The organism is Bacillus sp. z33, from assembly GCF_058313615.1.
Genome location: NZ_JBZFQN010000001.1, coordinates 1,153,429 through 1,211,099, shown reverse-complemented (window position 1 = coordinate 1,211,099; position 57,671 = coordinate 1,153,429). Strand labels below are relative to the sequence as shown.

Here is a 57,671-nt window from a genome sequence, read left to right as displayed (position 1 = left end):
AGTATTTTAATTGTTCCTGTTTTAAAGGCTGAGCAGATGGAAGGGGTTATTTTACATATTTCCTCGAGAAAAAACTTTTTTGAAAAAAATCAGTTGATGATTGCTGATATCCTTTCTTCATACCTTGCTTCAGCCTACGAAAATGCAAGGCATTATGAGGAAACAAAAACGAAAAGTGAGCGCTGCTCATTAACGAAGCTTTATAACAACTATTTTCTTGAAGATTATTTAAAAGACCAGTTTAATTTATTAAGGGATAAAAAGTTAGATAACTTGACTCTTATTTTAATAGACTTGGATCACTTTAAGTCGATAAATGATTCATATGGACATTTGAGTGGAAATGATGTGCTATGCCAGGTGGCAGATCGTTTATCCTCTCTTGTAAGGCACAAGGGGATTGCTGCCAGATATGGCGGGGAAGAATTTGTACTGGTGCTTCCTGGAGCGGGAGTTGAAGAAGGCTATCAATTTGCCGAACTGGCACGACAAAAAATTGGCACAAAGCCTTATGAATTAGTATCTGATTTGGGCAGTGATCGCATGAAGGTTCAAGTGAGAGTAACTGCATCAATAGGAGTGTCAACCGCTCCATTAGATGCGGATGATTCTCATTCGTTAATCCGCCATGCAGACCGTGCTATGTATACAGGAGCAAAACAGGCTGGCCGTAACAAGGTGGCGCAGTATAGTAAATAATCAAGACGTATTCTGCCGAGGATGTAGAATACGTTTTTTTTTAAGGCAAATGATGAATTTCGTGAGACCATCATGAGTTTATGTTTTATATATGAAACATTAAATGATATCTATATAGTAAATTGAACTGAATAATTTATCCGAATATTGAACAAATAGAAAGAATTACTATTTTTATATAAAGAATATAGGTCCGCCCATAATTATAAAACCATTTCGAGCTAGGATTATAAACATAGAAGATATGCATTAAAATATTTTTGAAAAATATACAAAATAATGGTAAAGAATGTATAATAGTAAGTAATAAAATAGGTAAATTGTATGAGTTGGGTAATAGATTCTATTTAAAATACAAGGCAGTGGGTGGTTATATGAAAAGAGGGCTAAGGCTGGCAATCGCTTTTTTTATTTTGTTTTCAACAGTGTTGCAAGCTCCGGTTGTAACGCAAGGGGCAGTTAGCACTCCAAAAATAAGAATTTTGGAGATCTACGACAATGCTAATAATTATCCAACAAAGCTAAAGAATGTTCTAGGGGAAAGTAATTTTGAATATACGACAATGCCAATGAAAAAGTTTGTGGCACTGCGAGAAGAATTGGATGGTAAATATGACATGATTGCGATCATGGAAGGCAAATATTCGGAGACAAAGGCTTCCGGCAGCAACCATGACACAACATCCATTCAGAATGATATTACGAGTTTGAAGCTGCAAGAGGTTATCGACAGTTTTATTATTAAGGGGAAACCGGTTATCCTGGAGAGGGAGACGATTGATTCTCATAAAGGGATAATGAGACGGTTAGATTCTTATCTCAATAGGACCAATGTACTGACCTATAGCCGAAAAGGCAGTGGGTGGGAAAAAAACCTTTTAAATAAAGTTAGTGGATATCTAAATAATAGTAACGCAACCGGTCCGAGATTTTCACTCACCACAAAACCAAGTGAAACAACTGCATATCAGGCGGGTGACAATTTAAGCTTTAAAATTACTGTGCAAAAGCCTGTAAATATTGAATCGAGGGATTTGAAAGCTCGGTTATCGATTGATTCAGATTTTAATGATCAATATAGTACTGATGAGATTGTAAAGGAAATACCAATCACCTCGCAAAATAGTACAATTACGTTTGAATTGCCGAAGGGATATTCAGGAGTCCGCTATTGGAAGCTTGAACTAATCGATAATGGTACGGGATTAAAGGATTATAAAAAAGGGATGATCAAGTTTGTCGACCAAACCGTTGAATTGAAAGTCCTGCAGGTTACCCCGAATGCCAATTATAATAGCAGTTTATTGAAAAGCAGCAACATGAACCAATCCTACTTAGATAAAACGAATGAATATAAAATTAATATTGATGTCACTAATATGGAGACGTTTAACGGTTCAACTGGTCTCCATTCACATACGCAAATTAACGGAAAATACGATATGGTCATTTTTGGATTTGGGGATGAGTATAACAGTACGAACTTAAATGAAAATTCGACCGGATCCTTAGAGACATTTATTAGTTCTGAGCAAAGTATTATGTTTACACATGATACAATTTTTGAAAAAGAAGGCAAAGGCAATAATTCAAATAACCATTGGCTGAATCATTTTAAAGCCATCTCTGGCCAAATAGATCCTAAAACTAATTTAGGGTATGGTGCTCCGCGTACCTCTAATTCTACCGCGATTGTAAATAACGGAATTATGACCAGCTACCCTTATAATATGGAAGAAGAAAGAAATCAAAAGGGCTCAACGAAAGATATTGCGCTAACACATAATCAGTACTTTACCTTGAATCTTGAAGATTCCAATGTCATTCCGTGGTATAACATCATAAGTGACCGAACATGGTACCAGGATTGGCAGGATTACAATAATCCCCGGGATGTAAATGACAGCTGGAATCATTATTATACGTATTCCAAGGGAAATATCACATATTCAGGTACAGGCCATACAAATACTGGATTTCCTGATTGGGAACAGAAACTATTCATCAACACCATGTACAGAGCATTTTTAGGTTCGAACCATGCTCCAACGATTAAGGTTATTTCTCCCCATGAGGGTGATCTGATTCCGTCCAATCAAACTATTGAACTAGCCTATAACATACAGGATTTTGATTTAAAGGATAAAAAGATTGCAACAAAAGTCTATGTTAATGACAGGCTTGTATTTGAACAAAAGAATGTAAGCAATGGTACGACAATCGTTCAGCAAATTGCTCATGGTTTGCCTGAGGGAGGAAATGCTGCTATCCGAATCGAAGCGATTGATGCCAAAGGGGCCAAGGCTACGAAAGAGGTAACTGTAAAAGTTGTTAAGCTGCAGACGAATTTGCAGGTTAACAGGACCGTTCAAGTATCCAACCCGGTTAAGGTTGGTGTGGATACGGAGATTACCTATACGATTACCCCGCAGGATATAACGGGAGAACTTGCAAAAGCAATTAATGGAACAACGGTTACCTTAACTAATGTTGCACTAACTGAAAAACTGCCAGCGGGAATGGATGCCAGCGGGTCTGGTAAAACAAGCGGCACACTTGCTTCAGGATTAACGTATACACAAACTTTAAATAATATCGTCTATGAAAAAGTAGGGACTATTTTTAGAGCGGCACCTGTCACGTTTACGGTTAAAGTAAAACCGACTGTGAAAAAAGAATATATATTAAAGGATTCGACGTTAAGTTATAAGAATGCTCTCAATAAGGATGAGAAAGTTCAATTTAACCAATTAACGCTTATTGCCGAAAATGGCTTAGAGTCGGTTTCTTTTCCTGATACGTATGAATTAAGTAAAGATGTGGATCAGAATTTTGCACTTGATCTTATATTAAATCCAAGTAATGCAGGGATTAAAAGTATCGAATGGTCGGAAGGGAGTAATGGAGATATTATAAGCATTAACCCTGAGACAGGTGCAGCAAGAGTTTTAAAAGCTGGGAAGACTAAGGTGAAAGTAAAGGTAACAGATGTTTTTGGCAAAATAATCGAGAAAGAGTCAATCGTGACAGTCCGTAACTACGTGAACAATATCAATATGGACGATATGGCTTTAAATGTCGGGGAAACGAAAGGTTTAGCTGTTACGACCGATCCAGCTGAGAGCAGAGACAGCCTTACCTTAACGTTGACTGATCCATCTATTGCTACCATTGATAAAGATAACTTCACTATAACCGGCCAGAAGCAGGGAGAAACCGTGCTAACAGTAATTGGTATTAACAAAGAAGGAGATCGGATTGTCAAGACAGCAAAGATAACAGTAAGTCCTATACTTGTTGAAAGTATTATAATCACCCCAAACCCTCTGCCAATCAATAAATTTGATAAATATCAGCTTGCCTATGAAGTAAGACCAGATAATGCTACCAACAAGAAAATTATCTGGAATTCTTTGAATCCTGATATTGTTCGGGTAGATGAGAATGGCAAAGTTGAAGGAGTGGGTACCGGAAAAGGTATTGTATTAGTATCTTCTGTGGATGGTAATGCTTCAACAGAGGTATCTGTAAATGTAGGACAGCCTCTTACAGGAATTGCAGTGCCCGATGTAGTCAGTATCGAAAAAGGAGAAACCCGATCTGTAAAGACTTATTTGAATTATTTGCCGTCTGACGCAACAAATGTTACATCTGTAGCCTATTCGATTGGGGACGATTATTACGTATCTCTTAAATCGGATGGAGTATTTACTGGAAATAGAATCGGTAAAGATGTCATTAAGATTACCGTAACGGATGATAAAGGAAAAGAATATTATGCCAATCTTAATGTGAATGTAATAGCACCTGGCAGCGGAGATGATGGAAACGGCAATTCGAAATATTAAGAGAGTAGAAAGGCTCACTCTGCATGTCAGAGTGAGTCCATTTCTTTAAGGAAGAGCTCAGGGGAGACAACGATATGAAAAAGAAAATCATCCTATCAGTATCTGCCATTCTGATTATTATTGCTATCGCACTCGGTATTTTTAGCTACACAGAAAAAACCAATGCAAAAGCGAAAAAAGAGAATGAGGAGAAACTAACAGAGGCCATCGCAACTGGTGATGTAAAACAGGTAAAGAATCTGGTATCAGATAAGCATACATCTTTAGAGGCAAATAAAGAGGGAGTGACACCGCTTGATTTGGCCATTATGAATCAGGATTATAAAATCGCCAGTGTACTGCTGGAGCATGGAGCAGATATATCACCCCGTTCGGATAACCCATTATTTGTCACACTTGTCTTTTCTATCGGAGATCCCGATGATAAGGAGGCTCTTAAAGAGGCGTATACTATGTTTCTCGCAGCAATCAAAAATCATAAAGATAAACTGGATGATACAAATAGTAGTGGAAATACAGCCTTGCATATAGCTGCCTTGCGCGGGGTGACGGATATTGTTGATTTATTGATGAAAGAAGGCTTGGATCCGGGCCAGCCTAATCTTGAGGGGGAAACACCTGCCTATATCGCCTCACAGGAGGGGCATACGGAGATTCTTACTCTATTGGAAAAGAAGAATCCTGAATTACTAAGAGTGAAAGATGAGGAAGGGAATACGATTATAGCGGCTGCGGTTATTAATATGCGGGCTGATTTATTGGATAGGTTGGTTGAGATAATGCCGGATTTAATCGATGAACAAAATAATCTTGGCAAGACGGCTCTAATTTATGCCAGTGAATATGGGGAGATTGACCTGGTTAAATCATTGCTTAAAGCAGGGGCTGATCCATCCATTAAAGATAAGGAGAATAAGACTGCTGCTATTTGGGCGAAGGAATGGAACCATAATGAAATCGTGAATCTAATAGAAAAGTAAAACCCGTTGGCATAATGCTAACGGGTTTTGCTTATGTCATTTTATCTTCTCGATTCGGTCGGTAATAACCTCTAACCCATTGACCTTAGGGAGTCCCTGTGTTTGATTTAAAAATAAACGTTTATTATTTGTGACTTGTAATCTAGACGAAAGTTTATCTGTACTAGATTTAAAATCAATATCGCTTGTTCCCGATTCAGCTTTACCTCGATAACTATTTACCACTAGATTATCCTTTGAAAAAATCCCTCCCTCGATGCGAAGAAGCGAGCCGACAGCATAGATACTTGCTTCCGATGCCGTATAAAGATACCCGGTGATTTGATCAGCTTTTTCCTTGAATGGATTGATGATAGATACTTCTAGCTGGCCCTGTGTCATCAGGATAAGTACTTCACCCATATTTCCTTGTTCACAGCTGTTCTGATAGCAGCTAATATTGATATTATTCAATGTCGTATCACCAAGCGCGTATATAACGGAGTTAAAGCTTAAATTTCCTGCCATACTGATATTGCCAGTTACCAGGATATTCCCCTTCACATTCATGCTTTTGTTTCCTTCGCTCTCCAAGAACATGTTTCCATCAATAATCAGCCACTGGTGGTCCAAAAGATTTATTTCGTCCACATCTACTCGAGCATCTCCTGAATATAAAAAGGCTGTGGATGTTATATCCTTATCGAGCGATTCGAAATCACGTATTTTTTTTATCCCTAAATTGGTACTCCCATATTCTATCTGTTCAAGAATATATTTTTTCTTTTCCGCATCTGTATTCCCCTGTAATGATTGAGGGGAGAAACCGGCTACACTTAGTTTTTCTATAAAGGATTGATGAATGTCCACATCAATAAACTGGTTTGTTTCGTCTTCATATACAGGCTTTTCATCTGATGAGAAAGCCTGATCCATGTTTTCGATCGTTAAATTTCCCCAGTATGCGCTGTTTTTTTCAAAGACAGGAAGATTACCTTGGACGCTTTCTAAATAACAATCGCCGGAAGAACACAGGGATATTGGTTGTATCTTATCACCAAGATGGATTTTTGAAGATGTCTTAATAGCCGGCAGTGCAGTATCTTCGCTATCTGGAACTGAATGATAGATGTAATTGGCATCATTACTAATGGATAATGTTTTGTTAGAATAGATATTTCCATCAATTAAAGGAGAGCCATTCATTGTAAGACTTTCCCTTGAACCGAGTGCGTACTTTAGAAAACTCGGTGCTGCTGTGATATATACTTTTTGGGAATAGGCGGAACTGCTGATTTCTACTATTTTTGTATAACTGTTTTGGTCAATCGTTTTGTCTTCAATTGTGTATCTTGTGTTTTTAGAATTTTGGGTCGCGATAAAATCTGCAAGGGCTTTGTCATAATCAGTCTTCGCCGGGAGATTAATTAAATTAGCGCCATTCATGGCTATATAGGCTTCCACAGCTGCCACACCCTCTTTTAAATCGCGCAGGGCACCCAGATTTTCGGTAATATCATCTTCTCGCAGTTCTGTCCTTTTACCGCTGTTTATCGTGGCACTGGCTATGGCCAAACCGAGGGTGGTAAGGACTAAGAAGATTAATAAAACGAGTATTAATGTAGATCCTTTTTCATTTTTTAGTATCATTTGGGATCCTCCTAAAAGCCAAACGAGCTCTCCAGTACGAGCGGTTTAGAATGAATAAGGGAATTTTTGAAATCATTTTTACCTTTCAGGGCAAGTGTTAATTGAATCGTACCATGACTGCATTCCGTATAGCCGGTATTACATTCCCCGATCGTACCAAGGGTAATCTTGGATTTGATCTCATTGGGTTTATCTTTATTAATATCTGTAAACCTCGAATCAATCGCGACTGTTTTAATATCCTGGGCTGATCCGCTGTGGCTCTCAATGATAAATTTATCATGGTCGAAGTAAATTTTAATCGTTTTTTCCGGCTGTGACGTATCTTCCTCAATAAGGTAGCCATCGACGTTTTTCTGGTTGGCTCTGACGAGGATGATTCCTTCGTTACCGGTAGCAGTATCTTTAAACACTTTTACTGATTTTGGAGAGTTGCTGTACATTTCATTTAGAATAGCCGTTGCAATATAATCAGCGTCATCGCGTAATTGTCCCTCAACCTCAATCTTTTGATAAAGCTTAACACCGGTTACAAACACTGAGTACATAATGGTGCCAAATAAAGAAACAAGAGCAATCGTAACCATTAATTCGACAAGAGTAACACCGCGCTCCGGCAAAATGAATTTTTTCATTTTTTCAATACTCCCTCCACGCTTGTTTCACGATCATTCCAATTGACCTTTACTTCAACCGGGATTAAATAATTTTGCAAATCAGCTTCATGGTGTTTGGTTAATGTGACAGTGGCTTCATAGGTCACGTTATTAACGACCGTTTTTAACATATTTTCACAGGATTCTGCAAGAAACGGGCCATTTTTACATGAACTTCTCGTAATCTTAAATTCTTCTGTTCCAGCGGAATTTGAAAAATATGTTTTTTTAATAGTATTAAAGTCCTGGTTTTCTATGTAATTCAGTACATTTCTAGCTACATTAATACCGACCGTTTTGGATTCATTTCGTTCACTATAGTCGTACGTATTGTTGAATAAAGCCAGTATGCTTAAAAAAATAATACCAAGTATGGTAACAGATAAAAGAACCTCTACTAATGTAAATCCACGTTCACGTTCGATATAAAAAATATTCTTCTGTTTCACGGTCGCACCTTCTTTTAATATTCCTTACTTTATTATACAATGATTCTAGTAAATATTTGTAATAAATAGGCATTATTTCTTATATTTATAAAAATATTATAATCTATAAGATATTGTCAAAAAAGGGGTGGTGGAATTGGAAAGTTATTTATTGGTATTAGCTTCACTGATTTTGTTGATTCCAATCATTTTGTATTTGCCACTGGGAATAACTTCTAAAGGGAAAATGATCATTATATTTGGGGCCATTATTGTCTCTTCTATTGGCATATATGGAAATATAAACTTTCCCCTCTGGCAAACAGCAGGGATGTTGCTTCTTATCTTGATTGCTATGACCTTTTTTATGGGAGAAAAATTTGAAGGATTGATTTTTGACCAAGAAGGGAATGATCTGACAGCTTATAACCGTGATGAACCAGAGGTGGAAGTAGAAGAAAAAGCTGATTTGATACATATGATTGCAAATCAAAAGCTTGCGAAACACGGAAGGGGCAATCCAGAAGCCCGCCAGGAACAAAAAAATGCAGAAGATAGTGATGAGGTAGTCATAAAAGATGAAGGACATTCAGAGAACCTGGTAATGGATCCGACGGAAAATCTGATGATGGACCAGAAGATTGAGCAACCGACAGAAACAGATATACAGACGGATTTACCGATTATCAATTGGGATGAAGACATCGAGTTGCTTCACGAAGAACCTCCGCTAGTAGCTGAAAATGAGATAGATGGTATGGATGATGACAATGTTGTTCACGAAACTATTCATTCTGAGCAATCCGAACCGATATATAGGGGAGAGAAAGAAATTTCCATTTCTAATAAAGAAGAACCGTTTGGATCTTTAACGAAAGACGAAGTCGATTTTCTTTTGAACAGAGATGAATTAATAGCACCTGATGATTTATCGGTTCACTTTATGGAAGATATTGAAATCCTTTTAGAGGATGAAGATGACGATTTGAAAGTAGCTGCAAATTTGATGGAAGAAGAAACGGAAGTGGATCCGATTGAAGAGGATCTGCCTCAGATCATTGATGAAATAGAAGAAGACCATCCTAATCCTACTGATGAAAAGGAAATCCTAGAACACTCAGACGAGCTCGTATCACATCAAGCAGCGGATCAGGAAGAAGAGCTGGTTGTGAATGCTGATGAAATGAAGATAGCGGAGAGCGTCGATACAGCTGAAAGGCCACTAAATAAGGAAGAAGAGGAAGAGCCTCTTTCTGACAATCACAAAGCGAATCTGGCAGATGAGTTATTAGTTAATAAGGTATTGGAAATGGAACCGCTTGATTTGGATATTGAACCCGTCCGCCTGGAGGAACAGAAGGAGCTTGAGAAAACTCAATCAACAGCTGAACAAATTGCGTTGCAGGGGCAATTGTTTGATACATTCTTCTCTCAAATGAAATTGGCAAAAGTGACATGTTCAGAGGATGAATATGAATCACTGCTTAAAGGATATTTAACAGATGAATTACCGGATCAAACGTATTACCAATTTAGTGCGTTATTAATCGAGCATTATATTGCCCAGAAAAAATGGAGTGACTTGGAAAACAACCTATTCAAACTGAAAATGAGGTTTGAACAATATCCGATTCTCGTTGAACAACTGGATTATTTATACCAAACATATTGTGCATAAAACAAACAGATAGGGAAGTGTCTCAGTAATGAAAAGCAGTTTAGAAATTATCAGTCAACCAATTATCAGTATTTCCGAAGGCAATCAAATTGGAAATGTTAAATCAATCGTTATTAATCCGGATAAGGGATCTGTCGATTTTCTTACTATTGAACATGAGGATTGGCAAGTGAGTGTAAAAGCCATTCCATTTAAAAAGGTAATTGGGATTGGAGAATATGCGATCACAGTTGAAAATGATAACGCCGTGATTGATTTAAATGAAATTCCAATAGCAAATACATTGGTGAATAAAAAAATCAAAGTTACTAATACAAAAGTCATGACCAGGAAAGGACAACTTCTCGGAGAAGTTTCCGAATATTTTATTGATGAAGAGAATGGAAATATTATCGGTATGCAGCTTAGTGTTGGCGGTAAGGATATTATTTTAAAAGCCGAAGCTGTATTAACCTTCGGGAAAGACATTTTAGTGGTTATTGAGAAAGCCTCTGATTTTTATGTCGAACACCTTGATGAGTTGGAAGCGGGCGATGAAATAGTGTCAATTGAAGATCCTATGGAAGCATCTGAGCCGAAAATGGCGGTTGAAGAAACGAACGAAGTACAGGCTAACGTGCCAGAATTAGAGGAAACTGAAGCTGAGGCTGAGGCAAGTGTATCCTTGTACCAGCAACTATCTGAAAGTGAAAAAGCTCTAAAGGAAAAGCAAATAGAATTATTGCAAGGGAAAACAGTTAGCAAGGATATTCTAAATGGACAAGGTGAACTTTTATTTGCAAACGGGACAATCCTTACTGCAACTGATGTTAAAACAGCTCAAAGTGAAGGGCCGTCCGTGGTAGTTGAATTGTCCATGAATGTCATCAGCTAATCAGAGAGGAGCCCTGCTATGAGAAAGCAGCACATTAGTAAAGTATTTATTATATTACTGTTCTCTACTGCATATATGCTTGGATTCTCTCATTATGGCTCTCTGGCAATCAACAACATTATGGATACGGGGCATGATTTTGAGGCAAATACAACAGTTGGTTCTGTAGATGTTTCAAATAAAACGATAGCTGAGGCAAATGATTTAATTACGAAAGAGACAGAAAAATGGAAGAAAGATAGTCTTATAGAGTTTACCTATAAGGAAACAAGTGCAATTTTTAATACAGACGCATTCCTATTTAATAAGGAGAAAACGATTCAAGAGGCACGATCAGGACAACGCAATGTCATGCAGGTATCGCTTAAAAAGAATGCGGTTGAGGAATTCATTTTCTCCTTATCCAGTGAGCTGGCTGTCGAAAATATTGATATGGATAAACTGTCCTCTGATTTACTGGCGATTGCTTCCATACTAGACAGTGACCCACTTGTTTATCAAGTGGAAAAATATATGGATGGGTCAGCAAAACAAATGGAGACGATCTCAAAAGCGAGTATTAGTGTAGAGGACCGGGAACGAGAGATTCGTCTTTTAATTAAAGCTGTTCCAGAAATTGAAATACCTGCTAAAACGCAAGTATCTCTTGTTGAGACAATTAAGGCTGCTAATATAACCAAAAAAGACAAGGTATCATCGGGCATTTTTGCATCTGCTGTATATGAAGCGATCATGCCCACTAATTTTAATATTTTGGAAAGAAATATCAGTCGTGAATTACCCGATTATACCAATGCAGGCTATGAAGCCCGCATTGATCTGGATAAGCAGGTAGATCTTATATTTTCTAACCCGAATGATACAGCTTATACTCTTCACTTTTCGATAGAGGGAAGTAAACTGGTTGTGAATTTGAAAGGTCAGTCCTTTCTTTATAAATACAATCTTGCTAAAGAAGATGAAACAAAATTTAAACCAAAAACGATTAAACAGTACAGTGCCTTGCTTAACGAGAATGAAAGTAAAGTATCTGTTGAGGGAAAAGACGGGTTACTCATTAGGATCGTCAGAAAAACGATTGATGAAAAAGGTAAAGAGATACTATCTGAAGTCTTGTCTGATGACTTCTATGGTCCGATTCACCGAGTAATCGTCACAGGATTAAAGGAACACAAAGTCGAGCCTCCTGCAGAAGAAACAGAAAACGGTGAGGAATCAGAGTCGGTCCCTGAGGAAGAACAATCAGGTAATGAGGATAACCCAGATAATCCAGATAACCCAGATAACCCAGATAACCCAGATAACCCGGCTGAAGATGGCAAACAAGTTGAAGAGCAGAGTGAAGATGAAGAATCTACAGAGGACGAGGATGCTAAACCAATAAAAGAGGATGCTGAAGAAGAATCAGATACTCCAGAAAATACCAGTAAGTAATTCGGCGGAAAATAAATGAAATTGGAGATGGAATAATGTCACAAACCCGAAAACGCTTAGGTGACTTGTTAGTGGAAGCGGGTTTAATTACAGAGGAACAGCTTCAAAATGCTTTGGAAATCAAGACAAAGGGTGAAAAGATTGGAGATGTCCTTTTAAAAAAAGGATACATTACGGAGCAGCAATTAATAGAGGTACTTGAATTTCAGTTAGGTATTCCGCATGTCAGTCTGTTCAGATACCCGTTTGATCCAACTTTGTTTGCAATTGTACCAAAGGAAATAGCGAAAAGAAGCCTTCTTATTCCTTTAAAAAAAGAAGGGGAAAAATTATATGTGGCGATGGCTGATCCAATGGATTTCTATGCAATAGATGATCTGCGTTTAGCCACAGGCTTTCAAATTATTGCAGCTATCGCAACGAAAGATGATATTTTACGGACCATCACCAAATATTACGATCATGATGAGGGAATTGAAGAACTGCTCGGAGATTTGAATGATAGTGATATCCGCAAAGATGATAAAATCACTGATCAGGATTCTCCCATTGTAAAGCTCGTAAATCAGATCTTATCCAATGCTATTTCCCAAAGAGCGAGTGATATTCACTTGGATCCTCATGAAACAAAAGTGATTATCCGCTATCGCGTGGATGGAGTCCTTCGCACAGAGCGAACATTGCCAAAATCCATGCAGAACGTTCTGACAGCTCGGATTAAAATTATGGCGAACTTAGATATTACAGAGTACAGAATTCCCCAGGATGGAAGAATGAAAATTAATTTGGACTTCCATCCTGTCGATTTACGTGTATCGACCTTGCCTACAGTCTTTGGAGAAAAGATTGTTTTGAGGATTCTCGATTTGGGAAGCTCATTAAATGATTTAAATCGTCTTGGTTTTAATAATTTAAATATGCAGCGGTTTAAAACGATGATTGAGCAGCCAGCAGGTATTGTACTAATTACAGGACCCACTGGTTCAGGGAAGTCATCAACCTTGTATGCGGCCTTAAATGAATTGAATACCGAAGAGGTTAATATCATCACGATTGAAGATCCAGTCGAGTATCAAATGGAAGGTATTAATCAGATTCAGGTTAATACGAATGTCGGAATGACATTTGCTGCTGGTTTAAGATCGATTCTGCGGCAGGATCCCAATATCGTCATGGTTGGTGAAATCAGGGATAAGGAAACGGTAGAAATTGCGATACGTGCCTCTTTAACTGGCCATCTAGTATTGAGTACCATCCATACCAATGATTCTCTCAGCACGGTTACCAGATTAATGGATATGGGAGTAGAACCATTTTTAATTGCTTCATCGGTCAGCGGTATTGTAGCACAACGGTTGGTTAGGCGTGTTTGCCGCGATTGCGGAGAGAATCATCAACCAACAAAAAGAGAGATTGAGATCTTTGCTAAAAGAGGCATGAAAATTGATTCCATTAAAAGAGGCAAGGGTTGTTCTTCTTGTAATATGACCGGATATAAAGGAAGGATAGCCATTCATGAAATTCTCGTTTTAAATGATGATATGAAAAGAGTGATCATGAACGGAGAATCCTTCACAAAGCTGCGAGAACTGGCAATCAAGCATAGGACTGTTTTTCTGATTGATGACGGCCTGCTTAAAGTAAAGCAAGGACTAACAACGACGGAAGAAGTGTTACGTGTAGCTGTTCTTGAATAGGGGGTGGCAATAGATGGATAAAAAAATTGATAGCTTGCTTAGAGCAGGATACGAGTTCAAAGCATCAGATATTCACTTAACGGTTGGTGTTCCGCCGATTATGCGAATTAATGGGGAACTGAAACGATACAGCAAGGAATCGTTGCGTCCAGAGGATACGGAAGCGATGGCAAGGTCGATTGTGCCAGAGGATATGTGGGACCGTTTTAAAGAAAAAGGTGAACTGGATTTTTCCTACGGCATTCCGGGTGTATCTCGTTTTCGGATTAATGCGTATCTTCAGCGCTCATGTGTAGCATTGGCTATCAGAATTGTGCCTACCCGAATCCCAACAATGGAAGAATTGAAACTGCCTGAGATTTTAAAACAAATTGCCCATAAACCGCAGGGGCTTGTATTAGTAACAGGCCCAACTGGAAGCGGTAAATCAACGACTCTGGCAGCGCTTATTCAGTATATGAATCAAACGATGAGAAAGCATATTATCACGCTGGAAGATCCAATAGAATATTTGCACAAGCATAATGGATGTATTATCGACCAACGAGAGGTTGGATTTGATACCAATAATTTTGCGAATGGTTTGAGGGCTGCGCTCAGACAGGATCCTGATGTCATTTTAGTGGGAGAAATGAGAGATTTAGAGACGATCCATACCGCCATAACAGCAGCAGAAACAGGTCATCTGGTTCTCGGAACACTCCATACCTCTTCCGCCGCATCGACAATTGATCGGGTGATTGATGTATTTCCATCAGCTCAACAGGCACAGGTTCGTGTTCAGCTTGCCAATGTACTAATTTCGATTGTTTCACAAAGATTATTTCCGACTGTGGATAAAAGCGGGCGCAGATCTGCAACAGAAATTCTTGTTAATAATTCAGCTGTTGCCAATCTAATCAGAAGTGAAAAAATTCATCAAATCATGAATATCATCCAGACATCAAAAGCACAGGGAATGCATACTCTCGAGAGCAATATTCGTGAACTGGTAACAGGTGGGATTATCACGAGAGAATCCGCTGGTCCATTCCTTAAGGAAAAGGTGGAGTAGATGACGAGGTTTAAATATACCGGCCGTGATGTAAGAGGAAAGCGGTCAGGTGTGATTAATGCAGCTAACAGACGCGAAGCGATGGAAAAACTGAAAAAAGATAATATACGTGTGATTGAAATTTCTAAGATGCCTGAAACGTTGCTAACAAAGGATATTGCCATTGGAAATCCGGTTAAGCTTCAGCATTTTGTTATTTATTTGCGACAATTTTCCACTTTAATAAAAGCTGGGGTAACAGTTGTGGAATCGACCAATATTCTATCTCAGCAAACAGATAGTAAGGCATTGTCACGAACTCTGCAAACAATGGAGACAGATCTTCGCGATGGCCAGCCTCTCTCAGCAGCGGCTGCGAAACATAAAAGAATATTTCCGCCCATGGTCATCAATATGATTCGCGCAGGGGAGATTGGCGGTAATCTCGATGATACGCTCGACCGTTTGGCTATTCATTATGAGAAGCAGCATGACACGAATAGAAAGATTTCATCTGCACTGGCCTATCCGATAGTTATTGCCATAGTTGCAATTGCGGTTGTGATTTTTTTACTGGTGAAAGTAGTTCCTACATATGTAAGTATGTTTGCTGATTTTGGTGGGGAACTTCCCGCGATCACGCAATTTGTTCTTAATGCCAGTAATTTGATGCAAACAGGCTGGTACTTTGTTGTATTGTTTATTCTTTTGATTTTTGGAGCCATCCTCTTAATTAAGAGAAATAAGAAATCCAAGTATTATTTGGATTATTTTTTATTGAAGGTTCCCGTTTTTGGCAGCATGCTGCAAAAAGCGGCACTCGCCCGTATGACCAGAACGCTTAGTTCGTTATTTTCGAGCTCCGTGCCGATCTTGGAATCGATGACGTTGGTCGAGCAGGTGGTTGAGAATGAAGTGATTGGAAGGGTTGTACTTGCATCAAGAGATTCATTGGAAAGAGGACAATCCATTACAGTACCAATGAAAAAACACTGGGCATTTCCGCCAATGATTACGCAAATGATCTCCATAGGAGAGACCACCGGTTCGCTCGAGGCCATGCTCTCAAAAGTGGCAGAGTTTTACGAAAAGGAAGTCGAAGCCAGCACAGATAAATTAAAGGCATTGATAGAGCCTTTGATGATTGTGTTCCTTGCCTCCTTGGTTGGTACTATTGTACTAGCTATTATCGTGCCTATGTTTACCATGTTTGATCAAATAAGTGGATAATATATGAAAAAAATATAAAAATATGTCTTTATCTTTACCAAATTATAGTATATATTGTAAGATATATAGAACATTTGAACTATTATACATAACTATTTAGGAGGAGATTTTAAATGAAATTATTCAAAAAGCAAATGAAGAATGAAAAAGGCTTCACACTTGTTGAGCTACTAGCTGTTGTTGTAATCCTAGGAATTATTGCTGCAATTGCCATCCCTGCCATTGGAACGATTATGAAAAATAGTGAGAAGGATGCACACGTGGTAAATGCGAAGCAAGCAGCCAATGCAATGAGAATGTATGTGGCGGAGAATGCGGAAGGAAGTATTACTGTACCATTAGAGGACTTGGAAAATGGTGGATATTTGGAGAATTTGTCTGATCCTAGTAATAAAGAAGCTAAGTATGATCTAGGGGCTTCTCAAGTTGCCTATACAGCAGCAACAACTACTGGTACTACTAAGACTCCGGCAAAATATGTAGTAACGTTGGTAGGTGCCAATGACACAGTTTATATCAAGTCAGGTTCGGCCGATAAAAATGCAAGTGAACTTGGTAGAGAAGATATCCAATTGAAATGATTGATTTAATGTTCACTCTCTATCTCTTAATCTTCCTCACCGGCCTCATCTTTGGGTCGTTTTATAATGTGGTAGGTTTGAGGATTCCAGCGAAAGAATCGATTGTGGCTCCGCGGTCGGCTTGTCCGGCCTGCGGTCATACATTGACACCGCTGGAGCTCATCCCTGTAGTATCATATGTATTTCAAGGGGGGAAATGCCGTAAGTGTAAAACAGGCATTTCTCCTCTTTATCCGATTATGGAACTGACAACGGCTCTTCTTTTTCTGGCAGCTCCTATGCTGCTAGGGTGGACGGCTGAATTGTTTGCGGCATGGGCGCTTATTTCCCTGCTGGTCATCATTTTTATATCAGACCTGAAATACATGCTTATACCAAACAAAATTCTGCTGTTTTTTACAGTTGTTTTTTTGTTTATTCGGATATTTATACCGTTGGACCCATGGTGGGATGGTTTAGCTGGGGCTATCGTCGGATTTGGAACCCTGCTATTGATCGCTGTGGTCAGCAAAGGTGGTATGGGCGGGGGAGATATTAAATTATTTGGTGTGATTGGTTTTGTGATGGGGATAAAGGGAGTTATTCTTGCCTTTTTATTCTCTGCCTTTTTTGGAGCGATTTTTGGTGTGATTGGCATGATGCTCGGTCTAGTGAAGCGCAGTAAGCCAATTCCATTCGGACCATTTATCGTCATTGGCACACTGGTGGCCTACTTTTTTGGGGACCACCTGTTAGATTGGTACATCCAATTTTTATGATTTGTTAGAAGGGAGAAGTTATGATGGCTTTAACTTTATTTTCAGGCAGCAATCGGGTTGTGAACCTGGTGTTAAAAGACCATGTTATTCGATATGTTGAACTTAAACAGCTAGACCCGCCAATTGTTCAAAAATGCGGTGAGCATTTTTTACCTGCCGGTGTTATAAAGGATGGCATTATTACTGATTTTGACCTTCTCAAGGATATTTTGAGTGATTGTGTTACCAAATGGAAAATACATAAGCGTCAGGTACGATTTTTAGTACCGGACTCCCGCTTGGTTATTCGTAAGGTTCCCATTCCTAAGGATATAAAAGAGGATGAAATAAGAGGGTATCTGTATTTGGAAATGGGTACAAGCATACATCTCCCGTTTGAAGAGCCTGTCTTTGATATCGTTCTATTGGATGAAACAGAGGAAAAAAAGGAAATCCTGCTATTTGCAGCGCAAGAAGAGGTTGTATCTGAGTATGCCGCTTTGCTTGAAAAATCTCAGCTTTACCCTATAGAAGCAGATATATCACCCTTGTCGTTGTATAGGCTGTTTTACCATGCGGAAAAAAGAGGCACGGATGACCACCTCTTACTAATCGAATTTAATCTTCAAACGGTTAATACAAGTATTTTTGTAGATGATAAACCGATTTTTATGAAAAATATTCCCATTACAGGGACTAGTGGTGAATGGGAAGCCTCACGGATAGACGTAGATAAAGAAATCATGGTATTCACGGGGGATACTGAAGATTATATGCAGTTGTTGGAGGATACCTATACAGAGATTGATCGTGTTTTAAGCTTTTATCAATATACATTAAGCCATGAGCAGCATCAAGTCACTAAAATAGTCGTAACAGGCGATCACCCCTTTCTGGATGAAGTAACTTCTGATATAAACAAGAGATATGAACAAACTGTGATGACCATTCCAAAGGGATATATACAATCCAACAAGGAATCTGAATTGCCGGAACCCTTTTACTTAGCCGGGGGATTGGCTCTTAAAGGAGTGAGATGATGCTTGTAGAAATTAACTTGCTACCCAAAAAAGAGCGTAAAAGCCGGGGGGTACTCCTAATTATTCTGACTGCAATTTTTCTTGGAATTCTCTGCGGAATTCTTTATTTTTGGCAATATCAAAACAATCAAAGCCAAATGTATGCCTTGGATCAAGAATATGAAATGATTGCCCAAACCATTGAAATGGACCAGGAGAAGGTAGTATCTCAGGAAAACAGCAATTCTGTCACTCTATTAACTGAAAAGGTTAAATGGGCAAACCAATACCCCATCAAAACTGTACCGCTCTTAAGGCATCTAATTGGATTTTTACCGGAACGCGGATTTATCGAATCTTTTTCATATGCAGAGGATGGCACAATTAAAATTGAGGTAAGGTTTGATAAGGCAGAAGAAGCTGCTTATTATCTGAAGGAACTATCTTTAACGAACGTCATTAATAATGCGATGGTTACTTCACTTGAAGCAGCGCCCGAGGAAGAAGAGGCAGACGAAAGTGAAGTTGGTAACACAAATTATCTGCAATATGATCCTCGATATATAGGGACATTTGAGCTCACCCTCAATTTGCTGGAAGTAAAAAAATTGAAGGCTGACGGTAACATGCCCTCTGAAGAAGAGGTGAAATCCGAATGAGTTGGCGATTAAGTAAAATACAAGTGCTTCTATTGGTCGGAGTATGTACGGTCATTCTTTTATTATTTGCAGGTTTGTATTATTTGCAGATTGCTCCCATGAAATCAACAATTGAAACAAAGAAAACAGAATTGGAGATGCAGCAAACGGTATTGGATTCTCTATCTGCTAAGCTCGATCATTCAACTGGAACGACCTATCAATCAACGATGGAATTGCAAAAAAAACTTCCGGTTAAACCGCTGGGAGATCAATTAATACTTGATTTCGAAAAAGCAGAGGTTATTTCTAATAGTTTGATTTTAAAGATGGAAATAAAAGAGGAAGAGCTGGGTCAAGAAGAGGGGACAGATTCTACTCAAATAGCTGATACCACTGATGAAACGGATACGGCTGACTTGCCTAATTCCGAAGAAGGTACTGATGCTGAATCGGAGCCCAGTTCAGAAGAAGAAAAGGCGGAAGCCCCATTGCCATTGCCGCAAGGTGTAAAAAAATTAGCGATTAAGGTGACGGTCGAGGCAGATACGTATACCGAAATTGAATCATTTATTGAGACGATGGAAGCCTCCAAAAGAATAATAAAAGTAGACAGTATAGATTTTGCAGGAACAGAAGAAGTCACATCCGTCGAACAGAACGCGGAGCCTCTTGTTTATACATTAGGAATTTCTGCTTTCTATTCTCCAGATTTGGCAGATTTGCAAAAACATCTGCCGGACATAGAGACACCGCTACCCGCAGACAAAGATAATCCATTAAGTATTGCTCCAGATGTATATGAAGATACAAAAAAAGACAATGAGTAGTTTACTAGAAACATTCAGGTCGTGACGCAGATGATAAATAAAACGAACGGAAAAGGGCAAACAAACGAGGATGGGGTTACTTTAATCGAGGTCCTGGCTGTTGTCGTGATTCTGGGTATTATAGCAGCGGTTGCTGTCCTGGTGATTGGAGATGTCATACAAAAGGCAAGAACACAGGCATTCGTTTCTAATGCTTACATCATGCGCAATGCAGGTACGGTCTATTACAAAAATAAAGAGTTCAATAAGGAACCGGTTAGCGACATAGTAACGTATAAGGAACTCGTTGTCTCTGGTTTTTTAGATGTAATCATTGATCCGGACACAGGTGATAAATGGGAGTTAGAAAGTTCTGATTCCTATGTAGCCTTCAAAGATGGAAAAGCCGTATCTATTTGTTTAATTGGAATTGAACGGAAATTGTGCGGCAAAAAGCAAAATGATGGATATATGCCTTTACCTTTAAGTCAAATTCAAGAAGAATATGTAGAGGATAGGGATTACTAGAAATTTGGCGAAACCTTTTTGGACAAGACGACAAGAGTCTTGTTCTTTTTTTTTTGCAGAATGATAAGATGAACAAAAACGCGGAGGCAACGGAATGGATAAGCCAACCCGGGAACGAACGATCATTGTAAATATTAATGGCGAAAAAAAACAATACAAATGGATTCCAAGTGAAGATCCTGACACACTGGATACCATTCAAGAAATCGCCAGTACGATTGAAGAGGAGCAGCAGCCTCCCCTTTGGATAATACCCGATGATAAATCGGTAGAAAAAAAAGAGCCAAAGGAAAAGCCACCTTCGAAAATAATGGCTTCTATTAAATATGCTCAACTGAATAAATTACGTATACTTGCAACAGGAATTCCAATCCTTGTTGCCCTTGTCATAGGGACGATATTTGGAGTCGTCATTTTAAAAATCGTTCTAGTTGGGGGAACAGAGGAGGTCGTAAAAGTACAGGATTCTACTCCAGTGGTTGGTTCTGAAACAGTGCCTGATGGGAAAAAAAAGATTGATAAAGAGTTGAATGCTTTCGTCGTACAAGGAGGAGTATATTCAAGTAAACAGGCAGCTGAACAACGTGTTACTCTTATTGAAGACGATGGGATACCAACGATTATATTTGAACAGGAAGATAAATACTTCATTTATATAGGGACAGCAACTACTCTTGAAGAGACTAAAAAATTGGCTCTTCTATATAAAGACGAAGGCATCGAAACGTATTGGAAAGAAATACGTTTTCAGGGGGAAACGAAAAAAGCTTATTCTGGCAAAGAAACAAAAATAATCCAAAATATGATTGATAATATGGGTCTATATACTAAATTTGTATCAGAGTCGCTATTACATAGTGAAACAAGTGGAAAGCTAGATATTAAATCTATTAAAATGGAGACTATACCGAAAGAATTACAAAATTTGCATAATTTAAGTGAAAGTATGAATAAAACATGGTCAGTCTATCAATCTAAACCGGAAGAATCAGTTTTAATGCAGCTTCAAAAGTGTATACTTCAATTTCTTAATGAATGGTATAAATTATAATGTATTTTCCGGGAAATAATTAATACAATTTGTGTTCTGCAGAGTGCCTGAAAATAGAGGTGCTCTTTTTTATTTGCTTTTAAAGTAATCCGGAATTGAGAATGGTGTCGTATTCTGTTAGGATGAATATGTATCTCCCTATCTATATATAATTCTTATGGCAGGTGGCGAAATGGATTTAATCTTGGCTTCTTCTTCCCCAAGAAGAAAAGAATTGCTTGCAATGCTGAATATACCTTTTCAGGTGAAAGTAAGTAACGCAGATGAAACCTATCAGGATGGAATGGAACCCCATGAAATAGTGATGGAATTAGCACGCATAAAATCAACTGTTGTCGCTGAAACTAACCGTGATTCCGTTGTGATAGGTGCAGATACGATCGTAGTAATGAATGGTGATATTCTGGGTAAACCGAAAGATAAAGACGAAGCAATTTCCATGCTGACTCGTTTATCTGGTCGTGTTCATCATGTTTATACAGGAGTCGCCATTTTAAGAGGGCAAGATTCTATCTTGTTTTATGAGAAAACAGATGTTGAATTCTGGCCGTTAAAAAAAGAAGAAATTGAACAATATGTATTGACCGGAGAACCGTTTGACAAAGCGGGATCCTACGGAATACAGGGATTTGGTTCCTTGCTGGTGAAGCGAATAGAAGGTGATTACTTCTCAGTTGTAGGGCTCCCGGTTTCCAGACTTAAGAGGGAACTTGAAAAATTATTACATCCTTAAGAACAACCTCGCTCCGTCAGTGGAATGGAGGATATGGATGGATACAACGCAAATCATGATAAGAGACTATCCAAAGGATGACCGCCCAAGAGAGCGATTTATCCAATTTGGACCGGAAAGTTTGTCAAACCAAGAGTTACTGGCACTGCTTTTAAGAACTGGAACAAAAGAAGATTCAGTAATGAACCTTGCCAATCAACTTTTGGCTAAGTTTGGCGGTTTAAGGCTTTTAAAAGAGTCAAGTATTGAAGAAATGACCAGCATTAAAGGTATTGGGGAAGCAAAAGCTGTGCAGCTTGCTGCAGCAATGGAGTTAGGCAGAAGAATCAGTAATTTGACGAATGAAGAACGGTATGTGATACGTTCGCCGGAGGACTGTGCTAATTATTGTATGAATGATATGCGTTTCTTATCGCAGGAACATTTTGTTTGTATTTATTTGAATACGAAAAACCAAATACTCCATAAACAAACCGTCTTTATCGGCAGTTTAAACGCCTCTATCGTCCATCCTCGTGAAGTCTTCAAAGAAGCTCTCCGCAGATCTGCAGCATCTATCATATGTCTGCATAACCATCCTTCAGGAGACCCCACTCCAAGTCGAGAAGATATTGAAGTAACAAAACGTTTGGCTGAATGTGGAAAAATTATGGGAATAGAACTTTTGGATCATTTGGTTATCGGAGAGAAAAAATATGTCAGTCTTAAAGAAAAAGGATATTTATAATACTATGAATTCATTTGAGGATAAGCTATAATATTACGTATGCTTTTTATAGTATTGTTTTTCATCACATTGCCGAAGAAATTTAACTATTTGACATGAAAAATAAAAATAAAAAACTCGTACCTAATATGGAATATGTTTCAGAAAGGGAGATATTAAAAGATGCTGGGAAATAGAGATTTAGGAATTGATTTAGGAACTGCCAATACACTAGTTTATGTAAAAGGGAAAGGCATTGTTTTACGTGAGCCTTCCGTTGTTGCATTTCAAACTGATACAAAATCAATTGTTGCTGTAGGAAATGATGCGAAAAACATGATCGGTCGTACACCTGGTAACGTAGTGGCACTTCGCCCTATGAAAGACGGCGTAATTGCTGATTATGATACGACTGCAACAATGATGAAGTATTATATGAAACAAGCGTTGAAGAATCAAGGTTGGTTTGCTCGTAAACCATATGTAATGGTATGTGTTCCATCCGGAATAACAGCTGTTGAAGAGAGAGCTGTAGTTGATGCAACAAGACAAGCTGGTGCACGTGACGCTTATACGATAGAAGAACCGTTTGCAGCGGCAATCGGGGCAAACTTACCTGTTTGGGAACCTACAGGCAGCATGGTTGTTGATATCGGTGGCGGTACAACAGAAGTGGCAATTATCTCACTTGGCGGAATCGTGACAAGCCAGTCTATTCGCATCGCAGGGGACGAAATGGATGAAGCAATCATTAACTTTATCCGCAAGAACTACAATCTGATGATTGGAGACAGAACATCTGAAGCTATTAAGCTTGAAATTGGTTCTGCTGGAGATCCTGAAGATATTGAAAACATGGAGATTCGCGGTCGTGACTTATTAACAGGTCTTCCGAAAACGATTGAAATCACGCCAGGGGAAATTGCGAAGGCTTTGCATGATACAGTTTATGCGATTGTAGATGCGGTTAAAAATACACTTGAAAAGACTCCGCCGGAACTTGCTGCTGATATCATGGATCGCGGTATCGTATTAACAGGCGGTGGCGCATTATTGCGTAACCTGGATAAAGTAATCAGTGAAGAGACTAAAATGCCTGTTCTTATTGCTGAAAATCCATTGGATTGTGTAGCGATTGGTACTGGTAAGGCTCTTGATCATATCCATCTGTTCAAGTCAAAAGTTAAAGATTCAAGATAAAAATAGAACGCACAAATCCTGAAAGAGGATAATAATGACAGAGGAGCAAGGAAATGCCACAATTTTTCTTAAACAAAAAATTGATTATCTTGCTGATTAGCATCATCTTTCTGGTGGCTTTGATTGGGTTCTCACTTCGGGAAAGGGATGAATTGAGCTGGCCTGAGCAGTTTATGAAGGACTCTGCCGGCTTGGTTCAAACTATTTTCCATAAGCCCGCTTCTGCTGTAGCGGGCTTTTTTGAGAATCTTTCAGATTTAAGGAATACATATGAAGAAAATAAGAACCTTAAATCACGCCTGGAAGAATATGTGAAGCTGGAAACAGAAATATATGATTTGAAAAAAGAAAATGAAGAATTGAGTAATATACTGAAGAAAAAAGAAGATTTAAGTGATCATACAGTTGCTCACTCTACTGTCATTGGCAGAGGTCCGGAAAGATGGCATGAAACATTAACTGTCAGTAAAGGCAGTGTAAATGGAATTGAAAAAAATATGGCTGTTATCACAGCAGAAGGATTGATTGGAAAGGTTAAAAGCGTTTCTCAATTTACATCTACCGTGCAATTGATGACTGCTCTTGATCCGCAAAATCGTATTTCTGCAAAAGTACAAGGTAAAAAGCCATCATATGGCTTTATTCAGGGATATGATGAAGATAAGCAAGCCTTATTATTAACAGGTCTCCATTATGATGCTAAAATTAAAAAAGGTGAAAATGTGACAACATCCGGGCTTGGCGGTGTCTTTCCAGAAGGGTTAGTCATCGGTAAAGTAGAGGAAGTCATCATTGATCAATACGGATTGACACAAACTGCCTTGATTAAACCAGCAGCGAATTTCTATGATCTAAATAATGTAATGATTGTAAAACGCACCATGACTACTGTAGATACTGATAGCAATGAGGGGGATGACCTGTGATAAGGGTTAAAATCTTCCTTTTAGCTATCCTTGTTTTTATATCCGAGGGAATCTTTGTTGAAATCTTTTCGGCTAAATTATATACAATGCCTTACATATTGGTGCCAAGGTTTATTATTATCTTTTTGGTGTTTTTAGGCGTCTATGGAAAGAGAGATCTGGGAATCCTATATGCTTTTTTTATGGGAATCTTCTATGATGTCGTATATACAGAAGTACTGGGCGTATATTTGTTCACTTTGCCTTTAGTGGTGTACTTATCAAGTCAATTAATGAAAGTACTGCAACATAATCTGGGAATTGTTTCAACTGTATGTTTGCTTGCTATATCTGTTTTAGAAATTATCGTCTATGAGGTGAATACTTTAATTGGCTATACTTCATTGACGTTTATAGAATTTGCACATATGAGATTGCTGCCTACCTTAATTTTGAATCTGATATTTCTGATCCTATTCGCTTTTGTATTATCTAAATGGATCAAGAGATGGACTATTGAAGAAGATAATTAAACCGTATTTGATTATTTAAAAAAGGAATTGTCAGCGCTCGTGTCGAATTAAATTGCATTGAGGTGAGCACGACGTCATGGGAAAGAAAAATGTTCAGCATGTTATGATCAAAGGAAGTAAACAAGGTTTAACGATTGTTATTGATGACCATTCATCCATATCTGATGCAATGAAAGATTTGGATGAAAAATTATCAATTCATAATTCAACTATTGAGTCAACATCGAGTATTCATGTTACAATACATACCGGTAATCGATATTTGACGGATGAACAGGCGCAGACGCTTGTAGATTTAGTAGAAAAAAAGGGATATATGAGTGTAAAAAATGTTGAATCCAATGTTATTTTACTTGAAGAATCTAAAAGGTTGGCTGAAGAAGTCGCTGTGACGAAAATAGTTAGGGTTGTCCGTTCTGGTCAAATTATGGAAGTGAAGGGTGACTTGCTTTTAATAGGAGACGTAAATCCTGGTGCTACCGTAAGAGCCGGCGGTAATATTTTTATTATGGGAACGTTGCGGGGGAAGGCTCAGGCAGGTATATATGGCAATAAGGAATGCGTTGTATCTGCATCTGTATTTAAGCCTTCCCAAATCGTTATAGGCGATGTTTTATATAACTCTTTTGATTATAATGAGCATGATGACCACCAAATGGAATGTGCTTATTTAAATCAATCTGGTGAGATGATTTTTGATAGATTACAAGTTTTATGTAAAGTGAGACCTAATTTATCCTTATTTGAGGAGGGCGTATAGCCATGGGAGAGGCCATAGTAATAACATCCGGTAAAGGTGGGGTAGGGAAAACGACAACTACTGCCAATGTCGGAACTGCCTTAGCGTTATTGGGGAAAAGAGTCTGTCTGGTTGATACAGATATTGGGTTGAGAAATCTGGATGTGGTAATGGGTCTTGAAAATCGTATTATTTACGATTTGGTAGATGTGATTGATGGCAGATGTAAAATCCATCAGGCTCTTGTGAAAGATAAACGTTTTGATGATCGTTTATATTTAATGCCTGCAGCACAGACAGCGGATAAAACATCTGTTAATCCAAAGCAGGTTAAACAGCTAATTGATACTTTAAAACAGGATTTCGATTATATTATCATTGATTGTCCGGCTGGTATCGAACAGGGTTATCAAAATGCCGTGGCCGGCGCTGATAAGGCGATTGTTGTAACGACACCGGAAACATCAGCTGTCAGAGATGCGGATCGGATTATTGGCTTGTTGGAGAAAGAACCTAATGTTGAACCTCCAAAGTTAGTTATAAATCGTATTCGTAACCATATGCTAAAAATGGGCGATATGCTTGATATTGATGAAATAACGACTCATCTTTCCATCGATTTAATTGGAATTGTAGTAGATGATGATGATGTGATAAAAGGATCGAACCAGGGAGAGCCGATCGTTTTTGATCCAAATAACAGAGCATCTATTGCCTACCGAGACATTGCCCGTCGTATTTTGGGTGAATCTATACCACTTAAACCGCTTGAAGATGAAAAAACTGGAATGTTCACGCGAATTAAAAAATTATTTGGCGTTAAGTAAATCTGGAAGGACCTCTAATCTTACTTTAGTTTAGAGGTCCTTTTTCCGTGTTTTCATGGCATAGCTTGGTCCAGTCATACATATCTTTTAGAAAAGTGCTGTATGGAGAGGTGAAAACATGGGCAGCCGAAATAGCTCAGAAGTCCGCAAACGCATTGCCGAGAGAAGGAAAAACCGGGTAAGAGTGAGTAAGGTTCACAAGGAGAATGAAAGATCATCCTGGCCGGTAGTGGAAGATGAGAAAGAATGGGGAGCTGAAAATGTCTTCGTATACGAAGAGGGAATCAATCAGCATGCAAGGCCGCCTTTTATAAACAAAGATTGGATCTTATTCCGCATACTCGCATCCGTCTGTCTGGTTTTATGCATGGCCATTATCTATCGGACATCCGCTCCGTGGACTGATAAGGCGAGAACCACCCTGGAAAATGTCTATCAACAGGAATTTCAATTTGCTACAGTATCTAACTGGTTTGAGGATACAATTGGTAAACCATTTGCTTTTTTACCTGAAGATTCACATAAGGGAGCCAATAATCAACCTACTGATGATCAGTTTGCAGCACCGGCCACAGGCACAATCATGCAAAGCTTTGTCAAGGATGGACAGGGGGTCTTAATTAAGACATCTAACAGTACCTCGGTCGATACGATTAAAGAGGGTGTTGTCATCTATGCAGGGGAAAAGGAGACTCACGGAAAAACAGTTATTGTCCAGCATCCAGATAAAAGTGAATCTTGGTATGCTCGCCTTCAGGAAATAAATGTGAGTCTTTATGAGGAGATAAAGAAGGGAACAAAAGTTGGGAGAGTATCGCCGTCGGCTGAGCCTGATAAGGGGGAATTTTACTTTGCATTAAAAGCTAATGGAAAGTTTATTGACCCTAATGAGGTGATTTCATTTGAATAACATATGGCCTGTGCTCATGAAAATACGTGTACATTCTTTAACATGGGCTTTGCTTGCTTTAGGTGTGCTAACAGCCAGGTTTACCGAATTGCTTTTAATGTTTTTAATCGTGTTATGTCATGAGCTGGGTCATGCATTTGCCGCGCAGCTATTCGGCTGGAGAATAAAATCCGTAACCCTTTTGCCTTTTGGCGGAGAGTTGGAGACGGATGAGCATGGAAACCGTCCTTGGCGGGAGGAACTGATTGTCCTGGCTTCTGGTCCGCTGCAGCATGTCTGGATTCTGGGATTGACCTATTTTTTCTATGCGAATGGCCTTATTTCAGAGTATATTTATACCAGTTTAATTTTGTACAATTTTATTGTACTCTTTATCAATTTAGCCCCTATTTGGCCTCTTGATGGAGGAAAAGCATTGTTTGTTTTATTAAGTAAGCGACTGCCCTTTCTGCATGCACACCGCCTGATCATCATAATATCTGGGATCAGTCTTATCATTGCTTTGATTGGATTGGTTATTGTTAATCCGCTTAACCTGAATTGGTGGATGGTATTTGGTTTCCTTATCTTTTCACTTTGGAAGGAATGGAAACATCGTCAATTTGTATTTATGCGCTTTTTAATGGAACGGCACTATGGGAATAATTTGGATATACGTGAGATATCACGCCTTGAAGCGGAAAAAGATATGAAGATTTACAAAATAATGGAAGACTTTCGCAGGGACAATAAGCATATTATTATCGTAAAACACAAGGATGAAGAAGTAGGGAAACTCGATGAATCTGAATTATTGCATGCTTGTTTTACAACAAAACTAGCTCATCGGCCGATTGGAGAACTTTTGTATCCTTATTGACGCTCCTCTCCTGACTCGTTAAAGTAAGATTAATGAGCAAACGAGAGGATTTTTCTTATGGATAAAATAGTACTTGATTATAAAGGAATGGAGCGACGTCTCGGATTATTCCAAAATGATAAGCTGATGAGGATTCATATCGAAAGAGAAGGACAGGGTCCTTTTGCTGGTAATGTTTACAACGGAATTGTTCGTGAAATTGTACCCGGTATGAATGCAGCCTTTGTGGATATAGGGTTTGATAAAAATGCCTATTTACCATTTGAAGAGACTCCGCAATATCATTTAGATCCCCAGGCAAAAGTGTTTGTAAAGCAGGGAGAAAAACTGCTTGTACGCATCCTTCGAGACTCAGAAGGGGCAAAAGGAGCTAAAATTAGTGCTTTAATTGAAATTTCGTCCGCGGAAATGGTTTACATAAAGGGAGAACATTTTGTGCGTACATCTAAAAAGGCCGATAAGAAGACTGTTCAAAAGTGGAAACGTATAACGGCCAAGCATTTGCAGAAAGATGAAGGGGTTATTGTGCGTACCAAATTTCTTGATGTGGGTGAAGAAGAGTTTATTGCCAAACTCGTTGAGTTGCGTGAACGATATGAAAACTTGCAGAAAAAAGCATCTAAAAGCAAAGCGCCGGTGCTGATAAGTGATCAAAATCGTATCCTGAGTTTAGTGGAAAGTTGGTCAAATGATTCAAGTGGTGAATTATGGACCAACTCCATTGAAGGTGTGCAGTTGGTTCGCTCTGTTTTACCTGAAAACTGGCGACTGCATTTTCAAAAAGATAAGATGAATCTTTTCGATTCACTTGGAATTGAGGGAGAAATAGAAAAGGCAGTTAAGAAAGTGATTTGGCTTCCGAATGGCTCCTATCTACTCTTTGAAAAGACAGAAGCTATGCATGTAATCGATGTGAATACCGGTAAGTTCATTGGGAAGCATGATTTGAATAAAACCATTCTCGATACGAATCTACTCGCTGCTACAGAGCTTGGAAGACAAATCATTCTGCGCAATTTATCCGGAATTATCGTGATTGATTTTATTAATATGAAATCTACTGCTGCCCGGAATCAAGTGCAGGCCGCAATGGAGGATGCCTTGAAGAATGACCCGTTACGTTCTGTAGTGGTTGGATTTACAGAGCTAGGGCTTATGCAAATCACACGTAAAAAAGAAGGACCGGACTTATATGAAATCTTGCTGGAAGACTGTTTGGAGTGCAGAGGAACCGGGTTAATACAAAACCGCCTGGGATCCATATATGAATTGGAACGGCAGTTGGAGACATTAAAATACAGTATGGATCATTCTGTGTGGATTGTAGCTGCTTCCTCTTTTTATGATTATCTGTATATGCATATCCATGAACTGAAGGCGCATATCATGCCATACAGCAAAAATATCTTGGTGACAGCAGGCGATGTGACTGGGACCAATCTATTTGAAATTCGAGCCTTGGGAAATCAGGAAGATCTCGAAAATCGCATTAAACGAACAGAGGAAAATAATAAACCCAAGCCCATCATCCGTCTATTATCAAATCTAGATTGACAATGTTTGTCTGAGTATGATAATATTCTTATGTTATGTTTGTAGCACCGCATGCTACAACCGCTCATGTCAGGTAGTAAGTCCATTTAAGGCGCCTGTCGTTGGCGAGTCTTAGACAATTAAGGAGGTGCAGGTATGTACGCAATTATTGAAACTGGTGGAAAGCAAGTGAAAGTAGAAGAAGGTCAAACAATCTACGTTGAGAAAGTGAACGTTGAAGAAGGTGGCATCGTTACTTTCGATAAAGTTCTTTTTGTAGGTGGAGAAGATGTGAAAGTTGGAAGCCCTGTTGTTGAAGGCGCTACTGTAACAGGTAAAGTTGAAAAACACGGCAAACAAAAGAAAATCATCGTTTTCAAATACAAAGCGAAAAAGAACAACCGTAAAAAACAAGGTCACCGTCAGCCTTATACAAAAGTAACAATCGAAAAGATTAGCTTCTAAGGCGACGCGTATGATTAAAGTGAAGGTAGTGCGAACTGGTGAACGAATATCTTCGTTCAGTATATCAGGACACGCCGATTTTGCACAAAAAGGTCAGGATATCGTTTGTGCGGGGGTATCTGCAGTAGCCTTTGGTTCTGTGAATGCCGTGATGAGTTTAACTACTGTTAAGCCCAGCATTAAACAGGCAGGTAAAGATGGCGGTTTCCTTGAAGTCCATTTTCCGGAAACGGAGAGCGATGACAAGGTCCAATTATTGCTTGAAGGCATGCTTGTTTCCTTACAAACGATTGAACGTGACTATGGTAAATACATGAAAATTATTATTAGCTAACAGGAGGTGGAATACATGTTAAGATTGGATCTTCAGTTCTTCGCTTCCAAAAAGGGAGTAGGTTCCACAAAGAACGGTCGTGACTCCATTTCTAAACGTCTTGGCGCTAAACGTGCTGATGGACAATTCGTAAGTGGTGGTTCTATCCTTTACCGTCAACGTGGTACTAAAATCTATCCAGGTTTGAATGTTGGCCGTGGCGGAGATGACACTCTTTTCGCTAAAATTGATGGAGTTGTTAAATTTGAGCGTTTGGGTCGTGACAAGAAACAAGTCAGCGTATACCCAGTAGCACAAGAAGCTTAATAAGTAACAGTCAAAAGAAGCTCTAACCTTGGTGGTTGGAGTTTTCTTTTTTAGATATGAGTTTTATGGTTAATGCCATTATACTTCCGTATTTACCCCAAAGTTATTTACTGCTGGCGCGAATATATTCCTCTCCTGAAATTCCGTTAAATTTGTTATACTGTAAAAGATGATTTGCGAATTCATTCAGGACCTCATTATTCCAATCCGACAGGAGAATGTATGAAGATGGAAACAAAATGGACGACTGTAGAATTACTGAGGCATGTACGTCATGATTGGTTAAATAAAATACAGCTGATTAAAGGAAATATGGCATTAGGTAAAATGGATAGAGTTTCGAATCTTATGGATGAAATCGTTGTAGAAGCACAGCAGGAAGCGAAAATTTCAAACATGAAAATGCCATTGCTGGCTGAACTTTTATTGACAGGTAATTGGCTTCATTACTCGTTTGATATTACATATGAAATGATGGATGATCTAAAAGGTTATCCGGAATACGATGAATTGATAACTAATTGGATGAAGACCCTTTTCAATGAAGTGAATCAGCGAATGGATACATTTGATATTCTTCATTTAACGATACTGATCAGCAAAACGGACGAGGCTCCATTAAAGATTGGTTTTGATTTTCAGGGACAGGTAAATAATAAAGAAGAACTGATAAATATTCTACAGATAAAAGAACCTCTAAAAATTTCGGGAATTACAGAGGATATTAATTCTTTTTATTTTGAAATAACGGTAAGATAACAATCAAAGAGTTGTAAAAGCAGAAAGTAGGTGACCCACCCATGTTTGTGGATCAGGTCAAGATATACGTAAAAGGTGGAGATGGCGGCAATGGAATGGTCGCTTTCCGTAGAGAAAAGTATGTACCTAAAGGCGGCCCAGCCGGTGGAGACGGCGGCCATGGCGCAAATGTTGTTTTTGAAGTGGAAGAAGGACTTCGTACATTAATGGATTTTCGATATAAAAGACATTTTAAAGCTCCGCGAGGGGAACATGGAATGTCAAAAAATCAGCATGGTAAGAACTCATCTGACATGATTGTAAAAGTTCCCCCGGGTACAGTGGTATCAGACGCTAATACAGGAGAAATCATTGCTGATTTAACCGAACACGGCCAGCGTGCCATTATAGCAAAAGGCGGACGTGGCGGACGTGGAAATACTCGTTTTGCTACACCGGCTAACCCGGCTCCTGAATTATCCGAGAAGGGCGAACCTGGCATTGAACGTGATATCATCATGGAACTGAAATTATTGGCAGATGTAGGTTTGGTTGGTTTCCCAAGTGTTGGAAAATCAACGTTGCTATCTTCTGTGTCAGCTGCAAAGCCGAAGATTGCCGAGTACCATTTCACCACAATTGTTCCTAACCTAGGTGTGGTCGAAACCGGTGATGGACGTAGCTTTGTTATGGCAGATTTACCTGGACTCATTGAAGGAGCACATGCTGGGGTTGGACTTGGGCATCAATTTCTGCGTCATATCGAGCGGACACGCGTAATCGTCCATGTTATTGATATGTCCGGTCAGGAAGGCCGCGATCCTTATGAAGATTATGTGACGATTAACAAAGAACTTGAAGAGTATAATCTGCGCTTAACGGAAAGGCCGCAAATTATCGCAGCAAGCAAAATGGACATGCCTGATTCTGAAGAGAATCTGAAAGCTTTCAAGGAGCGCCTGGGAGACGATGTTCCAGTTTTCCCGATTTCTTCCGTTACTCACGAAGGCTTGCGTGAATTATTATTTGCAGTTGCAGATAAGATTGAAGAGACTCCTGAATTCCCGCTTGAGCATGAAGAAGAAACAACTGGTGTCCATCGTGTCCTTTATAAACACGAAGTTGAAAAAGAAGAATTCTTTATTACTAGAGATTCGGATGGCACATTTGAGGTAACTGGTGATAAGCTGGAAAAACTGTTCAAGATGACAGACTTCAGCCGTGATGAATCCGTTAACCGTTTTGCCCGCCAGCTTAGAGCAATGGGTGTAGATGAAGCCCTTAGAAAACGCGGTGCAGAAGATGGAGATATTGTTCGTTTAATGGAATATGAATTTGAATTTGTTGATTAAAGATAAAGCTTAGGATGGTTTCAAAGAGGGTGAACTCGTTTGCAAAATAAAGCTGATAAGAAATTTTTTTTAGTCCGGGAAGATGTATTGCCAGAAGCGATGCAGAAAACCTTGCAGGCTAAAGAGATGATAGAAAGAGGAAGAGCCGTTTCTGTATGGGATGCTGTTAAAAGCGTAGATTTGAGCCGAAGTGCATTTTATAAATACAGAGATACGGTTTTCCCCTTTCATTCTGTTGTAAAAGAAAAAATTATTACGCTATTTTTCCATTTGGAAGACCAATCAGGCACGCTTTCTGAATTACTCGGTATCGTTGCATCCTCAGGGTGCAACGTGCTGACCATCCATCAGACGATCCCAATCCAGGGACGTGCAAATGTAACCCTGTCGTTAAATACAGGTGATATGCATATGGAAATGAATGAATTCATTAACCGTTTAAAAAGACTGGATTTCGTTGATAAGGTTGAAATTTTAGGCTCTGGAGCCTGAATAGATTTAACAATGTAAAATACATAGACAGATAGACAGAGAGGCTTAAAGCAGGGGGAGAACGTTGTGAACGTACGCATTGCATATCTTGGACCAAAAGCAACATTCTGTGATTTGGCTGCATCAAAATTATTTCCCGATGGTCAAAGACAGGCTTTTATGACAATACCTGAATGCATGGATGCAGTGGAAAACGAGTTCGTTGATTATGCTGTTGTACCGTTGGAGAATGCGCTGGAGGGATCAGTTAATATTACGCTGGATTATTTGATCCATGAGGTACGCATTCCCATCGTGGCGGAGTTTTCAGCTCCGATTCGCCAACATTTAATGGTCCACCCTAGTCATGTCAATAAATTAAATAGGATTGATCGAATTATTTCGCATAGTCACGCGATAGCTCAATGCCACAAATTTCTCCATGGAGAGATGAAAGGCGTACGCTGTGAAAATGTAACCTCCACTGCTGCGGCTGCACACTATATACAAGAGCATCCGGAGGAACGGACTGCTGCTATTGCAAATGAAATGGCAGCTGAAGAATATGGTCTATCGATTGTTAAGTCGGATATTCATGACTATTCTCATAATCGTACACGGTTTGTCATTCTTGGACACAAGCCTTTATCGGATAACATGATTACTGTCCAGCAAAAAGGAGAAAAAACAACGATTATGGTTATGCTGCCAGCTGACCATGCCGGCGCTTTGCACCAAGTGTTATCGGCGTTTTCCTGGAGGAAGCTGAACCTTTCCAAAATTGAGTCGAGACCATTAAAGACCGGTCTCGGTAACTATTTCTTTATTATTGATGTAGATCAGAAGCTGGATGATATCCTGCTGCCGGGTGCCATTGCTGAAATGGAAGCCCTAGGCTGCACGGTTACAGTTATGGGCAGTTATTATAGTTATTGTTGAATCTGTTTATATAAAATTAGGACCCTTGCTGAATGTAGCAAGGGTCCTTTTGTATAGGCGTTTTCTTGAGTTTTCCAGTGCTTAAGTTCGTGAGCTTAAAGTTCTGGGTTTATTCTTTCAAAAATCCTGCGTCCTTTAATGCCCGTACAGCTTGCTGAAGATTTTCTTCACTTGCTGACTCGATTGTATGGAGATGGATACCATTTGTTAGCTGGGACAAGAGAGAGGCTTTAGTATTTTTTAGCTTGGAGATAAACTGCCGGACATCGTCTCTATTGCTGATCATAATGGAAGCGGTCAGGTCTCCGTACAGGGGATGCTCTACTTTTACATCTTTCACGGTAACACCGCAATCCACTAAAAGCAATAATTCCTCTTCCGCTTGTTCGGCAGTATGTAAACTTGCTATAACCATTGTTTTCCGTTCCGTACTTGGATTGATTTGGTTTATATAAATATAGCCGTTCGGTGTGGCAATAATGGGTTCGTTCCGTGCTTTTAACACGGTAATATCCCCAACTATTATTTGGCGGCTGACTGAACATATAGTGGAAAGCTTACTGCCTGTAATGGGTTCGCGACGTTCTTTTAAAATGGTTAGGATGGCTTGGCGTCGGTCTTCTGTCGTGTGTTTTTTCTGCATCTTCTTTTGCCCTCCCTTATCTCCTTGATTTTCTGAGATATGCTTATCTTCATTGTACCATAGGGAATTTCCTTCATAAATAGAAACAAATCAGCATAAATTTTCATGAATCAATAGCAATCTGCCCAATCAATCATAGTATATATGGACATATGCGTAAGGAGGGATTATGCGTGAAGATACACATCGTCCAAAAAGGCGACACATTATGGAAGATTGCAAAGAAATATGGAGTTAGTTATGAAATGTTAAAGAAAATGAATTCACAGCTTAGCAATCCGGAAATGCTAATGCCCGGCATGAAAATTAAGATACCTGAAAATGCGTCTGCACCAGCAAAAAAGTGGAGCGATACAAAAGTGAATTTTGGAACAGTTAAAGAAGCTCCGATTTCAAGCGGGAATGCATATATGAAGGAAAGCATAAAGCCCGAAACGAAACCGGCTCCAAGTAAGCCAAAAGAAATGCCGATTAAGACACCACAAGCAGTGAAGGAGATGCCAAATCAACAGATGGATAATAAAAAAGAGAAGCCTATCAAAGAAAAGCCAAAAATGCCATACGTTGCTCCACAGGCTATCGTAAAGCCTGTTATACCTGAAATTGATATAAATAACTATTATTTAATGAACATGCCTAAAATGGAAATGCAAACACCTCCTCCTATGCCGAACCTTAAGGAACAACCAAAAGTCAAAGAAAAACCAAAGGTTAAAGAACAACCCAAAGTCAAAGAGAAGCCAATTGTAAAAGAAAAACCGAAAAAGATGGAAAAACCAAAACCAAAGCCAATGCCAAAGCCAATGCCGCAGTATATACCGGAATATTGTCCGCCAATGGTTCCGTACTATGATCCTTGTTGTGCGCCGGTTATGATGTATCCAAGCATGCCCTGCCCACCACCATACTTTAATCAACCATATATGACTGCACCTGCTTATCATCAACCATATCAACAACCATATTATCATCAGTCTTACTGGGGGCATGGGAATGATATGGAAGACAGCACCACCTTCCATACTGAGCAACACGAATCAGGCCAGATGATGGGAATGCAAGGTGATTATCAACCACAACAGCAGGGTTATAATCCAATTGAAACCATGTCCCCTCATGGTCAATATCCTGTACAAGGAATGCAAGGATACTACCAACACCCGGGATATGGTCATTATGGATATGAATCTGAACACTATGGTATGGAATCCCCTAGTCATATGATGGAGCATTCTTACCAGCAACAACAGCAATATGTTCCATTTGATGGCTATATACCACAGGGTTGCGGCTGTCCTGAGTCAGGAGCACATGGTGCCTTTTATCAGCCGATGAACCAATACCATCAGCAAGGGTCGGGTATGGGTCATTCAATGAACCAATATCATCAGCAAGGGTCGGGTATGGGTCATTCAATGAACCAATATCATCAGCAAGGGTCAGATATGGGTCATTCAATGAACCAATATCATCAGCAAGGGTCGGATATGGGTCATTCGATGAACCAATTCCAAGATCAAGGGCAAGATATGTCTCAGTCCATGAACGACTTCACACAACAAGGTATGAATCAGCCTATGTATCAACAGGCTATTCAACAACCGTATTATCAAGATCCTCAGTTTCATCAAAGATATGGGGGTCAGGAGTTTGAATCGGCATCTCCTTCCTATAATCCCGATGCTCAGTATGTGATACCGCATATCGAACCAGCAACATTTGATATGCCAAGGACACAAGAAGAAAGTAGTGAGCAAGAAGGTCAATCATGAAGGGAAATCAGGAAGGGGGCAGTCTCAAAGGCTGCCTCCTTACTTATTTGAATCAGCAAAAAATTGAGATCTATGAGATGAAGGCTATAAAGCCAAGGCTCATCAAGGTTAGCACGAATAAGGGAATATTTATTGCCAAACAATTTGTGAATCAAACAAGATTGCTCATGCAGTTCGAATTTTTGCAGAAGATACAAAAAACCGGGTTTAAAGGAGCTTATACGTTTTCCGATAAAATTAAGCCATTTGAATGTAAAGGGATATCGATTGGTTTTTTGGAGTACTTAACAAAGCATCCAAGAGTCTTTACGTATGAAAGCTATTCGGAACGTTTAGAGGGTTTGGCATTATTAAATAAGATGCATGAAGCATCCGCTATGGTGATCCAAGATTTAACGATGAAAAAGTATACATTTTCGCAAGTTTCTAAGTGGAGAGAGAGACTAGAAGAGTTTTCATCCAATATTAAAATTCTGAAGAGGATTATTCCCGAGCCTGTGCTGACAGAATATTTAAGAATGGGAGAATGGGTTTTAAATGAGTTGGACCCATACGAAATTGAGGATGTGGATGAAGAACCAGTTATTATTCATGGAGACCTAGCGTATCATAATTTTTTTAGAAAAGATGATGGAAAGCTACTCCTTATCGATTTTGATTTAATGGCAAAAGCTCCGCCTCTGATTGACTATTTACAGTATGCCAACAGGTTACTAATATATAATAATTGCTCATTGAAAGAGATTCTTTCTTTTCCTCAGTTTAAAAAATATCGAGAAAATCCATTCTTTTTAATAGGGCTTTGTTTTCCAACTGATATATACAGGGAATGGAATCGCATCTGTCGTGAGCAATTATGGGGTTCGAGTCATCGCCTTGGCTCCCTTTGGAATATTACAGTGGCAGATTTACCTAAGAGAATCGTTTTTTTAAAAGAATTGAAGTCTAAGTTAAGTATTTATAATAAGTAATTGTATAAAAGCATGAAAGGAATATTGAAATGCCTAATAAATGGATTGTAAAAGATGGGCATCGTCGATGTTCATCTTATTTGTAGTCAACTGGGGAAACTAATAAGGCCTGCAGGACGTGGCGAATTTTGTCTTCGTTCCTTAAATTCAAGTTCCTTCAGCTTTTCGTGAGATCTAGCTTCGGCTCCTAGGCCCTCGAGACATAAGGATAGCCACTGCGGGGGAAGAGCATCCCCTACGTGTCTCCCACTTATGCTTGTCGGACCTGAACAGTCACCTCAGCTTTTCGTATGATCCAGCTTCAGGGCCTAACCGCTCGAGACATAAGTGTAGCTGCTACGGGAGAGAAAAGGCGCTCTCCCTGCGCACCTCCTCTTATGCTTGTCGCGGCTGAGCGAGGCCCTTCAGCTTTTCGTATAATCCGGCTTCAGCTCCTAGCTCCTCGAGGTCATAAGGATAGCCACTACGGGAGGAAAAGACACCTCCCTACGCGCCTCTCCTTATGCTTGTCGGAGCTGAACAGTCCCTTCAGCACTTTGTATAATCCGGCTAGGGCCTAGGAGTTCGGGACATAAGCATGGCCTTTGCAGGAGGGAAGAACACCTCCTTCCGATCCCCTGTCTTATGCTCCTCACGGGCCTACACGATGTAGGTCATGAAGACGTTGCCACAGGACGTGGCGAATTTAGTCTTCGTTCCTTAATTCAAGGCCCTTCAGCACTTTGTATGATCCAGCTTCAGTGGCTAGAAGCTCAGGACATAAGTATAGACACTGCGGGGGAGGAACGTCCCCTACGTGCCTCTGTCTTATGCTCCTCGCGGGCCTACATGATGTAGGTCATGAAGACGTTGCCAACAGGACGTGGCGAATTTAGTCTTCGTTCCTTAATTCAAGGCCCTTCAGCTTTTCGTATAATCCGGCTTCAGCTCCTAGCTCCTCGAGGTCATAAGGATAGCCACTACGGGAGGAAAAGACACCTCCCTACGCGCCTCTCCTTATGCTTGTCGGAGCTGAACAGTCCCTTCAGCTTTTCGTATTACTTTCTATTTTTTGGGGGATACTGTTGGGGAGTTGTGATTATACATCCTAGTGAGGTGGGTTAGATGAATGGGCGGTACTTATTCCTGGTAGCGTGTTTGTTGTGTTTGATGGCTATCCCAGGTATGAATGATCACGCAGGTATGGCGGATAGAATCGATTACGGTCAGGATAGTCCGGTCCTTGGTATGGCTCCAATCCAGCGAACAGTCATACTTCAGCGTGTTTATTTGGATGGAGAGATGAGCGAAGAAAAAATTGAAGAAACCATCATTTCAATGGATGATTTTTGGAGAAAATATGATAAGTGGCTATTGGTAGATCAAAATGACGAGCAGCTTGTGTTCCAAACATATGTTGATGATATTTCTCCTTTATTAAAGGGGAACGGATATTTTGGAATTAAATCTGATGGTACGATTACGATTTTTAACGGTAAACCCGCTAAGGAACAAATCATCCAATCTTTCTATCAAATTGATTTGAAGAAGCTGGAGACTAATAAAAAATCGGAATTGCAAAGTGGTGTAAAAATTGTAAACAAAGAAAGATATCTTAAGTTTTTAGAAGTATATAAAAATTATTCAACCCCGGCTTCCAAAAAGCTTTAATAATTTTTAAAAGAGCTGATCGTTCATTTTGCGACAGCTCTTTTAGACGTTCACTTTAAAAATCATTCGCTCAAAAATCAAACATTTGTGCTGCTGGTGTATGATGGTTAATTGTAGTGTGGTACAATGGTTTACAGTCGAATTGGAGGAGAGGTAGACGTTGTACGATTTTATTAAAGGTCGGATAGACTATGTCTGTCCTGAATATATAGTAGTCGAAGCGAATGGGATTGGTTATTTAATTCATGCGCCAAATCCGTTTGTGTTTTCCGGTACAAAAGAGGAAAAGAAAATCTATGTACACCATTATGTACGGGAAGATTTACAGGCACTGTACGGTTTTAATTCAAGAGAAGAAAAGAAATTATTTATTAAATTATTGAATGTCACAGGCATCGGGCCAAAGGGTGCGCTGGCTGTACTTGCGAGCGGAAGAGTCGATCAGGTCGTGGAGGCTATTGAGGCTGAGGATGAAAAATTTCTTGTTAAATTCCCGGGTATCGGGAAGAAAACAGCAAGACAGATGATTCTTGATTTAAAAGGAAAACTTGAGGATGTTTCCCCGGATGCGTTCCCTGATTTATTCCAAACCGCAGATGGCAAAGAATTGAGTTATTCAACCAAGAATATAGCATTAGAGGAAGCATTGCTAGCTTTACAGGCACTTGGTTATTCTGAGAAGGAAGTTAAAAAAGTAGTGCCGAAGCTTGAAAAAGAAGAGAAAACGACAGAGGAATATATTAAAGGTGCATTACAGCTTATGTTGAAATAGGAGGTGGAGAAACTTGGATGAACGAATCATGGACCTGCAGGCACAAAATCAGGATGAGGCGTTTGAATTTAGTCTGAGACCCCATTCACTTGAACAATATATCGGGCAAGATAAAGTAAAGGAAAATCTCCGTGTCTTTATTGAAGCAGCCAGAATGAGAGAAGAAGCGCTTGATCATGTGTTGCTGTACGGACCGCCTGGACTTGGGAAAACGACTTTAGCTACAATCATAGCCAATGAGATGGGAGTGCAAATTCGGACAACCTCAGGACCTGCTATTGAGCGTCCCGGCGATTTAGCTGCTATATTAAGCTCTCTTCAACCTGGTGAGGTTCTATTTATTGATGAAATTCACCGTCTGCCAAAGTCTGTTGAAGAAGTACTTTATCCTGCGATGGAGGATTTTTGTCTCGATATCGTAATCGGTAAGGGACCGGGTGCACGTTCTGTACGATTGGATTTGCCTCCTTTTACCCTTGTGGGTGCCACAACAAGGGCTGGTGCTTTATCAGCGCCGTTACGTGACCGTTTCGGAGTCATTTCCAGATTGGAGTACTATACAGAGTCTCAATTACAGGAGATTGTTACACGTACAGCCCAAGTGTTGGACATCGTGATTGAAGAAACAGCAGCGAACGAAATTGCCCGCCGTTCAAGGGGAACTCCAAGGATCGCAAACAGGCTGCTTAGGAGAGTGCGTGACTTTGCACAGGTACGAGGCGACGGAGATATTCAATATGGTTTAGCTGATTATGCATTGGAACTGATGCAGGTTGATAAAGTTGGACTTGACCAGATTGATAGAAAATTATTGCTGGGAATCATAGAGAAGTTTAAAGGTGGACCTGTGGGGTTAGATACGATTGCAGCCACAATTGGTGAAGAATCTGGCACGATAGAAGATGTATACGAGCCCTATTTGATGCAGATCGGATTTATGCAGCGTACCCCTCGCGGCCGTATTGTGACTGAACATGTGTATCGCCACTTTAATATGGAAGTGCCAAATTCATGAATCATTTGCCAAAAACGATTATGATGATAGGTGTGGCCATTTTTGTGGTTGGTTTTCTCATGCAATACATTAAAATAGGACGTCTTCCTGGTGATATTCTGATTAAAAAAGGAAATACTACATTTTATTTTCCGATTATGACATCTATTATTGTCAGTATTTTATTATCTGGATTATTTTATATCATCAGCCGTTTTAAATGAATGGTTGTTCCGAGAGTCCGCAAAATTCCTGATTTTTTAAGGAATAGATATTGAGGCCAGTCCACATGAATGGTAAGCATGAAGCAGTTGGCTTATGGATGGATATGCAAGTATCCACCACAATGCGCGCTGCTTGATTACTAGTTAAAGAAATGGAAGTGTCACCATGAAAGTAGATTTATTTGATTTTCATTTACCTGAAGAATTAATTGCTCAAACCCCGCTTGAAAAACGTGAAGAAAGCAGGCTGATGGTCCTCGATAAAGAAACAGGTCATCTGGATCATACCCAGTTTAAGCATGTTAAAGAATTTTTAAAACCTGGAGATTGCCTTGTCCTAAACGATACCAAAGTATTGCCGGCCAGGCTGCATGGTGAGAAGAAGGATACAGGTGCCCATATAGAGCTTCTTCTTTTGAAACAAATCAAAGGGGACGTATGGGAAACACTTGCCAAACCAGCTAAACGTATTCGAGTTGGAACGGAGGTTGTGTTTGGAGATGGTCAGCTTACAGCTGTTTGTGTAAAAGAGATGGAGCATGGCGGCAGAGAATTTGAATTTAATTATGAAGGTATCTTTTATGAAGTATTAGAGGAACTGGGTGAAATGCCTTTACCTCCGTATATAAAAGAAAGATTATCTGATAAGGACCGGTATCAAACCGTGTATGCAAGAGAAGAAGGGTCGGCAGCCGCGCCAACAGCCGGATTGCACTTTACGGAAGAACTTCTTTCCGAGATTAAAGAAATGGGTGTTCATTTAGCCTTTATTACGCTTCATGTCGGGCTCGGAACATTCCGTCCGGTTTCCTCCGATACAATTGAAGGGCATGATATGCATTCAGAATTTTATCAAATGAATGCTGAAACAGCTGAGCTTCTGAATCGGGTTAGGGATGAGGGAGGCAAAATATACTCGGTAGGAACAACCTCCACGCGTACCCTTGAAACAATTGCGAGAGATTATAATGGTGTATTTGCTGAAGCGAGCGGATGGACTAACATTTTTATTTATCCAGGATTTGAATTTAAAGCGATTGATGGAATGATTACGAATTTTCACTTGCCTAAGTCCACATTAATTATGTTGGTCAGTGCACTTGCAGGGCGTGAACATGTATTAAATGCCTATAATACAGCTGTTCGTGAGCAATATAGATTCTTTAGCTTTGGCGATGCAATGTTTATTAAGTAAGATTTTTGAGAGGAGTATCACGATTGACAGCAATCCGTTATGAATTAATTAAAACATGTAAACAAACAGGAGCCCGTTTGGGACGAGTCCATACACCGCATGGAACTTTTGAAACACCCGCTTTTATGCCTGTAGGAACTTTGGCTACAGTTAAAACGATGTCACCGGAAGAATTAAAGCAAATGGGTGCCAATATTATTTTGGGTAATACGTATCACCTATGGCTGCGCCCTGGTACAGAAGTGATTAAAGCTGCCGGTGGATTGCACAAATTTATGAACTGGGATCGTGCGATTTTAACTGATTCCGGCGGTTTCCAAGTATTCAGTCTGAGTCAATTCAGAAAAATTGAAGAAGAAGGCGTACATTTCCGTAACCATTTAAACGGCGATAAATTATTTTTATCTCCTGAAAAGGCGATGGAAATCCAAAATATTTTAGGATCTGACATTATGATGGCATTTGACGAATGTCCTCCATATCCAGCTTCACACGAATATATGAAGAAATCGGTTGAGAGAACCTCCAGATGGGCAGAACGCTGCCTAAAGGCACACGAAAGACCAAATGATCAAGGTTTATTTGGTATTGTACAAGGGGGAGAATATGAAGATCTCCGCCGCCAAAGTGCTAAAGATTTAGTATCCTTGGATTTCCCGGGATATGCAATTGGCGGATTGAGTGTAGGTGAACCGAAGGATGTAATGAACCGTGCTCTTGAATTCACGACTCCATTATTACCGGCTGATAAACCACGTTATTTAATGGGTGTAGGTTCTCCGGACTCCTTAATAGATGGAGCAATGCGTGGGATTGATATGTTTGACTGCGTATTGCCAACGAGAATTGCCCGCAATGGCACATTGATGACATCTGAAGGAAGATTAGTGGTTAAGAATGCCAAATATTCTTTGGATTTTGGTCCATTGGATCCGAATTGTGACTGCCATGTTTGTAAAACATATTCAAGAGCGTATATTCGCCACCTTATCAGATGTGACGAAACATTCGGAATTCGCTTAACCTCTTATCATAATCTATATTTTCTGCTAAACTTAATGGAGCAAGTTCGACAAGCTATCAGAGAAGATCGGCTTGGAGACTTTAGGGAAGAATTTTTTGAGAATTACGGGTTTAATAAACCAAACGCAAAAAACTTCTAACCGTTCCTATAAAGCGTCGAAAGGAGTGAAAATAAAATGGTACTATCACAATTTTTGTTACCAATCTTATTGTTGGTGTTTTTCTACTTTGTATTAATTCGTCCTCAACAAAAGAGACAAAAAGCTACTGATCAAATGCAAGCTGCCTTGCAAAGAGGCGATAAAGTCGTGACGATTGGCGGTCTTCATGGAACTGTAGATTCAATTAATGATGGCACTGTTATCATTAAGAGCCCAGACGGTTCTCGTCTAACATTTGAGAGAAGATCTATTTCCCAATTGGTTGAGAAAAAAGAGAGTCCAGTGGTAGAAAATTAATATGTGAAAAAGAGAACCTAGCCATAAGGCTAGGTTTTTTCTTAATCTCTTGAAGACCCTCCACTCATATTTACACCTAATACACCGCCCATCATTGCTGTAATAATAAAACAGCCATTATAGATAAGCTGCCTGGATGTAAAAACGCTCTCAAGGCCTAGGTATTGATAGAGGAAAACAATTAAGGTATAGATAAGGCCTGTACCGCCTCCGAGCAGCCATCCTTGCTTTTTTCCTTTTCCGCCGGATATAAAACCTCCAATAAACAAAGTTAAAAAAGAAAGAGCCATGATGATGTACGTTAATGAAGATTCGGAAATACTGGTGAATCTGAGCAGTAATGAAAATAATAAGCTAAACGAAGCAGCCATAATAAAGATAGTTACAACCCCATACATGATGGCTGAACCCATGTTTTTCGTTCCGATTAGAATCAACCCCTTTTAAGTCTATTCAAGTCTTTATACATAATTTATTCTGAGCAATTTTTTTTAGAATGATTTTTTGTACAACCCGTTAATTAAATGACTATTTTTTGCATTTTAACTGCACACTAATTGGAGCATGTGATTAAAGGGGAGAGAAAGGATGCTCGGTTTACTTGAAATTATGGGTCGTACGGGCCTTATATACTTGATTATCTTGTTGGTTTTTCGAATTATGGGAAAACGGGAAATAGGGGAACTTAGTCTGCTTGATTTAATTGTTTTTATGATGATGGCAGATATAGCTGTTATAGCAATTGAAAATCAAGACGATAGTATGTGGAAATCGATTTTACCAATAGCGACCTTATCTATCATTCAAATTACGTTTGCCTTTATATCACTTAAATGGCCATTCTTCCGTAAATTGCTTGATGGAAAACCATCTATTATTATTCATAAAGGTAGAATTGATAAAAATGCAATGAGAAAGCTGCGTTATAATTTTGATGATTTGCTTATGCAATTACGTGACGAGCAAGTAGAGAAAATGAGTGATGTTGAATACGCGATCTTTGAGCCTTCAGGGAAATTGTCGATCTACAAGAAGGAAACAAACAAAAAGCATGGGAAGCCAGGTCTCGTCTTTCCACTTATTCAAGATGGAATAATCCAGAAGCAAAATCTAAAAGAGATTGGAAAATCAGAAAGCTGGCTCACGCAAGAGTTGGCGAAAAAAGGATATTCAAATATAAAACAGATCTTCTTTTGCAGTATAGAAGACGGTGAATTATTCATTATTAAATAGGATTAATCTGGATTATTATGGGAATAAAGCTAATTTAGATAAAAGAGGACCAATCTTAGGGACTCTTCTGATTTCCTTTTTTCGTATTAAGCCTGTTAATAAACAGCCTATAGCAAAGACAGTTACAATAACAGCGGCAGAAAGAATTAAACGTTGGATTAATGGGACTCCGACTGACCACTGTTCAAAGAGCATATGTCCAATTAATCCAGAAATGGACATGACGACGAGAGCCATAATGTATTCGTGCAAGTAAATCGTTAAGTGGACTTTCTTCATAACGGTAGCAAAATGTAAAAGTGTAACCAAAACTGTAGATACACAAATGGCGATAGCAGCTCCCATAATCCCAATATTCGGCTGGGTTACGAGCGTTATAATAAGGATGATTTTTATGACTGATCCAATTAGACTGTTAAACATCGCCGCTCTGGCCATATTTAGGGCCTGCAAAGTAGCCTGTAAGGGGCCCTGGAAGAAGAAGAGTAAAAAAAAGGGTGCCATAAATTTTACATATATACTGGCATGGCTATTATGATACATGACCTGCATGACTGGTTCAGCCAATACATACAGAGTAACGAGGGCAAGAGAACCGCTTAAAAAGGCAAATCGCAGTGACTGCTGCAATCGGTGAATCACTTGTTTGATATTGCCTTTATAATAGGCTTCACTGACAGCAGGAACTAATGAGGTTCCAAGCGAATGGGTGATAAAGGAAGGGAGCATGAGCAATGGTACAGCATATCCTGCCAGTTCACCATATTGTGCAGTTGCCATGCCTGTCGCAACCCCCGCTGCCAAAAGACTTCTTGCCACAACAATCGGTTCGATAAACCACGTAACTGACCCAATCATTCTGCTCCCTGTAGTAGGAATAGCGATTGATAAAAGCTCCTTTAGTGTATCTTTACCAGATGAAACATAGCTGAAAAACTGTTTTCTAAGCTTAAATTTCTTTTTGAATTTGAACATCAACATTAAATAGAGCAAAGAGGCAATTTCTCCAATGACTGAAGCAATCATGGCACCTGCAGCTGCATATTCAATTCCATAGGGTAAAAAGGCTTTCGTCATTGCTGCAATCATCGAAATACGTACAACTTGTTCAATAATATTTGAGATAGCATACGGCTTCATATTTTGTTTCCCTTGAAAGTATCCGCGCAAGACCGCTGAAACAGCCGTAATTGGAACGATTGGTGCGATTGCCAATAACGGCAGTAAAGTACGGGAGTCTGTAAAGACATGTGTTGATAGATAGGGAGCAAGCATAAATAACAGAGGAGTGAAAATAAGCGATAGGCCTCCTGTTACGCATAAGGAAACAACCAGTATTTTCTTCGTTTTTTGATGATCCCCCTTTGATGATGCCTCTGCCACAAATTTTGAGATGGCAATTGGCATCCCAAGCTGTACCACAGCAATAACTAAATATAATGATGGCAAGGCCATCATATATAGACCAACACCCTCTTCACCAATAAAGCGGGCAATCACGATTCGATTTATAAATCCTAAAATCTTTGTAATGAATCCTGCAATCAATAAGATTACAGTCCCCCTTATAAACTTGGACATTCAATTCCTCCCTCCTTCTCAAACGAGCAGCAATCATATACAATTATTTATATGCATGCAAATGGACTAACCATGACAAGCTTCACACAATAAAGTGTGAAATCCATGAAATTGAAGGTTGGAGGACGATGAAATTGGACAAACAGCATCCGTACGAGAAATTTCGTTCAGAAATGATACTCGCTTTAGAAAGTAAACAGGAAGAATTTCAGTTGTTAGGTTATCCAGAAGTTGAAGTAAACGATATTTGGATGTATTTGACGAAGAAAAAGTGGAAGAAACCAAATCTTGAAATACGGTCACATGAAGTTTTTCAGGATATTATGAGTATTAAAGTGGCAGATTTTATGAACTATGTAACCATGGAGGCATTACGAGAAGGAGAGGCTATGAAGAAAAATATGGCTTCCGGTTTGGGAGAATTCAGAGATTTATTTTCCTGATTTTTCAATAAGATAAAGTGATATCTACCCAAACCGTAATTACCAATCTTTGTCGAATCAAATTGACACTTTGTATTCTATCTTTCATAATAAGAACGGTAAAATTAAATTTTAAAGATTGAAACAACTGGAATAAAACTTAGGAACCGAATATATCGGATAATTATGTTTTATTAAAGTAGCGTCCTTCCATGCTGCTTCAATCGGGAAATTTTGATTAGGAGGCTATTTACATAATGGTTAAAAGAAGTAGAATCCTGGCTTTCTTCCTTATTGTAATCGTATTAGGAGTTACCCTTGGTGGAACAACGTCTAATATAATGCATAATATTAAGCTGGGCCTTGATTTACAAGGCGGGTTTGAAGTTCTTTATAAAGTTGAGCCGGCTAAAGATGGACAGAAAATTGATGAAAAAGCAATGGCGGCTACTGCCAGTGCATTGGACCGAAGAATCAATGTTCTCGGTGTCAGTGAGCCGAGTATTCAAGTTGAAAGCGGAAATAGGATTCGTGTACAGCTTGCAGGTGTAGATGATCAAGAGAAGGCAAGGGAACTTCTTTCAACGCAAGCTAATTTAACTTTTCGTGATGTGAACGATAAAGTGAAAATGGATGGTGGGGATCTAAAAGAAGGAGGAGCGAGCCAATCCTTTGATAGTCAAACAAATCAGCCTATTGTACAGGTCCAATTAAAAGATGCAGATAAATTTGGACAGGTTACAAGTGAAGTATTGGCCATGGCTCCAGAGAATCAGTTAGCTATTTGGCTGGATTTTGAAGAAGGAAAAGACTCCTATAAAGAAGAGATAACAAAAGAAGATCCTAAATTTATTTCTGCACCAAATGTGAATCAAGTGATTAATTCAGATACAGCCGTCATCTCAGGTGACTTCACTGTAGAAGAGGCTAAAGACCTCGCTGAAATTTTAAATGCTGGTGCCCTGCCGGTTAAACTAGATGAAATCTATTCAACATCGGTCGGTGCTAAATTCGGTGAAGAAGCATTAAATAAAACGGTTTTAGCCGGAATTGTTGGGATCTTGGCAATCTTTATTTTTATGGTTGCTTATTACCGTTTCCCAGGCGCGATTGCGGTTGTATCATTATCTGCCTATATTTATTTAGTCATTCTCATATTTGATTGGATGAATGCAGTTCTTACATTGCCAGGTATAGCTGCCCTCATACTAGGGGTAGGAATGGCAGTTGATGCAAATATTATTACAAATGAACGGATCCGGGATGAAATTCGTAAGGGACGGTCCATTAAGGCAGCCTATAAAGAGGGGAATAAGCACTCTTTAGCCACAATCACGGATGCTAATATTACAACCTTACTTGCAGCGGCTGTTTTGTTCTTTTTCGGAATAAGCTCAGTCAAAGGTTTTGCGACCAGTTTGATTGTCAGCATATTAGTCAGCTTTATAACGGCTGTGTATGGGACAAGATTAATTATGGGCTTATGGGTGAACAGTAACTTCCTTAACAACCGGCCAGGCTGGTTCGGGGTTAAGAAAAGCGAAATCCATAACCTAAATGAATTTAAAAAGGATAAATACTTACCTACCAAATTTGATAAATGGGATTTCATTAAGCCTGCTAAGAAATTTTTTATCTTTTCAATTCTGTTAACCTTGATTGGAATTGGATCCTTATTTATAAATGGATTAAATACAGGAATCGATTTTTCCAGCGGGTCCCGAATTCAAATCAATGCTGATAAAGAACTAACAGTAGAGGAAATCCAAAAAGATCTTACTGAAAACAAAATTGAATCACAAGATATCGTTATGGCAGGCGTGGATAATAAATCGGCTGTCGTGCGGACAAAAGATGTCTTTTCAAAAGATGAAATAGCTGATTTAAATAAATACTTTGATACCAAGTATGGACATAATCCAAATATCAGTACGGTATCCCCGACTATTGGTAAGGAGTTAGCCAAAAATGCGCTGATTGCCGTAGCAATTGCTTCAATTGGTATTGTTATTTATGCAACGCTCCGATTTGAATGGAGAATGGCACTTCCTTCTATATTGGCGCTTTTGCATGATGCGTTTATGATTATAACGGTATTTAGTATTTTTAGAATTGAAGTGGACTTAACATTTATAGCTGCTGTATTAACTATTATTGGATACTCGATTAATGATACAATCGTTACGTTTGATCGTATTAGAGAAAATATGCAAATGAAAAAACGTATTAAGACTCAGGAAGAAATTAATGAGATTATTAATATCAGTGTTCGTCAAACAATGGTCAGATCTATCAATACAGTATTAACCGTATTAATTACCGTGTTGGCGATGATGTTCCTTGGAAGCGAATCAATCTTTAATTTTAACTTTGCTCTACTAATCGGTTTGGTAACAGGTATGTATTCTTCTATTTTGCTTGCAGCACCTATATATGGCATCTTAAAAGGCAAAGAGCTGAAGAAAAAAGGTGTTATCAAGACATACAAAGAAAAACGTGTTAACACAGATGAACCGCAAGTATAATGTAATTCAACAAAACAAATCCCCATTCCACACTTTTGGAATGGGGTAGTTTTTTATAAGGATTGTCAACGGAAGTAATAGTGTCTTTCTATTCATTCTTGATCAACATATACTGGAATTTAAATCAGTATGTAAGAAATGAAATGGGTGAATAATAGACTTGTAATCACTCCCTCCCATTATGTTTCCTCCTTTTGAGATAAGGGAATTAATACTATATACGTTTATTCTTAATCTAAATTGTTATATTCCAACTAAAAGCTTCATGAAAGGAGTACGAAACATGAAAAAACTTCAATGGTACGTAATACTTGGAATCATTTTTGCTATTATTGTGGCTGTTTTTGCCGTTGTCAATGTAGATAAAGTAGATGTTAATTATGTTTTTGGAACGGCACATTGGCCTTTGATTTTAGTCATTTTAGGGTCTGTTGCCATGGGTGGTGTTATTGTCGGCTCAGTAATGGCCGTACGGATTGTCACTTTGACTAAACAGTTGAAAGAACTAAAAAAAGAACATCCAAGTTTAAATGAGTCGGCAGAGGATGAATCCTATATTCAGCCGAAATAATAATTATTTGGAATCACTCATTGAACCTTTGTTTGATATTTTTTATAATAGAGAGGTCAGGGGTGACAATATGTTACAGTCAAAAACGCGTTGGCTTTTAAAAAAGGCTGATGAAACGATTATAAATTTATTTATGCAAGAACTTAAACAGCCGCGTATTGTGGCTACTTTATTGGTCAACAGAGGAATAAAGACCGTTGAAGATGCACGGTCTTTTTTGTATGCTGCCCAGCAAGATTTCCACGATCCTTTTTTACTATCCGGGATGGAAGAAGCTGTGAAGCGGATTGTGAAAGCTGTAAAAAATGATGAAAAAATCACTATCTTTGGAGACTATGATGCAGACGGTGTTAGCAGTACAACAATTTTAATGCTTGCTCTTAAACTAATGGGGGCTGAGCGTGTGTCATGGTATATTCCGAATCGATTTACAGAGGGCTATGGTCCAAATGAGCAAGCTTTTCGAACCATTAAAGAACAGGGTACTACTTTGCTTATCACGGTAGACTGCGGTATATCAGCAATTAGTGAAGCACAGACAGCTAAAGAATTGGGAATGGATTATATTGTAACAGATCACCACGAACCAGGTCCGGATTTACCTGAAGCACTAGCGATCCTTCATCCGAAGAAACCTGGTGAAACATATCCATTTTCTGAGTTAGCCGGTGCCGGTGTGGCGATGAAGCTGGCCCATGCTTTATTAGGAGAATTACCTGAAGAGTTGATTGGGATTGCTGCAATTGGAACCGTGGCTGACTTGGTTCCTCTTCATGATGAAAACAGATTGATTGCTATTAAAGGAATTCAGGCGTTAAAAAAATCAACCAGACCAGGCATCCTCGCACTTTGCCAAAAAGCAGGCATTCAGCGAGAAGCATTTAACGAGGATTCCATCGGATTTGGATTGGCGCCAAGAATAAATGCTGTAGGAAGATTAGAGTCAGCAGATCCAGCCGTACAGCTTTTACTTACAGAAAATCAGACAGAAGCCAATTTAATTGCAGATGAAATAGACTTGCTGAATAAAGAGCGGCAATCGATTGTAAAAGAAATGACACAGGAAGCTATTGAGGAAGTGGAGAAACATTATCCACCTGAAATCAATCCGGTTCTGATTATCGCCCGGGAAGGGTGGAATACTGGAGTTGTAGGAATTGTAGCCAGTAAGCTTGTGGAAAAGTATTACCGGCCAACGATTGTCTTAAGTATTGATCGTGAAAAGGGAACAGCAAAGGGTTCGGCACGTAGTATTAGAGGATTTGATCTTTTTCAGAACTTATCTTTGAACAGAGAACTGCTTCCTCATTTTGGCGGGCATCCAATGGCTGCTGGGATGACACTGAAAATAGAAGATGTTGAGGAATTAAGGAAACGACTGATTGATCAGGCCAATCAAACACTGACGGAAGATGATTTCCAGCCTGTAACAGAGGTAGATGGATTACTTCCGCTCAATGAAATTTCCTTACCTCTTATCCAACAAATGGCCCAGCTTGCTCCATATGGAATGCAAAATCCGAAACCGAAGATCTTAATTGAGGATGCCATTGTGACATCTTCCCGGAAAATAGGTGCGGATAAGACGCATCTTAAACTACAAATTGAGCAAAGCGGAATAGGCTTAGACAGCATTGGGTTTGGACTGGGAGAAATTATGGATCACTTGTCTCCTCATGCAAGTGTATCGGTCATTGGTGAACTGGCTATAAATGAATGGAATAATGTGAAGAAGCCTCAATTATTATTACAGGATATCGCTGTTGAGAATTGGCAATTATTTGATTGCAGAAGCGGCAATGGTAGAATTCACGTACAGGCAGTACCGGAGCAACGTAAATTTATCCTCTTCAATGAAGAGAGTAAGCAGTGGCTGCCGGAATATACTAATGAGGATGAAATTGTCTATATACCTTCTTTAGAAGCCGCCAAACAGGAATCGTTAGATGGTTATCATGTCATTTTAGCAGATTTGCCTGCACAAAAAGATATACTAGAAGAACTTTTCATTGGAGAAATGCCAAAAAGGGTGTATATTTACTTTCGGACTACTCAAAATGATTATTTTTCAGCTTTTCCAACAAGAGACCAATTTAAATGGTATTATGCATTGCTGGCTAAAAAGGGACCAATGCAATTTGATGATTTGCGTTCCAGGCTGATGATTCATAAAGGCTGGTCTAAAGAAAACATTGATTTTATGACAAAGGTGTTTTTTGAACTGGAGTTTGTTACAATAAATAACGGACTCATCGATTTGGTAAGAACTAGTATGAAACGGGATCTGCAGGATTCGAAAACCTATCAGGAAAGACAAGCGAGAATGGCACTGGAACAAGAGCTTTTATACGCGCCATTCAATCAGCTATATCAATTCTTCAGCAACCTGATTCGTTCCCGTAAGGAAAACAAGGAGGAAACTGAGCAATGGATTTAAAACAATATATACAGATTGTAGAGGATTGGCCGAAACCGGGGATTAAATTTAAAGATATTACTCCCCTTATGGATAATGGGAAAGCATATAAATATGCGACTGATCAAATTGTAAAGTTTGCTAAGGAAAAAGAAATTGATATTATTGTAGGGCCGGAAGCACGTGGATTCATCATTGGCTGCCCGGTTGCTTATGCAATGGAAGTCGGTTTTGCACCAGTGCGTAAAGAAGGCAAACTGCCAAGAGAAACAATTAAGATTCAGTATGGTTTGGAATACGGCAAAGATGTGTTGGCCATCCATAAAGATGCCATTAAACCAGGTCAGAGAGTTTTAATTACAGATGATTTATTGGCTACAGGCGGTACGATGGAAGCGACTATTAAATTGGTTGAAGAGCTTGGCGGAATTGTGGCTGGATTAGCATTCTTAGTTGAGTTAACGTATCTCGAAGGCAGAAAAAAACTTGCCGGTTATGATATCCTCACATTAATGGAATATTAAGCATATAGTAATGGCGTTCTATTTATTAGAGCGCTTTTTATATTATTCAAGTGCAAATATTAGCGAAATATCAGATTAAATCTCGTTCCTTACTTTACAAGAAAACTTTTTTTGATGATAATAGAAACAATCCTCTTTTTGACGATTAACCTATATGGTTTAACATAGATAATAATTATAAGCAGAAACGTGGAAATACGGAGTAAAAAGGTGATTTCATGGCAAATGAGCAAATTTATACGGCTGAGCAGGTCTTTGATAAAGCAAGAAGGTATATGGATGAAAAAGATGTGGCATTTTTAGAAAAAGCGTATGAATTCGCAAAAGAAGCTCATAAGGAGCAATACCGTAAATCGGGTGAGCCATATATTATTCATCCGATTCAAGTAGCTGCGATCCTGACTGATTTAGAGATGGATACATTTACGGTTGCGAGCGGATTTTTGCATGACGTAGTGGAAGATACTACTATAACACTTGCGGATATTACGGAAACATTTAACGAAGAAGTAGCCCTTTTGGTTGATGGTGTAACGAAACTTGGGAAAATTAAATATAAGTCAAAAGAAGAGCAGCAAGCTGAGAATCATCGGAAAATGTTTATAGCAATGGCTAAGGATATTCGTGTCATTATGATTAAATTGGCAGATAGGCTGCATAATATGCGCACATTGAAGCACCTGCCTGTTGAAAAGCAACGCCGAATTGCTAATGAAACGCTTGAAATATTTGCTCCGCTTGCGCATAGACTTGGGATTTCAACAATTAAATGGGAGCTCGAAGATACAGCCCTTCGCTATTTAAATCCACAGCAATACTATCGAATTGTGAATTTGATGAAAAAGAAGAGGGCGGAACGAGAAGAATATCTATCTGATGTCATTGTCCGAATGAAGGAAAAGCTGAATGAAGTATCTATTCAGGCTGATATACTCGGTCGACCGAAGCATATTTACAGTATCTACCGAAAAATGGCGATTCAAAATAAGCAGTTTGAAGAGATATATGATTTAATGGCCGTGCGTATCATTGTAAATAGTATTAAAGATTGTTATGCAGTTCTTGGTATCATTCATACATGCTGGAAGCCGATGCCTGGCCGTTTCAAAGATTATATAGCCATGCCGAAAGCAAATATGTATCAATCGCTTCATACGACTATAATTGGTCCGAAGGGTGAACCTCTGGAGGTACAAATCCGGACGACAGATATGCACCGAACAGCTGAATTTGGAATTGCAGCCCATTGGGCATATAAAGAAGGCAAAGATTTAACTTCAACCGAACGTATGGATAAAAAATTGGATTGGTTTAGAGAGATTGTTGAATTCCAGGACGCATCTACCAATGCAGAGGAATTTATGGAATCTCTTAAATTGGATCTATTTGCAGATATGGTTTTTGTTTTTTCACCAAAAGGCGATGTGTATGAGCTTCCAAAAGGATCCGTACCGATAGATTTTGCCTACCGTGTTCACTCAGAAATCGGTAATAAAACGATAGGCGCCAAGGTAAATGGAAAAATGGTTACGTTGGACTATGTGCTGAAAACCGGGGATATTATTGAAATCCTTACATCTAAACATTCATATGGTCCAAGTCAGGATTGGTTGAAGCTGGCTATAACTTCACAAGCTCGAAATAAAATCAGACAATTCTTTAAAAAGCAACGCAGAGAAGAAAATATTGAAAAAGGCAAAGAATTGGTTGATAAAGAAGTCAAGGCAATGGATTTTGAGGTAAAAGAAGTGTGCACAACCGAGAACTTACGGAAAGTTGCAGAAAAATTTAATTTTGCCAATGAAGACGATATGTATGCAGCAGTGGGCTATAACGGAATCACAGCAGCCCAAATTGCGACGAGGTTAACGGATAAGCTTCGTAAAAAGAGAGAGAAGGATCAGGAAGTAAGTTTGATTGATGCCGTATCAGAGTTACGGATGATCCCGAAAACGAAGAAGAGAGATTCCGGAGTACGTGTCAAAGGAATTGACAATATGCTAATCAGATTATCGCGCTGCTGTAATCCGGTTCCAGGTGATGAAATCGTCGGGTATATCACTAAAGGACGCGGTGTTTCAGTCCATCGGGCTGACTGTGTCAATGTGTTGGATGAAGAAAGCGTAGAACGCATCATCCCAGTTGAATGGGAAAGTAATCAGAGTGTTCGAAAAGAATATAATGTGGACATCGAAATAAATGGATTTGACCGCAACGGCTTGCTAAATGAAGTGCTTCAGGCAGTGAATGAAACAAAAACGAATATCACGGCTGTTTCAGGACGCACGGACCGAAATAAAAGTGCAACGATTACTATGTCCATTTCCATCTATAATGTAAGCCATTTACAAAGGGTAGTAGATCGTATTAAACAAATTTCCGATATTTATTCTGTAAGACGAATTATGAGTTAGGGGTCAAGAAAATGAAAGTGGTATTGCAACGATCAAAGGCTGCATCAGTGAGTGTTAACGGTGAAACAGTCGGCGAAATTACTTCAGGCTTGGTGTTATTGGTTGGAGTCACACATGAAGATACAGAAGAAGATTGCCGCTATCTTGCTGATAAAATTATTCATCTCCGGATATTTGAAGATGAAAATATGAAGATGAACCATTCATTACTTGATGTGGGCGGCGAAATTTTATCAATTTCACAATTTACTTTGTATGGTGATTGCCGCAAAGGAAGGCGCCCTAACTTTATGGCAGCAGCCAAACCGGATGAAGCGGAAAGATTGTACGAAGTATTTAATGATATGCTAAGAGAAAAAGGGGTGAAAGTTGAGACTGGTAAATTCGGAGCAATGATGGATGTCCAGCTTATCAACGATGGTCCTGTAACGCTTATTCTGGAAAGTAAAAAATGAAATAAAAAGAAATCCATTCTTAAACCAACGCACCTCTTTTGTTAGATGTAAATCTATCAAAGGAGGTGCTTTTTTTGCGTATAAAAGTACTTATTTAGAAAAGTAAGCAGCTAGCCCGTCAACAAGACCGTCCGTAATCGTCTCTTGGTATTGTTCCGTTTGAATATGAGCCTCCTCTGCAGGATTATTGATATACCCTAATTCCAGTAAAATAGCCGGATGCCGATTTTCGCGTAGCACGTGAAGGCTACTCTGCTTAATGCCCTGATTGATTAAAGGAGTGTTATTTTGGAATAAGTACTTTTGGATGGTTGTGGCCAGTTTCTTTTGATAAGCGTAGTAATAATACGTTTTTATGCCACTTTTATTGCCAATATGATTACTATCATAATGAAAACTGATAAAGGCATCAGCTGACTTCATATTGGAGAGGCTGGCCCTGGCGCTCAATGTTACATATCGATCGCTTGAGCGTGTCATGATCACGTTTGCCCCGGCCATTTTTAACTTTTCATATGCCAGTTTTACGGAATAAAGAGTTAGGTTCTTTTCTAGTGTACCGGCCGGTCCGGATGCCCCGCTGTCAGTACCTCCATGCCCAGGATCCAATATAATGGTTTTTCCCTTTAATGAATCCCTTCTTTGGTGAATCAAATCCTGTGCATCCTCTAATTCTGCATACCAAACTGGTATCCATCCTTCTTTTTTAGATGGCAGCTGAATTTTATA

Annotated in this window: 57 protein-coding genes and 1 other annotated feature (2 of these 58 only partly in view); of the genes, 50 read left to right on the top strand and 7 right to left on the bottom strand. The window is 39.2% G+C overall.

Features of this window, described 5'->3' with window-relative positions; all coding sequences use genetic code 11:
* From AC4G3L_RS05755 to AC4G3L_RS05745, 3 genes are all read left to right on the top strand, one after another.
* Positions 1 to 699: the 3' portion of a sensor domain-containing diguanylate cyclase gene (locus tag AC4G3L_RS05755; protein ID WP_491076013.1), read on the top strand. Its footprint begins 1,023 nt before the window's first position; the window shows 699 of its 1,722 coding nt (coding positions 1,024-1,722); the start codon falls outside the window, past its left edge; the stop codon is at positions 697 to 699.
* Between the two features lie 374 nt (positions 700 to 1,073).
* A complete protein-coding gene (locus AC4G3L_RS05750) occupies positions 1,074 to 4,547 on the top strand; it encodes an Ig-like domain-containing protein (RefSeq protein ID WP_491076012.1) in 3,474 nt (1,157 codons plus the stop codon).
* A gap of 74 nt (positions 4,548 to 4,621) precedes the next feature.
* Positions 4,622 to 5,527 (top strand): ankyrin repeat domain-containing protein, encoded by a 906-nt coding sequence (locus AC4G3L_RS05745; protein WP_491076011.1) that lies wholly within the window; start codon positions 4,622 to 4,624, stop codon positions 5,525 to 5,527.
* A gap of 36 nt (positions 5,528 to 5,563) precedes the next feature.
* On the opposite strand, the gene AC4G3L_RS05740 is transcribed toward AC4G3L_RS05745, so the two are convergent.
* From AC4G3L_RS05740 to AC4G3L_RS05730, 3 genes are read right to left on the bottom strand one after another with little or no spacing between them, the layout of a single operon-like run.
* Positions 5,564 to 7,156, bottom strand: coding sequence for a hypothetical protein (locus AC4G3L_RS05740; protein ID WP_491076010.1), 1,593 nt, complete (start codon positions 7,154 to 7,156; stop codon positions 5,564 to 5,566).
* An 11-nt stretch (positions 7,157 to 7,167) separates the two neighbouring features.
* Complete coding sequence (locus AC4G3L_RS05735) at positions 7,168 to 7,791, bottom strand: PilW family protein (RefSeq protein ID WP_491076009.1); 624 nt, start codon at positions 7,789 to 7,791, stop codon at positions 7,168 to 7,170.
* Positions 7,788 to 8,261: a prepilin-type N-terminal cleavage/methylation domain-containing protein gene (locus AC4G3L_RS05730; RefSeq protein WP_491076008.1), complete on the bottom strand. Its 474-nt coding sequence runs from the start codon at positions 8,259 to 8,261 to the stop codon at positions 7,788 to 7,790. The genes AC4G3L_RS05735 and AC4G3L_RS05730 overlap by 4 nt, the downstream gene beginning before the upstream one ends.
* A gap of 136 nt (positions 8,262 to 8,397) precedes the next feature.
* Here AC4G3L_RS05730 and AC4G3L_RS05725 point away from each other — a divergent pair, with 136 nt between their 5' ends.
* The 30 genes from AC4G3L_RS05725 to pheA all read left to right on the top strand — a co-directional run bounded on the left by AC4G3L_RS05725 (position 8,398) and on the right by pheA (position 35,099).
* Entirely contained in the window at positions 8,398 to 9,918 is a 1,521-nt protein-coding gene (locus tag AC4G3L_RS05725; RefSeq protein WP_491076007.1) for a hypothetical protein, read from the top strand.
* Between the two features lie 28 nt (positions 9,919 to 9,946).
* Complete coding sequence (locus tag AC4G3L_RS05720; protein ID WP_491076006.1) at positions 9,947 to 10,792, top strand: PRC-barrel domain-containing protein; 846 nt, start codon at positions 9,947 to 9,949, stop codon at positions 10,790 to 10,792.
* Positions 10,793 to 10,810: 18 nt separating this feature from the next.
* The gene (locus AC4G3L_RS05715) at positions 10,811 to 12,226 is read left to right on the top strand and encodes a VanW family protein (protein ID WP_491076005.1); all 1,416 of its coding nucleotides are present in this window, start codon (positions 10,811 to 10,813) and stop codon (positions 12,224 to 12,226) included.
* Positions 12,227 to 12,261: 35 nt separating this feature from the next.
* Positions 12,262 to 13,923: a GspE/PulE family protein gene (locus AC4G3L_RS05710; protein ID WP_491076004.1), complete on the top strand. Its 1,662-nt coding sequence runs from the start codon at positions 12,262 to 12,264 to the stop codon at positions 13,921 to 13,923.
* Positions 13,924 to 13,936: 13 nt separating this feature from the next.
* Positions 13,937 to 14,977 carry a type IV pilus twitching motility protein PilT gene (locus AC4G3L_RS05705; RefSeq protein ID WP_491076003.1) on the top strand — a complete coding sequence of 347 codons (1,041 nt, stop codon included), beginning with the start codon at positions 13,937 to 13,939 and terminating at the stop codon, positions 14,975 to 14,977.
* Positions 14,978 to 16,186 (top strand): type II secretion system F family protein, encoded by a 1,209-nt coding sequence (locus tag AC4G3L_RS05700; RefSeq protein WP_491076002.1) that lies wholly within the window; start codon positions 14,978 to 14,980, stop codon positions 16,184 to 16,186.
* Between the two features lie 113 nt (positions 16,187 to 16,299).
* Complete coding sequence (locus AC4G3L_RS05695) at positions 16,300 to 16,767, top strand: type II secretion system protein (RefSeq protein WP_491076001.1); 468 nt, start codon at positions 16,300 to 16,302, stop codon at positions 16,765 to 16,767.
* A gap of 8 nt (positions 16,768 to 16,775) precedes the next feature.
* On the top strand, positions 16,776 to 17,525 hold the full coding sequence (locus AC4G3L_RS05690; RefSeq protein WP_491076000.1) for a prepilin peptidase: 750 nt from the start codon (positions 16,776 to 16,778) through the stop codon (positions 17,523 to 17,525).
* A gap of 20 nt (positions 17,526 to 17,545) precedes the next feature.
* Positions 17,546 to 18,544, top strand: coding sequence for a type IV pilus biogenesis protein PilM (gene pilM, locus AC4G3L_RS05685; protein WP_491075999.1), 999 nt, complete (start codon positions 17,546 to 17,548; stop codon positions 18,542 to 18,544).
* Entirely contained in the window at positions 18,544 to 19,182 is a 639-nt protein-coding gene (locus AC4G3L_RS05680; protein WP_491075998.1) for a hypothetical protein, read from the top strand. The genes pilM and AC4G3L_RS05680 overlap by 1 nt, the downstream gene beginning before the upstream one ends.
* Complete coding sequence (locus tag AC4G3L_RS05675) at positions 19,179 to 19,991, top strand: hypothetical protein (protein ID WP_491075997.1); 813 nt, start codon at positions 19,179 to 19,181, stop codon at positions 19,989 to 19,991. Before AC4G3L_RS05680 ends, AC4G3L_RS05675 begins: the two co-directional genes overlap by 4 nt.
* 30 nt (positions 19,992 to 20,021) lie before the next feature.
* Positions 20,022 to 20,498 (top strand): type II secretion system protein, encoded by a 477-nt coding sequence (locus AC4G3L_RS05670; RefSeq protein ID WP_491075996.1) that lies wholly within the window; start codon positions 20,022 to 20,024, stop codon positions 20,496 to 20,498.
* Positions 20,499 to 20,592: 94 nt separating this feature from the next.
* A complete protein-coding gene (locus tag AC4G3L_RS05665) occupies positions 20,593 to 21,549 on the top strand; it encodes a hypothetical protein (RefSeq protein ID WP_491075995.1) in 957 nt (318 codons plus the stop codon).
* 172 nt (positions 21,550 to 21,721) lie between these two features.
* Positions 21,722 to 22,282, top strand: a complete 561-nt coding sequence (locus tag AC4G3L_RS05660) for a Maf family protein (RefSeq protein ID WP_491075994.1) — start codon at positions 21,722 to 21,724, stop codon at positions 22,280 to 22,282.
* Positions 22,283 to 22,319: 37 nt separating this feature from the next.
* Positions 22,320 to 23,009 (top strand): RadC family protein, encoded by a 690-nt coding sequence (gene radC, locus AC4G3L_RS05655; protein WP_491075993.1) that lies wholly within the window; start codon positions 22,320 to 22,322, stop codon positions 23,007 to 23,009.
* A 162-nt stretch (positions 23,010 to 23,171) separates the two neighbouring features.
* Positions 23,172 to 24,188, top strand: coding sequence for a rod shape-determining protein (locus AC4G3L_RS05650; RefSeq protein WP_491075992.1), 1,017 nt, complete (start codon positions 23,172 to 23,174; stop codon positions 24,186 to 24,188).
* A 53-nt stretch (positions 24,189 to 24,241) separates the two neighbouring features.
* The gene (gene mreC, locus AC4G3L_RS05645; protein WP_491075991.1) at positions 24,242 to 25,114 is read left to right on the top strand and encodes a rod shape-determining protein MreC; all 873 of its coding nucleotides are present in this window, start codon (positions 24,242 to 24,244) and stop codon (positions 25,112 to 25,114) included.
* Positions 25,111 to 25,626 carry a rod shape-determining protein MreD gene (gene mreD, locus AC4G3L_RS05640; protein WP_491075990.1) on the top strand — a complete coding sequence of 172 codons (516 nt, stop codon included), beginning with the start codon at positions 25,111 to 25,113 and terminating at the stop codon, positions 25,624 to 25,626. Before mreC ends, mreD begins: the two co-directional genes overlap by 4 nt.
* Before the next feature lie 76 nt (positions 25,627 to 25,702).
* Positions 25,703 to 26,386, top strand: a complete 684-nt coding sequence (minC, locus tag AC4G3L_RS05635) for a septum site-determining protein MinC (RefSeq protein WP_491075989.1) — start codon at positions 25,703 to 25,705, stop codon at positions 26,384 to 26,386.
* A 2-nt stretch (positions 26,387 to 26,388) separates the two neighbouring features.
* The gene (gene minD / locus AC4G3L_RS05630) at positions 26,389 to 27,192 is read left to right on the top strand and encodes a septum site-determining protein MinD (protein WP_491075988.1); all 804 of its coding nucleotides are present in this window, start codon (positions 26,389 to 26,391) and stop codon (positions 27,190 to 27,192) included.
* A gap of 118 nt (positions 27,193 to 27,310) precedes the next feature.
* Positions 27,311 to 28,102: a peptidoglycan DD-metalloendopeptidase family protein gene (locus AC4G3L_RS05625; protein ID WP_491075987.1), complete on the top strand. Its 792-nt coding sequence runs from the start codon at positions 27,311 to 27,313 to the stop codon at positions 28,100 to 28,102.
* Complete coding sequence (locus tag AC4G3L_RS05620; RefSeq protein WP_491075986.1) at positions 28,095 to 28,961, top strand: M50 family metallopeptidase; 867 nt, start codon at positions 28,095 to 28,097, stop codon at positions 28,959 to 28,961. The genes AC4G3L_RS05625 and AC4G3L_RS05620 overlap by 8 nt, the downstream gene beginning before the upstream one ends.
* Before the next feature lie 57 nt (positions 28,962 to 29,018).
* On the top strand, positions 29,019 to 30,515 hold the full coding sequence (locus AC4G3L_RS05615) for a ribonuclease E/G (protein ID WP_491075985.1): 1,497 nt from the start codon (positions 29,019 to 29,021) through the stop codon (positions 30,513 to 30,515).
* 48 nt (positions 30,516 to 30,563) lie between these two features.
* Positions 30,564 to 30,637 (top strand) — a sequence feature (ribosomal protein L21 leader region).
* 13 nt (positions 30,638 to 30,650) lie between these two features.
* A complete protein-coding gene (gene rplU / locus AC4G3L_RS05610; protein ID WP_491075984.1) occupies positions 30,651 to 30,959 on the top strand; it encodes a 50S ribosomal protein L21 in 309 nt (102 codons plus the stop codon).
* A gap of 10 nt (positions 30,960 to 30,969) precedes the next feature.
* Positions 30,970 to 31,293, top strand: coding sequence for a ribosomal-processing cysteine protease Prp (locus AC4G3L_RS05605; protein WP_491075983.1), 324 nt, complete (start codon positions 30,970 to 30,972; stop codon positions 31,291 to 31,293).
* Between the two features lie 15 nt (positions 31,294 to 31,308).
* Entirely contained in the window at positions 31,309 to 31,599 is a 291-nt protein-coding gene (gene rpmA, locus AC4G3L_RS05600; protein ID WP_066105513.1) for a 50S ribosomal protein L27, read from the top strand.
* 228 nt (positions 31,600 to 31,827) lie between these two features.
* Positions 31,828 to 32,358 carry a Spo0B C-terminal domain-containing protein gene (locus AC4G3L_RS05595; RefSeq protein ID WP_491075982.1) on the top strand — a complete coding sequence of 177 codons (531 nt, stop codon included), beginning with the start codon at positions 31,828 to 31,830 and terminating at the stop codon, positions 32,356 to 32,358.
* A 41-nt stretch (positions 32,359 to 32,399) separates the two neighbouring features.
* Entirely contained in the window at positions 32,400 to 33,689 is a 1,290-nt protein-coding gene (gene obgE, locus AC4G3L_RS05590) for a GTPase ObgE (RefSeq protein WP_491075981.1), read from the top strand.
* Positions 33,690 to 33,728: 39 nt separating this feature from the next.
* Complete coding sequence (locus AC4G3L_RS05585) at positions 33,729 to 34,181, top strand: ACT domain-containing protein (protein WP_491075980.1); 453 nt, start codon at positions 33,729 to 33,731, stop codon at positions 34,179 to 34,181.
* Positions 34,182 to 34,247: 66 nt separating this feature from the next.
* Entirely contained in the window at positions 34,248 to 35,099 is an 852-nt protein-coding gene (gene pheA / locus AC4G3L_RS05580) for a prephenate dehydratase (protein WP_491075979.1), read from the top strand.
* 109 nt (positions 35,100 to 35,208) lie between these two features.
* Here the strand turns inward: pheA and AC4G3L_RS05575 are convergent, their stop codons facing one another.
* Positions 35,209 to 35,742, bottom strand: coding sequence for a transcription repressor NadR (locus tag AC4G3L_RS05575; RefSeq protein WP_491075978.1), 534 nt, complete (start codon positions 35,740 to 35,742; stop codon positions 35,209 to 35,211).
* A 173-nt stretch (positions 35,743 to 35,915) separates the two neighbouring features.
* Between AC4G3L_RS05575 and safA the strand changes: the two genes are divergently transcribed.
* The 9 genes from safA to yajC all read left to right on the top strand — a co-directional run bounded on the left by safA (position 35,916) and on the right by yajC (position 44,801).
* On the top strand, positions 35,916 to 37,514 hold the full coding sequence (gene safA, locus AC4G3L_RS05570; RefSeq protein WP_491075977.1) for a SafA/ExsA family spore coat assembly protein: 1,599 nt from the start codon (positions 35,916 to 35,918) through the stop codon (positions 37,512 to 37,514).
* Positions 37,511 to 38,485: a phosphotransferase gene (locus AC4G3L_RS05565; RefSeq protein WP_491075976.1), complete on the top strand. Its 975-nt coding sequence runs from the start codon at positions 37,511 to 37,513 to the stop codon at positions 38,483 to 38,485. Before safA ends, AC4G3L_RS05565 begins: the two co-directional genes overlap by 4 nt.
* Positions 38,486 to 39,589: 1,104 nt before the next feature.
* Positions 39,590 to 40,135, top strand: a complete 546-nt coding sequence (locus tag AC4G3L_RS05560; protein ID WP_491075975.1) for a BofC C-terminal domain-containing protein — start codon at positions 39,590 to 39,592, stop codon at positions 40,133 to 40,135.
* 160 nt (positions 40,136 to 40,295) lie between these two features.
* Positions 40,296 to 40,907: a Holliday junction branch migration protein RuvA gene (gene ruvA / locus AC4G3L_RS05555; RefSeq protein ID WP_491075974.1), complete on the top strand. Its 612-nt coding sequence runs from the start codon at positions 40,296 to 40,298 to the stop codon at positions 40,905 to 40,907.
* 28 nt (positions 40,908 to 40,935) lie between these two features.
* Positions 40,936 to 41,922: a Holliday junction branch migration DNA helicase RuvB gene (ruvB, locus tag AC4G3L_RS05550; protein WP_491076243.1), complete on the top strand. Its 987-nt coding sequence runs from the start codon at positions 40,936 to 40,938 to the stop codon at positions 41,920 to 41,922.
* Positions 41,919 to 42,125, top strand: coding sequence for a DUF2905 domain-containing protein (locus tag AC4G3L_RS05545; protein ID WP_491075973.1), 207 nt, complete (start codon positions 41,919 to 41,921; stop codon positions 42,123 to 42,125). The genes ruvB and AC4G3L_RS05545 overlap by 4 nt, the downstream gene beginning before the upstream one ends.
* A gap of 166 nt (positions 42,126 to 42,291) precedes the next feature.
* Positions 42,292 to 43,320, top strand: a complete 1,029-nt coding sequence (gene queA / locus AC4G3L_RS05540) for a tRNA preQ1(34) S-adenosylmethionine ribosyltransferase-isomerase QueA (RefSeq protein ID WP_491075972.1) — start codon at positions 42,292 to 42,294, stop codon at positions 43,318 to 43,320.
* A 23-nt stretch (positions 43,321 to 43,343) separates the two neighbouring features.
* Entirely contained in the window at positions 43,344 to 44,483 is a 1,140-nt protein-coding gene (gene tgt / locus AC4G3L_RS05535; RefSeq protein ID WP_491075971.1) for a tRNA guanosine(34) transglycosylase Tgt, read from the top strand.
* Between the two features lie 36 nt (positions 44,484 to 44,519).
* Positions 44,520 to 44,801: a preprotein translocase subunit YajC gene (gene yajC, locus AC4G3L_RS05530; RefSeq protein WP_491075970.1), complete on the top strand. Its 282-nt coding sequence runs from the start codon at positions 44,520 to 44,522 to the stop codon at positions 44,799 to 44,801.
* Positions 44,802 to 44,842: 41 nt separating this feature from the next.
* Here yajC and AC4G3L_RS05525 read toward each other — a convergent pair whose 3' ends face one another.
* Entirely contained in the window at positions 44,843 to 45,238 is a 396-nt protein-coding gene (locus AC4G3L_RS05525) for a TIGR04086 family membrane protein (RefSeq protein WP_491075969.1), read from the bottom strand.
* 151 nt (positions 45,239 to 45,389) lie between these two features.
* On the opposite strand from AC4G3L_RS05525, the gene AC4G3L_RS05520 reads away from it, so the two are divergent.
* Entirely contained in the window at positions 45,390 to 46,034 is a 645-nt protein-coding gene (locus AC4G3L_RS05520) for a DUF421 domain-containing protein (RefSeq protein ID WP_491075968.1), read from the top strand.
* Positions 46,035 to 46,049: 15 nt separating this feature from the next.
* Here the strand turns inward: AC4G3L_RS05520 and spoVB are convergent, their stop codons facing one another.
* The gene (gene spoVB / locus AC4G3L_RS05515) at positions 46,050 to 47,615 is read right to left on the bottom strand and encodes a stage V sporulation protein B (protein WP_491075967.1); all 1,566 of its coding nucleotides are present in this window, start codon (positions 47,613 to 47,615) and stop codon (positions 46,050 to 46,052) included.
* Between the two features lie 128 nt (positions 47,616 to 47,743).
* Here spoVB and AC4G3L_RS05510 point away from each other — a divergent pair, with 128 nt between their 5' ends.
* The 7 genes from AC4G3L_RS05510 to dtd all read left to right on the top strand — a co-directional run bounded on the left by AC4G3L_RS05510 (position 47,744) and on the right by dtd (position 56,942).
* On the top strand, positions 47,744 to 48,058 hold the full coding sequence (locus AC4G3L_RS05510; protein ID WP_491075966.1) for a post-transcriptional regulator: 315 nt from the start codon (positions 47,744 to 47,746) through the stop codon (positions 48,056 to 48,058).
* Positions 48,059 to 48,294: 236 nt separating this feature from the next.
* On the top strand, positions 48,295 to 50,562 hold the full coding sequence (gene secDF / locus AC4G3L_RS05505) for a protein translocase subunit SecDF (RefSeq protein WP_491075965.1): 2,268 nt from the start codon (positions 48,295 to 48,297) through the stop codon (positions 50,560 to 50,562).
* 283 nt (positions 50,563 to 50,845) lie between these two features.
* Positions 50,846 to 51,133, top strand: a complete 288-nt coding sequence (locus AC4G3L_RS05500) for a LapA family protein (protein ID WP_491075964.1) — start codon at positions 50,846 to 50,848, stop codon at positions 51,131 to 51,133.
* Between the two features lie 70 nt (positions 51,134 to 51,203).
* A complete protein-coding gene (recJ, locus tag AC4G3L_RS05495) occupies positions 51,204 to 53,570 on the top strand; it encodes a single-stranded-DNA-specific exonuclease RecJ (protein WP_491075963.1) in 2,367 nt (788 codons plus the stop codon).
* A complete protein-coding gene (locus tag AC4G3L_RS05490; protein WP_491075962.1) occupies positions 53,561 to 54,073 on the top strand; it encodes an adenine phosphoribosyltransferase in 513 nt (170 codons plus the stop codon). Before recJ ends, AC4G3L_RS05490 begins: the two co-directional genes overlap by 10 nt.
* Positions 54,074 to 54,291: 218 nt before the next feature.
* Positions 54,292 to 56,487 (top strand): RelA/SpoT family protein, encoded by a 2,196-nt coding sequence (locus AC4G3L_RS05485; RefSeq protein ID WP_491075961.1) that lies wholly within the window; start codon positions 54,292 to 54,294, stop codon positions 56,485 to 56,487.
* 11 nt (positions 56,488 to 56,498) lie between these two features.
* Positions 56,499 to 56,942 carry a D-aminoacyl-tRNA deacylase gene (gene dtd, locus AC4G3L_RS05480; RefSeq protein ID WP_491075960.1) on the top strand — a complete coding sequence of 148 codons (444 nt, stop codon included), beginning with the start codon at positions 56,499 to 56,501 and terminating at the stop codon, positions 56,940 to 56,942.
* A 90-nt stretch (positions 56,943 to 57,032) separates the two neighbouring features.
* Here the strand turns inward: dtd and AC4G3L_RS05475 are convergent, their stop codons facing one another.
* Positions 57,033 to 57,671, bottom strand: partial view of an N-acetylmuramoyl-L-alanine amidase family protein gene (locus AC4G3L_RS05475; protein ID WP_491075959.1) — the 3' portion only. 618 nt of this gene lie beyond the right edge of the window; the window shows 639 of its 1,257 coding nt (coding positions 619-1,257); its start codon lies off the right edge, out of view; it ends in the stop codon at positions 57,033 to 57,035.

Coding starts and splice junctions, on each gene's coding strand:
- AC4G3L_RS05715 (WP_491076005.1), top strand. CDS start 10,811: ATGAGAAAGCAGCACATTAGTAAAGTATTTATTATATTACTGTTCTCT.
- rpmA (WP_066105513.1), top strand. CDS start 31,309: ATGTTAAGATTGGATCTTCAGTTCTTCGCTTCCAAAAAGGGAGTAGGT.
- AC4G3L_RS05660 (WP_491075994.1), top strand. CDS start 21,722: ATGGATTTAATCTTGGCTTCTTCTTCCCCAAGAAGAAAAGAATTGCTT.
- AC4G3L_RS05485 (WP_491075961.1), top strand. CDS start 54,292: ATGGCAAATGAGCAAATTTATACGGCTGAGCAGGTCTTTGATAAAGCA.
- AC4G3L_RS05740 (WP_491076010.1), bottom strand. CDS start 7,156: ATGATACTAAAAAATGAAAAAGGATCTACATTAATACTCGTTTTATTA.
- AC4G3L_RS05700 (WP_491076002.1), top strand. CDS start 14,978: ATGACGAGGTTTAAATATACCGGCCGTGATGTAAGAGGAAAGCGGTCA.
- AC4G3L_RS05615 (WP_491075985.1), top strand. CDS start 29,019: ATGGATAAAATAGTACTTGATTATAAAGGAATGGAGCGACGTCTCGGA.
- AC4G3L_RS05720 (WP_491076006.1), top strand. CDS start 9,947: ATGAAAAGCAGTTTAGAAATTATCAGTCAACCAATTATCAGTATTTCC.
- minD (WP_491075988.1), top strand. CDS start 26,389: ATGGGAGAGGCCATAGTAATAACATCCGGTAAAGGTGGGGTAGGGAAA.
- AC4G3L_RS05695 (WP_491076001.1), top strand. CDS start 16,300: ATGAAATTATTCAAAAAGCAAATGAAGAATGAAAAAGGCTTCACACTT.
- AC4G3L_RS05545 (WP_491075973.1), top strand. CDS start 41,919: ATGAATCATTTGCCAAAAACGATTATGATGATAGGTGTGGCCATTTTT.
- AC4G3L_RS05710 (WP_491076004.1), top strand. CDS start 12,262: ATGTCACAAACCCGAAAACGCTTAGGTGACTTGTTAGTGGAAGCGGGT.
- dtd (WP_491075960.1), top strand. CDS start 56,499: ATGAAAGTGGTATTGCAACGATCAAAGGCTGCATCAGTGAGTGTTAAC.
- pilM (WP_491075999.1), top strand. CDS start 17,546: ATGATGGCTTTAACTTTATTTTCAGGCAGCAATCGGGTTGTGAACCTG.
- AC4G3L_RS05675 (WP_491075997.1), top strand. CDS start 19,179: ATGAGTTGGCGATTAAGTAAAATACAAGTGCTTCTATTGGTCGGAGTA.
- AC4G3L_RS05595 (WP_491075982.1), top strand. CDS start 31,828: ATGGAAACAAAATGGACGACTGTAGAATTACTGAGGCATGTACGTCAT.
- AC4G3L_RS05735 (WP_491076009.1), bottom strand. CDS start 7,791: ATGAAAAAATTCATTTTGCCGGAGCGCGGTGTTACTCTTGTCGAATTA.
- AC4G3L_RS05670 (WP_491075996.1), top strand. CDS start 20,022: ATGATAAATAAAACGAACGGAAAAGGGCAAACAAACGAGGATGGGGTT.
- AC4G3L_RS05565 (WP_491075976.1), top strand. CDS start 37,511: ATGAAGGGAAATCAGGAAGGGGGCAGTCTCAAAGGCTGCCTCCTTACT.
- AC4G3L_RS05705 (WP_491076003.1), top strand. CDS start 13,937: ATGGATAAAAAAATTGATAGCTTGCTTAGAGCAGGATACGAGTTCAAA.
- AC4G3L_RS05560 (WP_491075975.1), top strand. CDS start 39,590: ATGAATGGGCGGTACTTATTCCTGGTAGCGTGTTTGTTGTGTTTGATG.
- minC (WP_491075989.1), top strand. CDS start 25,703: ATGGGAAAGAAAAATGTTCAGCATGTTATGATCAAAGGAAGTAAACAA.
- secDF (WP_491075965.1), top strand. CDS start 48,295: ATGGTTAAAAGAAGTAGAATCCTGGCTTTCTTCCTTATTGTAATCGTA.
- mreC (WP_491075991.1), top strand. CDS start 24,242: ATGCCACAATTTTTCTTAAACAAAAAATTGATTATCTTGCTGATTAGC.
- AC4G3L_RS05650 (WP_491075992.1), top strand. CDS start 23,172: ATGCTGGGAAATAGAGATTTAGGAATTGATTTAGGAACTGCCAATACA.
- AC4G3L_RS05680 (WP_491075998.1), top strand. CDS start 18,544: ATGCTTGTAGAAATTAACTTGCTACCCAAAAAAGAGCGTAAAAGCCGG.
- spoVB (WP_491075967.1), bottom strand. CDS start 47,615: ATGTCCAAGTTTATAAGGGGGACTGTAATCTTATTGATTGCAGGATTC.
- radC (WP_491075993.1), top strand. CDS start 22,320: ATGGATACAACGCAAATCATGATAAGAGACTATCCAAAGGATGACCGC.
- AC4G3L_RS05750 (WP_491076012.1), top strand. CDS start 1,074: ATGAAAAGAGGGCTAAGGCTGGCAATCGCTTTTTTTATTTTGTTTTCA.
- AC4G3L_RS05490 (WP_491075962.1), top strand. CDS start 53,561: ATGGATTTAAAACAATATATACAGATTGTAGAGGATTGGCCGAAACCG.
- rplU (WP_491075984.1), top strand. CDS start 30,651: ATGTACGCAATTATTGAAACTGGTGGAAAGCAAGTGAAAGTAGAAGAA.
- AC4G3L_RS05520 (WP_491075968.1), top strand. CDS start 45,390: ATGCTCGGTTTACTTGAAATTATGGGTCGTACGGGCCTTATATACTTG.
- AC4G3L_RS05690 (WP_491076000.1), top strand. CDS start 16,776: ATGTTCACTCTCTATCTCTTAATCTTCCTCACCGGCCTCATCTTTGGG.
- ruvB (WP_491076243.1), top strand. CDS start 40,936: ATGGACCTGCAGGCACAAAATCAGGATGAGGCGTTTGAATTTAGTCTG.
- AC4G3L_RS05605 (WP_491075983.1), top strand. CDS start 30,970: ATGATTAAAGTGAAGGTAGTGCGAACTGGTGAACGAATATCTTCGTTC.
- AC4G3L_RS05665 (WP_491075995.1), top strand. CDS start 20,593: ATGGATAAGCCAACCCGGGAACGAACGATCATTGTAAATATTAATGGC.
- recJ (WP_491075963.1), top strand. CDS start 51,204: ATGTTACAGTCAAAAACGCGTTGGCTTTTAAAAAAGGCTGATGAAACG.
- AC4G3L_RS05575 (WP_491075978.1), bottom strand. CDS start 35,742: ATGCAGAAAAAACACACGACAGAAGACCGACGCCAAGCCATCCTAACC.
- AC4G3L_RS05625 (WP_491075987.1), top strand. CDS start 27,311: ATGGGCAGCCGAAATAGCTCAGAAGTCCGCAAACGCATTGCCGAGAGA.
- AC4G3L_RS05745 (WP_491076011.1), top strand. CDS start 4,622: ATGAAAAAGAAAATCATCCTATCAGTATCTGCCATTCTGATTATTATT.
- AC4G3L_RS05500 (WP_491075964.1), top strand. CDS start 50,846: ATGAAAAAACTTCAATGGTACGTAATACTTGGAATCATTTTTGCTATT.
- obgE (WP_491075981.1), top strand. CDS start 32,400: ATGTTTGTGGATCAGGTCAAGATATACGTAAAAGGTGGAGATGGCGGC.
- queA (WP_491075972.1), top strand. CDS start 42,292: ATGAAAGTAGATTTATTTGATTTTCATTTACCTGAAGAATTAATTGCT.
- AC4G3L_RS05510 (WP_491075966.1), top strand. CDS start 47,744: ATGAAATTGGACAAACAGCATCCGTACGAGAAATTTCGTTCAGAAATG.
- yajC (WP_491075970.1), top strand. CDS start 44,520: ATGGTACTATCACAATTTTTGTTACCAATCTTATTGTTGGTGTTTTTC.